The sequence below is a fragment of the Rhizobium sp. BK418 genome, from assembly GCF_004341105.1.
Classification (GTDB): domain Bacteria; phylum Pseudomonadota; class Alphaproteobacteria; order Rhizobiales; family Rhizobiaceae; genus Rhizobium.
The window spans coordinates 226,581-283,366 of the sequence record NZ_SLZK01000007.1 but is presented as its reverse complement, the minus strand read 5'-3'; the positions used below and the strand labels follow the sequence as shown (position 1 = coordinate 283,366).

General features: G+C 59.6%; 52 protein-coding genes (2 of these 52 cut by a window edge). 22 read left to right on the top strand and 30 right to left on the bottom strand.

The window, feature by feature from the left end; genetic code table 11:
- On the top strand, positions 1-241 hold the final stretch of the coding sequence (locus EV281_RS25735; RefSeq protein WP_132657099.1) for an EAL domain-containing protein. The gene continues 1,952 nt to the left of window position 1, outside the view; only the last 241 of its 2,193 coding nucleotides appear in the window; its start codon lies beyond the left edge, outside the window; the stop codon is at positions 239-241.
- Between the two features lie 6 nt (positions 242-247).
- Here the strand turns inward: EV281_RS25735 and EV281_RS25730 are convergent, their stop codons facing one another.
- The 4 genes from EV281_RS25730 to EV281_RS25715 form a co-directional block, all read right to left on the bottom strand.
- Positions 248-1,177, bottom strand: coding sequence for a rhodanese-related sulfurtransferase (locus EV281_RS25730; protein WP_132657098.1), 930 nt, complete (start codon positions 1,175-1,177; stop codon positions 248-250).
- A gap of 72 nt (positions 1,178-1,249) precedes the next feature.
- Positions 1,250-1,723 carry a VOC family protein gene (locus tag EV281_RS25725; protein ID WP_132657097.1) on the bottom strand — a complete coding sequence of 158 codons (474 nt, stop codon included), beginning with the start codon at positions 1,721-1,723 and terminating at the stop codon, positions 1,250-1,252.
- A gap of 74 nt (positions 1,724-1,797) precedes the next feature.
- Positions 1,798-2,706 carry a CHAD domain-containing protein gene (locus tag EV281_RS25720; RefSeq protein ID WP_132657096.1) on the bottom strand — a complete coding sequence of 303 codons (909 nt, stop codon included), beginning with the start codon at positions 2,704-2,706 and terminating at the stop codon, positions 1,798-1,800.
- Entirely contained in the window at positions 2,684-3,172 is a 489-nt protein-coding gene (locus EV281_RS25715; RefSeq protein WP_132657095.1) for a CYTH domain-containing protein, read from the bottom strand. The genes EV281_RS25720 and EV281_RS25715 overlap by 23 nt, the downstream gene beginning before the upstream one ends.
- Before the next feature lie 151 nt (positions 3,173-3,323).
- Between EV281_RS25715 and EV281_RS25710 the strand changes: the two genes are divergently transcribed.
- From EV281_RS25710 to EV281_RS25700, 3 genes are all read left to right on the top strand, one after another.
- Positions 3,324-3,962, top strand: coding sequence for a 2-dehydro-3-deoxy-phosphogluconate aldolase (locus EV281_RS25710; protein ID WP_132657094.1), 639 nt, complete (start codon positions 3,324-3,326; stop codon positions 3,960-3,962).
- Positions 3,963-4,093: 131 nt separating this feature from the next.
- Positions 4,094-4,813, top strand: coding sequence for a tellurite resistance TerB family protein (locus tag EV281_RS25705; RefSeq protein WP_132657093.1), 720 nt, complete (start codon positions 4,094-4,096; stop codon positions 4,811-4,813).
- Positions 4,814-4,899: 86 nt separating this feature from the next.
- On the top strand, positions 4,900-5,106 hold the full coding sequence (locus tag EV281_RS25700) for a hypothetical protein (RefSeq protein ID WP_132657092.1): 207 nt from the start codon (positions 4,900-4,902) through the stop codon (positions 5,104-5,106).
- Positions 5,107-5,108: 2 nt separating this feature from the next.
- Here the strand turns inward: EV281_RS25700 and EV281_RS25695 are convergent, their stop codons facing one another.
- The 3 genes from EV281_RS25695 to EV281_RS25685 all read right to left on the bottom strand — a co-directional run bounded on the left by EV281_RS25695 (position 5,109) and on the right by EV281_RS25685 (position 7,806).
- Entirely contained in the window at positions 5,109-6,179 is a 1,071-nt protein-coding gene (locus EV281_RS25695; RefSeq protein WP_132657091.1) for a nickel/cobalt transporter, read from the bottom strand.
- On the bottom strand, positions 6,173-6,814 hold the full coding sequence (locus tag EV281_RS25690; RefSeq protein WP_132657090.1) for a DUF1007 family protein: 642 nt from the start codon (positions 6,812-6,814) through the stop codon (positions 6,173-6,175). Before EV281_RS25690 ends, EV281_RS25695 begins: the two co-directional genes overlap by 7 nt.
- A 98-nt stretch (positions 6,815-6,912) precedes the next feature.
- Positions 6,913-7,806, bottom strand: a complete 894-nt coding sequence (locus EV281_RS25685) for a LysR family transcriptional regulator (RefSeq protein ID WP_132657089.1) — start codon at positions 7,804-7,806, stop codon at positions 6,913-6,915.
- A 528-nt stretch (positions 7,807-8,334) separates the two neighbouring features.
- Here EV281_RS25685 and odc2 point away from each other — a divergent pair.
- Together odc2 and EV281_RS25675 are read left to right on the top strand one after the other, a co-directional pair.
- Complete coding sequence (gene odc2 / locus EV281_RS25680) at positions 8,335-9,468, top strand: ornithine/lysine decarboxylase (RefSeq protein WP_132657088.1); 1,134 nt, start codon at positions 8,335-8,337, stop codon at positions 9,466-9,468.
- Positions 9,469-9,562: 94 nt separating this feature from the next.
- Positions 9,563-10,153 (top strand): N-acetyltransferase, encoded by a 591-nt coding sequence (locus EV281_RS25675; RefSeq protein ID WP_132657087.1) that lies wholly within the window; start codon positions 9,563-9,565, stop codon positions 10,151-10,153.
- Between the two features lie 56 nt (positions 10,154-10,209).
- On the opposite strand, the gene EV281_RS25670 is transcribed toward EV281_RS25675, so the two are convergent.
- The 6 genes from EV281_RS25670 to EV281_RS25645 all read right to left on the bottom strand — a co-directional run bounded on the left by EV281_RS25670 (position 10,210) and on the right by EV281_RS25645 (position 15,737).
- Complete coding sequence (locus tag EV281_RS25670; protein ID WP_132657086.1) at positions 10,210-11,175, bottom strand: NAD(P)-dependent oxidoreductase; 966 nt, start codon at positions 11,173-11,175, stop codon at positions 10,210-10,212.
- Positions 11,176-11,392: 217 nt separating this feature from the next.
- Complete coding sequence (gene cysE, locus EV281_RS25665; RefSeq protein WP_132657085.1) at positions 11,393-12,205, bottom strand: serine O-acetyltransferase; 813 nt, start codon at positions 12,203-12,205, stop codon at positions 11,393-11,395.
- A 40-nt stretch (positions 12,206-12,245) separates the two neighbouring features.
- The gene (locus tag EV281_RS25660; RefSeq protein WP_132657084.1) at positions 12,246-12,677 is read right to left on the bottom strand and encodes a GNAT family N-acetyltransferase; all 432 of its coding nucleotides are present in this window, start codon (positions 12,675-12,677) and stop codon (positions 12,246-12,248) included.
- Between the two features lie 55 nt (positions 12,678-12,732).
- Positions 12,733-13,725 (bottom strand): WD40 repeat domain-containing protein, encoded by a 993-nt coding sequence (locus EV281_RS25655; RefSeq protein WP_132657083.1) that lies wholly within the window; start codon positions 13,723-13,725, stop codon positions 12,733-12,735.
- Entirely contained in the window at positions 13,725-14,801 is a 1,077-nt protein-coding gene (locus EV281_RS25650) for a GTP-binding protein (RefSeq protein ID WP_132657082.1), read from the bottom strand. Before EV281_RS25650 ends, EV281_RS25655 begins: the two co-directional genes overlap by 1 nt.
- Before the next feature lie 144 nt (positions 14,802-14,945).
- On the bottom strand, positions 14,946-15,737 hold the full coding sequence (locus EV281_RS25645) for a creatininase family protein (RefSeq protein WP_132657081.1): 792 nt from the start codon (positions 15,735-15,737) through the stop codon (positions 14,946-14,948).
- A gap of 84 nt (positions 15,738-15,821) precedes the next feature.
- Here EV281_RS25645 and EV281_RS25640 point away from each other — a divergent pair, with 84 nt between their 5' ends.
- From EV281_RS25640 to EV281_RS25625, 4 genes are all read left to right on the top strand, one after another.
- Entirely contained in the window at positions 15,822-16,331 is a 510-nt protein-coding gene (locus tag EV281_RS25640) for a MarR family transcriptional regulator (protein ID WP_132657080.1), read from the top strand.
- 119 nt (positions 16,332-16,450) lie between these two features.
- Positions 16,451-17,473, top strand: coding sequence for a LacI family DNA-binding transcriptional regulator (locus EV281_RS25635; RefSeq protein ID WP_132657079.1), 1,023 nt, complete (start codon positions 16,451-16,453; stop codon positions 17,471-17,473).
- 24 nt (positions 17,474-17,497) lie between these two features.
- Positions 17,498-18,454 carry a 2-hydroxyacid dehydrogenase gene (locus EV281_RS25630; RefSeq protein ID WP_132657078.1) on the top strand — a complete coding sequence of 319 codons (957 nt, stop codon included), beginning with the start codon at positions 17,498-17,500 and terminating at the stop codon, positions 18,452-18,454.
- Positions 18,455-18,717: 263 nt separating this feature from the next.
- Positions 18,718-19,749: an aldo/keto reductase gene (locus EV281_RS25625; protein WP_132657077.1), complete on the top strand. Its 1,032-nt coding sequence runs from the start codon at positions 18,718-18,720 to the stop codon at positions 19,747-19,749.
- Positions 19,750-19,804: 55 nt separating this feature from the next.
- Here EV281_RS25625 and EV281_RS25620 read toward each other — a convergent pair whose 3' ends face one another.
- Entirely contained in the window at positions 19,805-20,584 is a 780-nt protein-coding gene (locus EV281_RS25620; protein ID WP_132657076.1) for a gamma-glutamyl-gamma-aminobutyrate hydrolase family protein, read from the bottom strand.
- Positions 20,585-20,873: 289 nt separating this feature from the next.
- On the opposite strand from EV281_RS25620, the gene EV281_RS25615 reads away from it, so the two are divergent.
- On the top strand, positions 20,874-21,980 hold the full coding sequence (locus EV281_RS25615) for a TRAP transporter substrate-binding protein (RefSeq protein ID WP_132657075.1): 1,107 nt from the start codon (positions 20,874-20,876) through the stop codon (positions 21,978-21,980).
- 63 nt (positions 21,981-22,043) lie between these two features.
- On the opposite strand, the gene EV281_RS25610 is transcribed toward EV281_RS25615, so the two are convergent.
- Positions 22,044-23,537 carry a TRAP transporter large permease subunit gene (locus EV281_RS25610; protein ID WP_132657074.1) on the bottom strand — a complete coding sequence of 498 codons (1,494 nt, stop codon included), beginning with the start codon at positions 23,535-23,537 and terminating at the stop codon, positions 22,044-22,046.
- Between the two features lie 22 nt (positions 23,538-23,559).
- Entirely contained in the window at positions 23,560-24,099 is a 540-nt protein-coding gene (locus EV281_RS25605; RefSeq protein WP_132657073.1) for a TRAP transporter small permease subunit, read from the bottom strand.
- Between the two features lie 318 nt (positions 24,100-24,417).
- On the opposite strand from EV281_RS25605, the gene EV281_RS25600 reads away from it, so the two are divergent.
- The 6 genes from EV281_RS25600 (at position 24,418) to EV281_RS25575 (ending at position 31,165) form a co-directional block, all read left to right on the top strand.
- A complete protein-coding gene (locus EV281_RS25600; RefSeq protein WP_132657072.1) occupies positions 24,418-26,721 on the top strand; it encodes an EAL domain-containing protein in 2,304 nt (767 codons plus the stop codon).
- A gap of 143 nt (positions 26,722-26,864) precedes the next feature.
- Positions 26,865-27,617 (top strand): hypothetical protein, encoded by a 753-nt coding sequence (locus EV281_RS25595; RefSeq protein ID WP_132657071.1) that lies wholly within the window; start codon positions 26,865-26,867, stop codon positions 27,615-27,617.
- Positions 27,618-27,885: 268 nt separating this feature from the next.
- Positions 27,886-28,110 (top strand): aa3-type cytochrome c oxidase subunit IV, encoded by a 225-nt coding sequence (locus EV281_RS25590; protein WP_132657070.1) that lies wholly within the window; start codon positions 27,886-27,888, stop codon positions 28,108-28,110.
- Positions 28,111-28,216: 106 nt separating this feature from the next.
- Positions 28,217-29,365: a Re/Si-specific NAD(P)(+) transhydrogenase subunit alpha gene (locus tag EV281_RS25585; protein WP_132657069.1), complete on the top strand. Its 1,149-nt coding sequence runs from the start codon at positions 28,217-28,219 to the stop codon at positions 29,363-29,365.
- A complete protein-coding gene (locus tag EV281_RS25580; RefSeq protein WP_132657068.1) occupies positions 29,365-29,763 on the top strand; it encodes a proton-translocating transhydrogenase family protein in 399 nt (132 codons plus the stop codon). Before EV281_RS25585 ends, EV281_RS25580 begins: the two co-directional genes overlap by 1 nt.
- A gap of 7 nt (positions 29,764-29,770) precedes the next feature.
- Complete coding sequence (locus EV281_RS25575; protein ID WP_132657067.1) at positions 29,771-31,165, top strand: NAD(P)(+) transhydrogenase (Re/Si-specific) subunit beta; 1,395 nt, start codon at positions 29,771-29,773, stop codon at positions 31,163-31,165.
- 146 nt (positions 31,166-31,311) lie between these two features.
- Here the strand turns inward: EV281_RS25575 and EV281_RS25570 are convergent, their stop codons facing one another.
- The 6 genes from EV281_RS25570 to EV281_RS25545 all read right to left on the bottom strand — a co-directional run bounded on the left by EV281_RS25570 (position 31,312) and on the right by EV281_RS25545 (position 37,838).
- A complete protein-coding gene (locus EV281_RS25570) occupies positions 31,312-31,794 on the bottom strand; it encodes a DUF992 domain-containing protein (RefSeq protein WP_132657066.1) in 483 nt (160 codons plus the stop codon).
- A 62-nt stretch (positions 31,795-31,856) separates the two neighbouring features.
- Positions 31,857-33,500: a sensor histidine kinase gene (locus EV281_RS25565; RefSeq protein WP_132657065.1), complete on the bottom strand. Its 1,644-nt coding sequence runs from the start codon at positions 33,498-33,500 to the stop codon at positions 31,857-31,859.
- A 195-nt stretch (positions 33,501-33,695) separates the two neighbouring features.
- A complete protein-coding gene (locus tag EV281_RS25560) occupies positions 33,696-34,787 on the bottom strand; it encodes an FAD-dependent oxidoreductase (RefSeq protein ID WP_132657064.1) in 1,092 nt (363 codons plus the stop codon).
- Between the two features lie 24 nt (positions 34,788-34,811).
- Positions 34,812-35,678 carry a tetratricopeptide repeat protein gene (locus EV281_RS25555; protein ID WP_132657063.1) on the bottom strand — a complete coding sequence of 289 codons (867 nt, stop codon included), beginning with the start codon at positions 35,676-35,678 and terminating at the stop codon, positions 34,812-34,814.
- 139 nt (positions 35,679-35,817) lie between these two features.
- Complete coding sequence (gene rpsU / locus EV281_RS25550) at positions 35,818-36,030, bottom strand: 30S ribosomal protein S21 (RefSeq protein ID WP_003585885.1); 213 nt, start codon at positions 36,028-36,030, stop codon at positions 35,818-35,820.
- A 179-nt stretch (positions 36,031-36,209) separates the two neighbouring features.
- Positions 36,210-37,838: an adenylate/guanylate cyclase domain-containing protein gene (locus EV281_RS25545; protein WP_132657062.1), complete on the bottom strand. Its 1,629-nt coding sequence runs from the start codon at positions 37,836-37,838 to the stop codon at positions 36,210-36,212.
- A gap of 310 nt (positions 37,839-38,148) precedes the next feature.
- Here EV281_RS25545 and EV281_RS25540 point away from each other — a divergent pair, with 310 nt between their 5' ends.
- A complete protein-coding gene (locus EV281_RS25540; RefSeq protein WP_132657061.1) occupies positions 38,149-40,320 on the top strand; it encodes an adenylate/guanylate cyclase domain-containing protein in 2,172 nt (723 codons plus the stop codon).
- A 4-nt stretch (positions 40,321-40,324) separates the two neighbouring features.
- On the opposite strand, the gene EV281_RS25535 is transcribed toward EV281_RS25540, so the two are convergent.
- Positions 40,325-41,488, bottom strand: a complete 1,164-nt coding sequence (locus tag EV281_RS25535; RefSeq protein ID WP_132657060.1) for a FecR domain-containing protein — start codon at positions 41,486-41,488, stop codon at positions 40,325-40,327.
- A 242-nt stretch (positions 41,489-41,730) separates the two neighbouring features.
- Between EV281_RS25535 and EV281_RS25530 the strand changes: the two genes are divergently transcribed.
- From EV281_RS25530 to EV281_RS25515, 4 genes are read left to right on the top strand one after another with little or no spacing between them, the layout of a single operon-like run.
- A complete protein-coding gene (locus EV281_RS25530; RefSeq protein WP_132657059.1) occupies positions 41,731-42,984 on the top strand; it encodes a sarcosine oxidase subunit beta family protein in 1,254 nt (417 codons plus the stop codon).
- Positions 42,985-42,996: 12 nt separating this feature from the next.
- The gene (locus tag EV281_RS25525) at positions 42,997-43,338 is read left to right on the top strand and encodes a sarcosine oxidase subunit delta (protein ID WP_132657058.1); all 342 of its coding nucleotides are present in this window, start codon (positions 42,997-42,999) and stop codon (positions 43,336-43,338) included.
- Entirely contained in the window at positions 43,335-46,328 is a 2,994-nt protein-coding gene (locus EV281_RS25520) for a sarcosine oxidase subunit alpha (RefSeq protein WP_132657057.1), read from the top strand. The genes EV281_RS25525 and EV281_RS25520 overlap by 4 nt, the downstream gene beginning before the upstream one ends.
- Positions 46,321-46,869, top strand: coding sequence for a sarcosine oxidase subunit gamma (locus tag EV281_RS25515; RefSeq protein ID WP_132657056.1), 549 nt, complete (start codon positions 46,321-46,323; stop codon positions 46,867-46,869). The genes EV281_RS25520 and EV281_RS25515 overlap by 8 nt, the downstream gene beginning before the upstream one ends.
- A 15-nt stretch (positions 46,870-46,884) precedes the next feature.
- Here the strand turns inward: EV281_RS25515 and EV281_RS25510 are convergent, their stop codons facing one another.
- The 7 genes from EV281_RS25510 to EV281_RS25480 all read right to left on the bottom strand — a co-directional run.
- The gene (locus tag EV281_RS25510; RefSeq protein ID WP_132657055.1) at positions 46,885-47,373 is read right to left on the bottom strand and encodes a MaoC family dehydratase; all 489 of its coding nucleotides are present in this window, start codon (positions 47,371-47,373) and stop codon (positions 46,885-46,887) included.
- Positions 47,374-47,462: 89 nt separating this feature from the next.
- Entirely contained in the window at positions 47,463-49,433 is a 1,971-nt protein-coding gene (gene glgX / locus EV281_RS25505; protein WP_132657054.1) for a glycogen debranching protein GlgX, read from the bottom strand.
- Positions 49,434-49,445: 12 nt separating this feature from the next.
- Positions 49,446-51,077: an alpha-D-glucose phosphate-specific phosphoglucomutase gene (locus EV281_RS25500; RefSeq protein ID WP_132657053.1), complete on the bottom strand. Its 1,632-nt coding sequence runs from the start codon at positions 51,075-51,077 to the stop codon at positions 49,446-49,448.
- Positions 51,078-51,083: 6 nt separating this feature from the next.
- Positions 51,084-52,526 carry a glycogen synthase GlgA gene (gene glgA, locus EV281_RS25495; protein WP_132657052.1) on the bottom strand — a complete coding sequence of 481 codons (1,443 nt, stop codon included), beginning with the start codon at positions 52,524-52,526 and terminating at the stop codon, positions 51,084-51,086.
- Between the two features lie 3 nt (positions 52,527-52,529).
- Positions 52,530-53,792: a glucose-1-phosphate adenylyltransferase gene (gene glgC, locus EV281_RS25490; protein ID WP_132657051.1), complete on the bottom strand. Its 1,263-nt coding sequence runs from the start codon at positions 53,790-53,792 to the stop codon at positions 52,530-52,532.
- A 19-nt stretch (positions 53,793-53,811) separates the two neighbouring features.
- Entirely contained in the window at positions 53,812-56,019 is a 2,208-nt protein-coding gene (glgB, locus tag EV281_RS25485) for a 1,4-alpha-glucan branching protein GlgB (protein ID WP_132657050.1), read from the bottom strand.
- A protein-coding gene (locus EV281_RS25480) for a glycogen/starch/alpha-glucan phosphorylase (RefSeq protein WP_132657049.1) crosses the window boundary here: on the bottom strand, positions 56,016-56,786 show its end. Its footprint extends 1,692 nt past the window's final position; only the last 771 of its 2,463 coding nucleotides appear in the window; its start codon lies off the right edge, out of view — the gene reads right to left on this strand; its stop codon occupies positions 56,016-56,018. The genes glgB and EV281_RS25480 overlap by 4 nt, the downstream gene beginning before the upstream one ends.

Here is a 56,786-nt window from a genome sequence, read left to right as displayed (position 1 = left end):
CATTACGACTGACAGCCGCCAGCGCGAAATGCTGCAAGCCACCGTGGCGCTTGCGCGCGCGCTCGACATTCCCGTCACGGCCGAAGGCATCGAGACGGAAGAGCAGGCCGTTGGCCTGCGTCTCTTCGGCTGTGATTGTCTGCAGGGTTATTTCTTCGGCAAACCGATGGCGGCCGACCAGATCAACGGCCTGTTGCAGGAACGCCGCAAGATCCAGCCGCAGCGCCGCTTCGCAGGCTAAAATCTCTTACGTGCCGATATGCTTCTGGCCGCGCTTCTTGGCGAGCGCGATCTGGTGCTGGCGCTGACGATAGCGCAGGCGGTCTTCCTCACTGCGCGTGTGATAGCAGTTGCTGCAGGAAACACCTTCCTCGTAATGCGGCGAAGTGACCTCCTCGGCCGTGATCGGATTACGGCAGGCATGGCAGAGTTTGTGCTCGCCCTCCCTCAGGCCGTGTTCGACTGAAACGCGCTCATCGAAGACGAAGCAGGCTCCGTCCCACAGGCTTTCTTCCTGCGGCACTTCTTCCAGATATTTCAGGATGCCGCCCTTGAGGTGATAGACCTCGTCGAAGCCCTGTTCCTTCATGAAGGCCGTCGCCTTCTCGCAGCGGATGCCACCGGTGCAATACATGGCGATCTTCGGCTTGTTGTGCAGACCCGGATTATTGCGCACCCAGTCGGGAAACTCACGGAACGTCTTAGTCTTCGGGTCGACCGCGCCGCGGAAGGTGCCGATCGCCGTTTCGTAGTCGTTGCGCGTGTCGATGACGATCGTATCGGGATCGGAGATCAGCGCGTTCCAATCGGCAGGATCGACATAGGTTCCAACCACCTTGTTGGGGTCGATATTCTCGACTCCCATGGTGACGATTTCCTTCTTCAGCTTCACCTTCATGCGCAGGAAAGGCATCTTGGAAGCGCGGCTCTCCTTATGCTCAAGTGCTGCAAATTCCGGCTGGGCGCGCAGGAAGGCGAGCACGGTGCGGATGCCGGCATCCGGACCTGCGATCGTGCCGTTGATGCCTTCATGGGCAAGTAGAAGCGTGCCCTTTACGCCATTCTCTTCGCAGAGCGTTTGCAGAGGCTGTTGAAGGCTCTCGTAACGCGGTAGCGAGACGAAATGGTAAAGTGCTGCCACGAGGAACGGGCTTGTCCGGATCACATTGTCGGTCATGCGCGTGGAAATACAGAATACGCCGGACTTGCGCAATGATATTACGCAAGTCTGGCCTCTTGTGATCACGACTTATCTGCGGGCCCTCCATTCCGTATAGGACCGCATGCCGAAAGCGGAGTCCGGCTCGTCGCCGAGCACGCTCAGGAATTCAATCGAATGCCCGTCGGGATCGTTGAAATAGAGCGAGAGCGCTGGCACCCAGCCTATGACGATTGGTTCGGTGATCAGCTCGCCATGAAAGCCATGCGGCTTCAGCCCCTTGTCGATCAGTAACGCCGGCGCCCGCATCATTTCCTCCTGCGACAGCCGAAAGGCCATGTGCAGGCGCATCTTTAAGGGGGCGGTGCCGGTTTCCCAGAGGCCGAGCATGGCGTTCCTCTTACCGTTCACCCAGAAGAAGGCGATGCGGCGTTCCGGAAATTCTGCGGCAAGTTCAAGGCCTAGAATATCGCGGTAGAAGGGAATGGAGGTCTTCAGATCGGTGACGGTGAGATGGGTTTCGTAGATGCCCTGGATGTGGGGCGTTGCATTGTCTGCGGGCATATGTTCCTCGATCGGTTTTTTGACCGGGTCGAGGCTAGGACCTCAGGGTAAGTTGAGGTCAATGGGTAAATGCGTCAATTGCGGACAGACACCCAGAGCAGCTCCAGGCGCTGCGCTTCTTCTTCCGGAGCGTCACCATAGAGCGTTTCGGCGCCGAGCAGCGCTTCGCGCCGATCTTCCTGCTGGCGGAAGATGATGGCATCCAGCAGATGGGCGAGATCGTCGTTGCGGGTGAAGAGCTGCGGTTCTGCCTCGACAAGACCTGAAAGCACGGAGAGATCGTGGATGTGCCCGAGCCGTTCGACAAGGTCCTTAGCGACGTCGCGTTTGACCTTCATCGCGCTCGGCCAGAGATCCCGCAGAAGCGCATGATAGAGGCGGTAATCGTAAGTGCGCTTGCGCAGTTCATGAAAATCTTCGGCGGCCGCATCTTCATGGCAGGCATCGAGTGCTTGCCTGGCACGCGACGCGGTCCTGCGCCAGCTTTTTGCCAGCATGCGGGCATTCTTGCGGTGGCTCTTGTCAAAGGCGACATCGTCGAGCGCTGCGATCGCTTCCCGCAGCGCCCCGATAGTATCATGCAGCCGCTGCTCGAGACCGCTTTCGGCTTCCGCCATCCAGTCGCGACGCGCTTCCAGAATGGAAACGATGCGGCCGAGCGCCTCTGCCTCTTCAGTGTTGCGAGCACTCTCCTGCAGGTATCGGCCGGTGCCGACGATTGCTGCGGCATCGCGGATGGCCGAGAGCGACCTTGCCGTGTCCCTCAGCCGTGCATTCTCACGCTTCTGGAAATCTGGCACCTCACGGGACACAAGGCGATAGAGCGAGCGCAGCCGCTTCATGTTCTTGCGGAAAGCGTGAATCGCCTCATGGGTACCATCCGGCCGCTCTTCCAGAGCGGTGATGGCCTGCGTGAGTTGCTCCTCGGCGGCGCTTCGGAACTCGTCCGTAAAGTCGGCCTCAGGCCGTATGCGATAGCCCATGCCTGTCGTGCTCGAATTCTGTCGCAAGCGCCTGATTGGAATAGCGGAAGTCGCCCGTCACCTCGCGGCCGAGCCATGTGGGCAGTGAGGGATTGTCGGTCTCTGCCTGCATCTCGACTTCGGCGATGACGAGGCCGCGATGGACGCCTGCGAAGACATCGACTTCCCAGACGAAGCCTTCATGGGGCACGAGGTAACGTGTTTTTTCAATCACGATGCCAGTGGCGTTTTCTAACAGTTCCTCGGCGTCGGAAACCGGAATCTCGTATTCGAATTCGTCGCGGGTGAGGGTGCTGCGGCCGATCTTCAGCGTCAGCCGCGCACTCTTTTCGTCTGATATGCGGATGCGTACGGAGCGGTCATCCATTGAGACGACATAGCCCTGTTTCAGGACCGATTTCGACTGCACTGCGGAGCGCCATGCATCGCTTCGCACGAGGAACTTCCGTTCGATCTCTTTCGCCATACGAATGAACCTTTTGTGACGATTATGTCAGCCTACCCGAGTTTCCAACGATTTAATACCCGTCTTGTCGCACGGGCCGGTTTTATCTCGACAAGCCCTTGTGAGGGCGCTATTCGAAAGCCGATTTCAATCGTTTAAGGGAACTGTGGCCATGGGCGAGAAGACAGCGAAACTCCTTACCATCCTGAAACTCCAGCCTGTCGTTCCGGTCCTGATCGTCGAGGATACGAAGTCGGCCGTTTCTCTCGCCCGCGCGCTCGTTGCCGGTGGTCTCAAGGCTATCGAGATCACCATGCGCACGCCGGCCGCTCTCGATGCCGTGCGCGCCGTTGCCGCTGAAGTGGAAGGCGCGGAAGTCGGCGCCGGCACAATCCTCAACGCCGCCCATTGGGAAGCCGCAGTGCAGGCAGGTTCCAAGTTCATCGTCAGCCCCGGCACGACGCAGGAACTTCTGGATGCCGCAGCCGATTCTCATGTTCCGCTGCTACCGGGGGCCGCAACCGCAAGCGAGGTCATGGCGCTGCGCGAAGAAGGCTATCAGGTGTTGAAGTTCTTTCCGGCCGAGCAGGCGGGTGGTGCTGCCTATCTCAAGGCGCTATCTTCGCCACTGGCGGGCACGCTCTTCTGCCCGACTGGCGGCATCTCGTTGAAGAACGCGAATGACTATCTGTCGTTGCCCAACGTCATCTGCGTCGGCGGTTCGTGGGTCGCGCCGAAGGAGCTGGTCGTAGCAGGTGACTGGGCAGGCATCACCAAGCTTGCCGCAGAAGCTTTCGCGCTGAAGGGCTGAGCTCCCAAGCCCGTCGGATTTTGAATGCCGATAAGTTTTGAACGAGGGTGGCCGTGCTGCCCTCGTTTGTATTTCGGCAGTCGCAAACCTATGTTCTCCTCCGGCCTTTAAAACAGGGAGAAGACGAAGACATGTTCGACGCGAAGAAACTACTCGACCAGTTTCTGGGGTCACAGGTGCCGGGCGTGGGCGGCAGCGTACGTGACCGGGCCGGCGATGCGATCCAGATGGCGAAGGACAATCCCCTGAAGACCGGCGCCCTTGCCGCGGTGCTTCTCGGTACCAAGACCGGCCGCAGCCTCGCAGGCAATGCCATCACTATTGGCGGTCTCGCAGCCATTGCAGGCCTCGGCTATCAGGCGTGGAAGAACTATCAGGCCGGGCAGGCGCCTGCCGCGCCTTCCGACGCGCCGACGGCAAACAATCCCGTTCTCCTGCCGCCGCCTGCCGAATCCGGATTTGGGTCGGCTTCGCCGGCGGCCAGCAACGAATTCGTGCTCGTCCTCATCCGCGCCATGATCGCCGCCGCCAAGGCCGACGGTCACATCGACGATGGGGAGCGCGCGCTTATCATGGACAGGGTCAAGGCCGCCGATGTCAGTGGTGAGGCCGCAAGCTTCATCGAGCGCGAGCTTTCCGAGCCAACCGATATCGATGCGCTCGTCGCAGCCGCCGTGACCGAGGAGCAGAAGGTCGAGCTCTATACGGCCTCACGGCTGACGATCGAGCCGGATTCGCGTGCCGAACGCGGTTATCTCGATCTGCTTGCCGGCAGGCTTGGCCTTGCCGATCAGCTCGTCGATCACATCGAAGCGACGGTCTCCTCCGCCAAGGTCACTTTGTCCCAGTAATCTCGGGGTGCCAGTGATATCGGGCCCAGTTGCCTTTGCGAGGCGGCTGGCCTATCCACTCCCGGATCAGAGGAGTGATTATAGCCATGAGCCCGGAAAGCCGTTCGCAGGCGATTGCCGCCGCTATCATTCTGGTTTGCGCCGGGCTGGTGATCTATTTCCTGCCGACGATCGTGCTGTGGATCGGCAGTTTCTCTCCGACATTGGCTGTCATCGTCGGTGTCTGCCTGCTGATGTGCTTCTTCGGCATATTCTGGCTGCGGGCACTCTATCAGCGCAGCCGGAAGCCCTGAGCCTACCCCTGCAGGGAGGCTCCAAGCAGCAATACACCCATCAGAATCACGAGAATTGCGCCTAATATCTCGATCGCATTGCCGATCCAGACCGAGGCCGATGAACCGCGACCGGAGAGACGCACTGCGGTGCTCTTGGCTGTGACCGCAAGCGTGGCGAGAATCGCAACCGTGATCGCAGTGCCGAGCGACATGGCGACGACAGAGAGCACGCCGCCGAGATAAAGCCCGTTCAGCAATGAGAAGGTCATGACCAGCAATGCGCCGGAACAGGGGCGCAGGCCGACGGCAATGACTGCCGACCACGCTTCTCGCACGCTGAACCTGTCGCCGCTGACCAGCGAGGGATCGGGTACGTGGGCGTTTCCACAGGTTTCGCAGACCATACCCGGTATGAAGGTATGGCTGGGTTCGACGGCCTGGGCCTTGCCGTTGAAGCTGAAATTGACGCTCCGGCGTTCGGCAGCATTGTCCTTCCAGTCCAACATCATGCTGACGGGGCCGGCTGGCGTCGCCATCAGCTGCCGGCGCGGCCGGCTGCCGGCTATGGAACGCAGCTTACGGAAAAGCAGCCATCCGCCAAAGAGGATCACCATAACGAAGCTACCGATTTCCATGGCATGCGTCGCCATAGTCAGCGTGATACCCGTGCCGCGCAGTACAAGCCAAGCACCGCCAACGAGCACCACCGCCATAACACCCTGCACGAAGGCTGAGATGAAGGAGATCACCACGCCGCGTCGAAGCTCGACCTCATTGGCGATCATATAGGAAGAAATGACGGCTTTGCCGTGGCCGGGACCGGCGGCATGGAAGATACCATAGGCAAAGGAAAGACCGATCAGCGAGGAAAGCTGCCAGGGATCCTGACGCATATCCTTCAGCGCGCCGGTCAGCGCACGATAGAAGGCTTGCTGCTCGTAGTTCACGTAGAGGAAGAGAGGTGCGAACGGCCCGCCGGTCGGCTGAAAGCTCGGCTCCGCCGTGCCGATGCCGAGCGGCGATTGCGCGTAGGCAGTGACGGCCATGACAGCGAGCGCGAGCAGGGCAAGAGGCAGACGTTTCGTCAGCATGTGATCTCCAGCCGCGTGGCAAAGAGTTTTGACATATTGGTGCCGGTCGGGTCGTTGAAGAAGGCGTCGGTCAGCGATTGCTTGTTTTCCGAGATCACCTCATCCGCATCCGGGCGCACGACAGCGTGCTTGCAAGCCCGGAAGCCATCGCCGACCATGGCAAGCTCGTTGTCGGTCGGGAAGTCGATCGAGGTATAGAGCGTCGGATCGTAGACGCCGAAAGTCAGCTTGCCCTTCAGCGGCATCTTTTCGACCGGCTTGACGGCAAAGAACATCAGAAGCTGTCCATCCTTATAGTCGACATGGATGATCTCCGGCTTTTGAACGGTGATGCTCTTCCCGTTGATCGTCAGGTTCATGTAGTAATCGTAATCCGCGAGCGAATCCCTGACTGTACTGCCAACTTCGGCGAGCTCGTTCGGCTCGAGTTTCAGATCGGTGTTCTTGTCGAAATCCATGACGACGGAAGAAGAGAAAACCTCGTCGAAGCGCCAGACATTGCGCAATTCCTGAATGCTGCCGTCGGGGGCGGCGATAACCTCCAGCCGGGCTTCCACGAAGATATGCGGATGGGCGAAGGCGGTGGCGGGGGCCAGCGAAAGAAGCCCGGCCGTCAGAAGTATCGATCGTTTCATGCTTACCCGCTGCCCTGTTCGGTTGGGTGATTTCTCACCGGAAAATGGGACGGAATTGGGACCGCCCCTGCGACGCTTGGGCACGCATTCCGCCCGCTTCAGGGATGTTTCTTGAACCAGTTGTGGAGGTAGTCCACGAAAATCCGGACCTTTGCCGGCAGATAGCGCCGGTGCGGATAAACGGCATAGATGCCGCGGTCGGTCGGAATATAATCGTTGAACAACGTCACCAGCCTGCCATCCTCGATCGGCTTGCGGGCGATGAAATCGGGAATCAGGGCAATACCGATTCCCGACAGCGCGGCGCGCAAGGTTGCATGCGGGCTGTTGACTTCCATCGGGCCGGAAACGGCGACCGCAAAGGAAGTGCTGTCGGGATTGTAGAAGCGGATACTTGCCTGGCTGCGCGAATTGGTGTCGACGATGAAGGGGACGTTGGAAATATCGCTCGGGTGCTCGATATCGGGATATCGCTCCAGGAATTCCGGTGTGGCGCAGATATGCACGCGGAAGTCTGAGATCTTGCGGGCGATCAGACCGGAATCCTCAAGCTTGGTCACGCGAATCGCAACGTCGAAGCCCTCCTCGATCAGATCGACGAAGCGATCGTCGGCGGCGATCTCCAGCGAGAGGTCGGGGTTCTCCTTGGCGAAATCGATCAGTGATTGGCCGACATCGGCATCGACGAAGGTGCGGGGCACGGAAACCCTCAGCCGACCTTTCAGTTGCGCATTGTTCTCACGCACGAGGTCGGCGAGGTTGTCGATCTCCTTTAGGATATCGGAAGCGGTGCGATAATAGGTGTGTCCGGCTTCGGTCATGGAGAACTGCCGGGTGGTGCGATTGAGCAGCAGCGCGCCGAGTTCGTCCTCCAATTCGCGCACATATTTCGACAGCAGCGCCTTGGAGCGTCCGGTGCGTCGAGCTGCAGCGGAAAAACCTTCTGCTTCAACGACATCGATGAAGGCGCGTATGCGGGTCAAGGTGTCCATGGCGATCCTCAAATCTGTTGAAAGAGATTGAACAAATTGCCCTCGGTCGTTCAATTATTTTTTTGAGTTGGGGCATAAAATTTCCCTTGATTGTGAAGGCGAATATACTTATTTCACGGGCTGCCCAAAGTCGCACGTGCCTGTGGGTGTCCGCCGACCCTCGATTAGGTGAGGTCATCGGTAAGGTACCTGGAACTAACCGCTCCAGTCGCTATTCCGGCCAACCGGGAAATGCGAGGACATCTTGAAGCAACGACGGTGCGGGCCTTTCTGGTGTCTGCCGGCTTTCCAACAGCCGGGGTTACTGAAGAGGCACACCTTCATTGCCGGAAGTGCGGCGGGACTTTCCCTCCAATCCAAGGCAGACAAAGCCGAACCCATGCCACTCTGTGGCGTTGGTTTACTATTCGCGCATCAGGCGCTTGCAAGGTACCGGGGTCTCCACCGGCTGGTTCCTCTGCGGGCGGTTGCTTGCCCTTTGTCCTCCGGGCGTCCCGGAGCTTTGGAACTGAGAAGAGGGTTATTGACATGACCACACAGCGTATCCGCGACTTTCTTGCCGCCCGCCGTCCCGACGGTCCCTGCCTCGTCGTGGATCTCGATGTCGTGCGCGATAACTTCCACGCTTTCCGTCACGCGATGCCGGATAGCGCGATCTACTATGCCGTCAAGGCCAACCCGGCCCCGGAAGTCCTGAAGCTGCTCGCCAGCCTTGGCTCCAATTTCGACTGCGCGTCCGTCGCTGAAATCGAAATGGCGCTCGAAGCCGGTGCGACTGCAGCCCGCATTTCCTACGGCAACACGATCAAGAAGGAACGGGATATCGCCCGCGCCCATGCGCTCGGCGTCAGCCTCTTCGCAGTCGACAGCCACGAGGAAGTCGAGAAGATTTCCCGTGCAGCTCCGGGCGCCCGTGTTTTCTGCCGCGTCCTGACCGATGGCGAAGGTGCTGAATGGCCGCTGTCGCGCAAGTTCGGCTGCGTTCCGCAGATGGCCGTCGACGTTCTCGTCTATGCTCATCAGCTCGGCCTGCAGTCCTATGGCGTTTCGTTCCACGTCGGCTCGCAGATGACCAAGGTCGATGCCTGGGATTCCGCCCTTGCCGATGCCAAGCGCGTTTTCGTCCAGCTTGCCAAGCAGGGCATCCACCTGCAGATGGTCAACATGGGCGGCGGCTTCCCCACCAAGTACCTGCGCGACGTTCCGTCCGCGGAAGCTTACGGCAAGTCGATCTACCAGGCGCTGCGTACGCATTTCGGCAACCAGATCCCACAGACGATCATCGAACCGGGTCGCGGCATGGTTGGCAATGCGGGCGTCATCAAGGCTGAAGTCGTACTGATTTCCAAGAAGTCGGACAATGACGACGCCCGCTGGGTCTTCCTCGACATCGGCAAGTTCGGCGGTCTCGCCGAAACCATGGACGAGGCTATCCGTTACCCGATCCGCACCGAGCGTGACGGCGACGAGATGGAGCCCTGTGTGATCGCCGGCCCGACCTGCGATTCGGCCGATGTGCTGTACGAAAAGAACCTTTATCCGCTGCCGGTTTCTCTCACGATCGGCGACGAAGTTCTGATCGAAGGCACAGGCGCCTACACGACGACCTACTCGGCGGTCGCTTTCAACGGCTTTGAGCCGCTGAAGGCCTACGTCATCTAAGGTCGCTCTCGCCAGCCCCGTAACCAGCCGGGGCGGCAATTTCACAATATCTCGAAGTCACCGTCTGAAACGGTTTTGAGTGCGGGAGGCCAAAATGGCCGCTGTTCTTGATTCTGTCCGCGCATTCTTTGCGCCTGTCACTTTCACCATCGACGTGGAAAATCCGTCCGACGTCGTCGCTCGCGAGACCTTGCTCGACCGCGTCATGGGGCCGGATCGCCGCAAGAAGTCGTCGGAGATGATCCGCCGCAATCGTGTGCCGGCGGATGGTCTGGCGCTGGTCGCGCGTGATCGTGACGGTCGTGTGATCGGCACGGTGCGCCTGTGGAATGTCGAAGCAGGCATCAACCAGGAAGGCACGGCCCTCGATGCGCTTCTGCTCGGCCCGCTCGCCGTTGACGGCAAGCATGGCGGTAAGGGCATCGGCTCAGCGCTCATGCGTGCGGCCCTGCTCGAAGCAAAGAACCGTGGCCACGGTGCTGTCCTGCTCGTTGGCGATGCAGAATATTACGAGCGTTTCGGCTTTACTGCCGAAAAGGCTCGTCACCTTGTCATGCCCGGCCCATTCGAACGCTCGCGCTTCCTTGCGCTGGAGCTCGTCGAGGGCTGGCTTGGCGGCGCCGCCGGCATGATCGTCCCTTCGGGACGCATGCTGGCTGGCGCGCCGGTCCGGAAGGCGGCCTGACCGGCAAAGCCCCTCCCAACCTTCGGGAGGGGCTTTTTTGTCTCTACCTCTGTGGCTTACGGAGCCTTTGCATCGATCCGCCCATTGTCGATCAGCCAGCGGACGGCTTCCTGTACGGCCTGTAACGAGCTGTGCCGTGGCGTGAAGCCAAGCAGCCGGCGGGCTTTTTCCATCGAGCAGTTGGGACTGCGGGCAATGTGCTCCCAAGTGGCTTTTGCCTCTTCCGGACTCTGTTTTTCCGCCCAGGCCTCGTATGGCAGGAACTCTAGCTTCGCCTCCTGACCGAACCAGACGGCCATCGCCTCAGCATAGCCTCGCAGCGTGACCGCTTTTTCCGAAACAGCGTGGAAAGCCTCGCCGACGGAAGCCTGCGGCTTTGCAATGGCGGCCATGAAGAGTTCGGCAATGTCATCAGCATGGACGTGGTGTACGGTCTCCATGCCGAAATTCGGCAGGGTCAGCGTTCCGCAGCGCGCCAGCGTCGTGAAGACATCGGGATTAAAATGGCCCGCCGGATTCAGCGGGTTCCAGCCCGGACCGACGATGTGGCCGGGATGGATAAGGGTCGCGGGAAAGTTTTTCTCCTGCGCCATCCGCAGCAAATAAGCCTCGATTGCCGCTTTCTTGATGCCGTAATCGCCGAAAGGCTTCTTTGGCGCCTCCTCGGGAGTGGGCACGACGGTGGAAAAACCATGCGTCCAGATCGTGCCGGTGTGAAGAAAATGATCGACGTGTCCTTCGAGTGCGGTCACGAGCTGTTCGTTGCTTTCCGGCGTGAAGCAGATCATGTCGATGACGATCTCGCCTTTCAGCGCGCGGATCTCATGGCCGAAGCGGCCTTCCAACTCGAGTGCAGCGCGATCCATGTGCCTGATATCGACGCGGTTCCACGCGTCGTCTGGCTTATATGGCGTGGCCGCGCCGCGACTGATCGCCACCACTTCATGACCTGCCTCGACCAAGCGCGGCACAAGGTAGGTGCCGACATGTCCTGTTGCTCCGATGACGATGACGCGGGCCATGCGGTTTCCTCCAGATGCGCCTATGTGCTGTCACGCGCAGTATGTCGTGCGGCTTTGCGAGCCTGCAAGTAGCCAAGGCGCGGATTGCAAGATTTCACATCCAGGCAGGATGGGCTCTTTGTCAAAGCAGTTTATCGTCGGAAGCACAAAGGCCCCAGCCGCGCCGAGGCGCCGGCGAAAAACCAGCAGGCTGATTGAGCCAAGCCGTTTGCTGTTGTCAGATATTCTGATCCATGGTTTCGGCCGGGATTTCATCATTGCGATGAATGCGAACGACCACAGCCGGAACGCCGGCAACCGTGCAATGGGCTGGCACCGGCTTCAGCACGACGCTACCGGCCGCGATCTTGCTGAAAGCGCCGATCTCGATGTTGCCAAGGATCTTTGCTCCAGCACCGATCATCACGCCGTGCCGGATCTTCGGGTGGCGGTCTCCGGTTTCCTTGCCCGTGCCGCCGAGCGTGACATTCTGCAGGATCGAGACTTCGTCCTCGATGATCGCTGTTTCTCCAATCACGATGCCGGAGCCATGATCCAGCATGATCGAGGAACCGATCCTTGCCGCCGGGTGGATATCCGGGCCGAAGACCAACGAGGCGAGGTTGGAAAGCCAGCTGGCGATCTCGAAGCGGCCGTCAGTCCAGAGGGCATGGGCAATGCGATGCGTCTGCAGAGCGTGAAAGCCCTTGAGGTTCAGCAGTGCATGCAGATAGGTGGTGCAGGCGGGGTCACGTTCGCGGACGGCCAGAAGATCGGCTTCGATAGCGGCGCGGATGTCGGCATGATCAAGCAATATGCCGCGAAACAGCCGGAAGAGGTCTTCGGCATCGACCTTCGCCATTGCGAGGCGTGCGGAAATCACATGCGCGACGATGTCAGCGTCGCTTTCTGGGCCGATGATCTGCGTTTCGAGCAAAGTCCGCAGCGTCGGCTCCCGCGTCGCAAGATCGGTCGCTTCGGCGCGGATTGCCGACCAGACGGACACGAAGGCGCCCAACTCTGTGGCAGCGGCCTTATTCGAAACGTGCATTCTCGGATCCTTGTTCTTGTGATCTGCGCGCAGGCAATGTTCAGCGACGGTGTGGATCGGCACTATACACTGGTTCCGGCGGGCGACGCCAATGGTAGAGTATGTCGGGCTCTCCTTCCTCATTGCCGCTGCCATCAGTTTCCTCAACGGGTGAGAAGCCACGCGCTTCGTAAAAAGCGCGGGCGCGGCAATTACGCTGGAAGGTCCAGAGACGGATGTCTTCCATGTCGTTTGTCGCCAGGGAGAGAAGCCTTGTGCCGATTCCCATACCCTGTACGTCAGGCAGAACATAAAGCTGCTCGATCCAGCCATTTCGGTAGGCAATAACGCCAGCGAGCGCGCCGTCGACGAAAGCGCCGAGAACCGTGTATTCCGCCAGCAGATGGGTTCGCCAGTGGACCTCATCTTCCTCGGGCGTATGCACATCGCGAAGATGGGGCAGAGCGTGCCATAGCGCGCTACGCCGCACCATGGCCGCCTGATACGCATATCCGCTGTCCAGAGGCGCGATTTCGACTGCGACGAAATCAGTCTGCCGCGATATCCACCACGCCGCAATCGCCGGCTTCGGAGGCGAAGGCGAGCAGCTTGCCGTTCTTGCTCCAGCTCATACCCGTGATGGCGCCCTTGCCGGGTCGGCGCAGCAATGCTTCCTTGCTGTCAGCAAGACGGACGGCGAGGATCATGCCGTCGATGAAGCCGATGGCGAGGATATCCTCGGCGGGGTGGAATTTCACAGCGGTCGCCATGATATTGGCACGGGTGCCGAGTTCCAGCGGCGCCTTGCCCATCGGACCATCCTTGCCCTGGAAGGGCCAGACGATGGCGGCCGGCGCACCCGAGGAGGCGAGCCATTTGCCCTTGGCGGACCAGGAGAGTGATTTCACCTTGGCCGGATAGCCAGTCATGCGCATGTGGCGGGATTCGGTGCCCGATTTGACGTCGAGCTTCCAGCCGTGCAGCGCGTTTTCCTGCATGGAGGTGACGAGGAAGTTGCCGTCGGGCGAGAAGGTCACACCGGTATGGGCTCCCTTCCATTCGAAATCGATCGGCTTGGCGCTCGTGCCGACCCAGTGCAGAGATACGCCGTTATAGCGGGCAGCCGCGATGCGCAGGCCCTTCGGTGCAAAGGCAATGCCTTCGACCGTCCGCTCTTCCGGGAATTCCTTGGTCGTGCCATCGGCGAGGCGCACCAGCGTGCTCTTGCCGTAGGAATAGGCGACGGCGCCCTGAGGGCCGGCCGCAACCTGCGAAATCCATTTGCGCGGCGCCGACGCGATTTCGCTGACCTTGCCGTCAGCACCGATGCGCAGGACCTTGCCATCCTCGCCGCCCGAGATCAGGCTTTCGCTGTAGGGATCGCGGATCGCCGTCAGCATGCCCTGATGGGCTTCGATGACCTTGTCGCTGCCTTCGAGCCGGTGAAAGGTACCGCTGGCATTCGCGAAGAAGGGGACATCACCTAAAAATTCGACGGCCAGAACGTGGCCGTCGAGATCAAGCGGTGCAACTGTTGGCATCAGGCGGCAGCCTCACACGCCTTGAAGGATTCTTCCAACTTTGCGCGGTCGAGATCGCGGCCGATGAAGACGAGACGGGTCTCGTGCTTTTCGCCATCCTTCCAGGGCCGCTGATGGTCGCCTTCGATGATCATGTGCACACCTTGGACGACATAACGCTCTGCATCGTCCTTAAAGGCGATGATGCCCTTGAGCCGCAGGATGTTCGGGCCCTGTGTCTGGGTGATGCGCTGGATCCAGGGGAAGAAGCGTTCCGGGTTCATCTCGCCGCCGCGCAGTGAGACAGACTGGACCGTCACGTCATGGATGGCAGACATCTCACCGTGGTGGTGGTGATGATGGTCGTGGTCATGATCGTGATGATGGTGGTCGTGATCGCAATCCGGACCGCAGACATGATCGTCATGGTCGTGGTCGAGGAAGTGCGGATCGTTTTCCAGCGCGCGCTCGAGATTGAAGGCGCCCTGATCCAGAACGCGGGCGAGATCGACACCCGAACGGCTGGTCTTGTAGACGCGGGCGGCCGGATTGATGGCGCGTACGATATCCTCGATCTGATCAAGTTCTTCCGGCGTGACGAGGTCGGTCTTGTTGATGATGACCACATCGGCAAAGGCGATCTGGTCTTCGGCTTCGCGGCTGTCCTTCAGGCGAAGCGGCAGGTGCTTGGCGTCGACAAGCGCGACCACGGCGTCGAGTTCGGTCTTGGCGCGGACGTCGTCATCCATGAAGAAGGTCTGGGCAACCGGAACCGGATCGGCAAGGCCGGTGGTTTCGACGATGATGCCGTCAAAGCGGCCGGGGCGGCGCATCAGGCCTTCGACGACACGGATCAGGTCGCCGCGGACCGTGCAGCATACACAGCCATTGTTCATTTCGTAGATTTCTTCGTCAGATTCGACGATCAGGTCGTTGTCGATGCCGATCTCGCCGAACTCGTTGACGATGACTGCATATTTCTTGCCGTGGTTTTCGGAAAGAATGCGGTTGAGAAGCGTCGTCTTGCCCGCACCAAGATAACCGGTGAGCACGGTAACGGGAATGGGCTTCTGCTGTGTCTGGATCGCGTCGGTCATGAGAACCTCTAGGAATAGGGCCTTGACCCCGAGGGCAAGTCCGGGGCCTGAATGGGTCGGTTTCATATAGGCGCTTGAAAGCTGTAGTTCAAAGGGTTTTATATGTTATAAGATCACATTGCCCGATGCGCAAAGTCGGGTTGGTCAACGCAGCGTTTCGGCGTTGAAGGCATCGATATCCTGCAGGAGCTCCACCAGTCCGCTCACGGCATGAGTTATCAGCGCCTCGCCCTTTTCGGCCGTCGCCTTTGCAGCATTGCCTGCGACGCCTTGCGGGTTCAGATCCGACATCTTCCAGCCGAAGGCATGCGGGCCATAGGCACGCAGGTGCTTGAAGCGTTGAGCGAACTCCGTCTGGCTGGAAGGAAAGGCGGCCGCCTTCGTCATATCCACTCTCTCCGGATAAAGAGCGAGCATGACGGAGGTTTCGATATCACCGCCGTGGATATCGATCGCCTTTTCTTCAGACGAGATCGCGCCCTCCGGCACGCCGAAGCGTGTCCAGCTGGTGGCGACGGCGAGCATGTTGAGGCGCACGCGCGCTTCTGTTGCGACAATAGTCATCAGCGGTGAGTTGCCGCCATGGGCGTTCAGCATCACGAACTTACGGATGCCGAGTGCCGAAAGCTCTTCTGCGATGCTTAGCCAGCGTTTTACAGCTGTATCAAAAGGGAGCGTCTTCGTTCCTTTAACATCCATGTGCTCTAAGGAGTAGCCGACCGATTCGACAGGGAGTACGGTAACAGGCAAACCGGCCGGCAGGGCGGTTTTCAGCCTGTTGACGATACCCTGCGCGATCAGAGCGTCGGTTTCGAAGGGCAGATGCGGGCCGTGCTGTTCATGTGCGCCGAGTGGCAGGACCGCAATCCAGCGCCGCCGTGCCTCTGGAGAGAGTGCGGGGTCATTGTCCTCGAAACGGAACGACGGAACCAACATCGGGCGTTGCCTCTTGTTTATGACGAGATCATGGGCAATGTCATAACGCAGCCTGGGCAGTGCTTAAAGATCAAAGGGATGGCGATGGGCAAGAAGCATAAGGACGGCAAGAAGCACAAGAAAAAGAAGGATCAGACCGAGTATACGCTTGCCGATCTTTCGCCGGCTTTGACGCAGGCTGCCCGTTCCATGCGCACGGTGCTGTCGCGCAATCTGCTCGAAAGCGGCCTGTATGCCGGTCAGGACGGGGTCATTCTTTCGCTTGCCGAAAGCGATGGCATGACGGCCGGCGGACTTGCCCAAAAGCTCGGTGTCAAGGCCCCTACCATGACCCGCACCATCGGCCGCATGGAGGCCCAAGGTTTCCTGGAACGCAAGCCCGATGCCGAGGATGCTCGTCTCACCAAGGTTTATCTCACTGAACTTGGCCGCGGCAGCGTGCAGGCGATCGAGCTTGCCGCCTCTTCCTGCGATAAGCTTGCGACGATTGATTTCTCCGAAAAGGAAATCCGCAATCTGGTGCGTCTGCTCAAGGCGATCGACGCCAATCTGCAAGCGGAGGCAATGCATGTCGATGAAGATGAGGAAGATTGAAAATTTCCTCAAAAGGCGAATTGCCTGCGCCGCTTAAATCTTTTAATTAAATTTTTTAAGGCTGTCGCGGCATTGCGGCAGTCCTTTACCGGCTTCACGCGTTGCCTGGAGGAGGAGACGTGGCGCAGAAGATCAAGCTTTCGACGATTGCCGAAACGCTCGGCATATCAACGGCGACCGTTTCCCTGGCCTTACGCGACAGTCCCCTTGTAGCCGGCAACACGCGGGAGAAGATCAAGGAACAGGCCCGTGCGCTGGGATACATCTACAATCGCCGCGCCGCCAGTCTTCGCACCTCGCGCTCGGGCATTATCGGTGTTGTCGTCCACGACATCATGAACCCGTTCTACGGGGAAATCCTGAAGGCGATCGAAAGCGAACTCGACCGCAGCCGCCATACCTTCATTCTCTCCAACCATTACGATTCCGTCGAAAAGCAGCGCACCTTCATCGAGACCCTGCTGCAGCTCGGCGGCGACGGAGTGATCATGTCACCGGCGATCGGCACGCCGCCGGAGGATATTCAGCTCGCGGAAGAAAACGGTATGCCGGCTATCCTCGTCGCCCGCTCGATGGATAGTCAGGATGTGCCGACCTATCGCGGCGACGATAGCTATGGCATCTCGCTCGCCACCAACCATCTGATCGGCCTTGGCCATCGCACGATCGCCATGATCGGCGGCACCGACCAGACCTCGACCGGGCGTGATCGCTATCAGGGCTATGTGAATGCGCTGCGCAAAGCTGGCATCGAGGTCGATCCGAACTTGCGAATCCCCGGCCCGCGCTCGAAGCAGGGCGGATTCGAGGCGGCGGTGCATTTCCTTTCCCTGCCGCAGAAGCCGACGGCCGCCGTCTGCTGGAACGATTTGGTCGCCATCGGTTTGATGAACGGCATTGCTCGCGCCGGTCTTGTGCCCGGCCGCGATATTTCGGTTACCGGTTATGACGATCTGGAAGAGGCCTCGATCGCCACACCGGCGCTGACCACCGTCTGGAACGGCCAGACAGAGGTTGGACGTCTTGCCGCCCGTGCCCTACTTGACCGACTTGCCGGCAGTCATGAGCCTGATGGCATCCATCTCATCAAGCCGGAAATGCGTATCCGCCAGTCCACCAGTCCCTATCGGCCGCGTATCTGACCGCCGAAGCCAAGAGGAAAAGCCATGTCCCGTATTGCCGTTCTCGTTCCCGGGAAGATGCATGATCGTGTTCTCGCCCAGCTGAAGGATCGCTTCGAGGTCATTAGCGTCGAACGCGAAGAGACGCTCAAACTCGATGCCGAGACGGCGAAACGCATTCGCGGCGTGGCGGTCAGTGGAGCCTTCCCGGCTGGCTGGTTCGCGCAATTGCCTTCCATCGAAATCGTCGCCAGTTTCGGCGTGGGTTACGATGGTATCGATGCGAAGCTCGCAGGCTCGAAAGGCATCATCGTCACCAATACACCCGACGTGCTGAACGATGAGGTCGCCGATACGGCGATTGCGCTTCTCCTTAACACCATTCGTGAATTTCCCAAGGCGGAAAACTGGCTGCGGAATGGCAATTGGAAGCCGGGCGCTTCCTATCCGCTGACGCGCTTTTCGCTGAAGGGCAGGCATGTCGGCCTCTATGGGCTCGGACGCATCGGCCTTGAGATTGCCAAACGGCTGGAACCTTTCAAGGTGAAGATCAGCTATCACACCCGCTCTCGCCATACCGATGCGCCTTATGATTACCAGCCGACGCTGAAGGGGCTTGCCGAGGCCGTCGATACGCTGATTGCGATCGTGCCGAAGACCCCGCAAACGCATAAGACTGTCAATGCGGAGATTCTTGCCGCGCTAGGCCCCAATGGTATCCTGGTGAATGTCGGCCGTGGATGGACGGTGGATGAAGATGATCTGGTTGCGGCGCTGAATGCGGGCACGATTGGCGCTGCTGGCCTGGATGTTTTTTACGACGAGCCGAACGTGCCGGCGGGATTGTTGGCCGCGCCGAATACGGTCCTGTTGCCGCATGTGGCCTCGGCTTCAGTTCCGACGCGTAATGCCATGGCGGATCTGGTGGCCGCTAACCTCATCACCTGGTTTGAACAGGGCAAGCCTGTGACGCCGGTGGCTGAAACGCCCGTCAAGATGTAGGGCTTCCTAGTATCCCTCCGCGAAGGCGGAGGCAGTATTCGCTTTTTCCTTTTTTGCCTTTGGACTTTTTCCTGTTTCCCTACTTGGTCGCTTGGGAAGGATTGGCTATGGTTAGCGCGGGTCGCACTATCTCTGGCGGCCGTAGTTGTCATCGGCGGCATTTCGCCGCCTCAAGCTTACACATAGCGATTTGATCGGGGAGCGTCCGCTCCGCCCGGCGCTTCTTCACGCCGGCAGCCGACACTTTCTGAAAGGAGGCAGAAATGGATTATCGCAAGCTCGGTCCCAGCGGGGCCGTCGTCACCGCATATTGCCTGGGTACCATGACGTTCGGGAAGGAATCCGATGAGGCGGCTTCCTTCAAGATGCTCGACGACTACTTCGCCTGGGGCGGCAATTTCATCGACACGGCCGATGTTTACAGCGCCGGTGCATCGGAGGAGATCATCGGCCGCTGGCTGAAGGCCCGCCCAACGCAGGCGCAGCAGGCGGTGATTGCTACCAAGGGCCGCTTCCCAATGGGCGACGGACCCAACGATATCGGCCTTTCCCGCCGCCACCTCAATCAAGCGCTCAATGATTCTCTGCGTCGTCTCGGCGTCGAGCATATCGATCTCTACCAGATGCACGCATGGGACGCCTTGACGCCGATCGAGGAAACGCTGCGTTTCCTCGATGATGCCGTTCGCGCCGGCAAGATCGGCTATTACGGCTTCTCCAACTATGTCGGATGGCACATTGCCAAGGCTTCCGAAATCGCCAAGGCACAGGGCTATACACGTCCGGTGACGCTGCAGCCGCAATATAACCTGCTGATGCGTGACATCGAGTTGGAGATCGTCGATGCATGTAAGGATGCTGGCATGGGCCTGCTGCCCTGGTCGCCGCTTGGTGGCGGCTGGCTGACCGGCAAATACAAGCGTGACGAAATGCCAACGGGTGCGACGCGCCTGGGCGAAAACCCTAATCGCGGCGGCGAAGCCTATGCAGCCCGAAACGCGCAGGAGCGCACCTGGGCAATCATCGCCACGGTCGAAGAGATCGCCAGGGCACGTGGTGTCAGCATGGCGCAGGTGGCGCTTGCCTGGGTCGCCGCGCGTCCGGCCGTGACGTCTGTCATCCTTGGCGCCCGCACCTCAGAACAGCTTGCCGACAATCTCGCGGCTGCAAAACTGGTGCTGTCAGAGGAGGAGACGGCAAAGCTCAATGAGATCAGTGCGCCGACCCCTGGGCAATATCCCTATGGTGTCAACGGCACCAATCAGCGTCATCGCAAGATCGAAGGCGGCCGCTGAAACAATCGGTCAGAAAGAAAAAAGGCCGTCGGAGCGATCCGGCGGCCTTCCTGTCTCAAGCGGTCGCCTGCGCTGGCAGCGGCCGCAATTTGCTTGCGGCGTAATCCCTGACAGCATCACCGAAAGCGGTAAAGAGTTTGTTCGAGGGCTTGTCGGTTTCCGCCCAATATTCAGGATGCCATTGCACGCCGACGGCAAAGGCCTTGGCATCGATGACGGAAACGGCTTCGATCGTTCCGTCCGCTGCCGTCGCTTCTACCTGCAGGCGCGGTGCGGTCCTGGCGATTGCCTGCCGATGCAGGGAGTTCACACGGATCTCGCCGGCACCGACGATACCTGCAATGCAGGAGCCTTCCTTGATGAAAACGCTCTGTCGGATCGCATACATGTCGTCGCGCTCGGTAACATCGGGCCTGCGGTGATCCCAGATGCCAGGCTGTTCCTGAATTTCGCTGGCAAGCGAGCCGCCGAGCGCAACGTTCAATTCCTGAATGCCGCGGCAGATGGCGAGAAGCGGGATGGCGCGGTCAATCGCGCCGCGGATCAGCGGAAGGCTGGTCGCATCACGGGCAGGATCGAAGGGGCCGTCTGCCGCCGTGGCTTCGATACCATAGAGCGAGGGATGCACATTGCTGGCAGAGCCGGAGACCAGCACGCCGTCGACCCGATCGAGGATGGCATCCGTCTCATAACCTTCCTCGAAGGCGGGAATGATGAAGGCCATCACGCCGGCGGCATTCAGTGCCGCGCGTACATATTGATGCTGTGCGGCATGCCAGGTTGCGCCGTCGAGGGTGCGGATATCGGCAGGAATGGCAACGATCGGTTTCATCATTTTCGCCCCGGAGAAAACACTGTCTGACGTTTCTGCGGCCAGAATTGCCGTTAAGTCAACGCTTGGCTGCTAGCGGTGGCCAAATTGCGGCGCCTCAGCGACCTAGCTGCCATCGTACCGGCTAAGTCGCTGATTCCGATGGATGTGTGGAGCCGCCACAGAAGCGTCGTGATCCCAAAGACTAATAGGCCAGAGCTTGAAACGCTTCTTCCGGCATGCTTAACTTTGCCATCACTGCGGGTAGGGGTGAGGATTGACCGCGCAGTGCCATCTATACGGGAGGTTTTTGATGGATCGTCGTTCATTTATGAAAAAAGCGGGAACAGCCGGCGCCGGCGCCGTTGCCGCAACTGCATTGGCAGCGCCTGCAATTGCGCAGGAAAACCCGAAGATTGCCTGGCGCATGACCTCGTCGTTTCCGAAGAGCCTGGATACGATCTATGGCGGCGCCGAAGATATTGCCAAGCATGTTGCGGCTGCCACGGATGGTAATTTCACCATCCAGCCTTTCGCAGCCGGCGAAATCGTCCCCGGCCTACAGGCTGTCGATGCGGTAGCGGCGGGCACCGTCGAGGCAGCCCATACGACCTCCTATTATTTCGTCGGCAAGGATCCGACCTACGCAATCGGAACTGCCATTCCGTTCGGACTGAACAGCCGCCTGACCAATGCCTGGTTTTACCAGGGCAACGGCAATACACTGATGAACGAATTCTATGCTACACAGGGAATGTATGCCCTGCCGGCCGGCAATACAGGTGCGCAGATGGGCGGGTGGTTCCGCAAGGAAATCAATACGCTCGACGACCTCAAGGGCGTCAAGATGCGCATTGCCGGTCTCGCCGGTCGCGTCATGGAGAAGGTCGGCGTCATCCCGCAGCAAATCGCCGGCGGCGACATCTATCCGGCGCTCGAAAAGGGGACGATCGACGCCGCAGAATTCGTTGGCCCCTACGACGACTTGAAGCTCGGTTTCCACAAGGTGGCAAAGTATTACTATTACCCGGGCTGGTGGGAAGGTGGCCCGACGGTGCATGCCTTCTTCAATCTCGATAAGTGGAGCAGCTTGCCGAAGCACTATCAGGCAGCGCTCAACGACGCCTGCGCTTTCGCCAACACCAACATGCTGGCAAAATACGATATGAAGAATCCCAGCGCGCTGAAGCAGCTTGTCGCGGAAGGGGCGACCCTACGGCCGTTCAGCCAGGAGATCATGGAAGCCTGCTTCCAGGCCGCGATGGGCATCTACGGCGATATCTCCTCGAAGAACCCGTATTTCAGGAAGATCTACGACGATCAAACGGCATTCAAGCGGGATGCTTATCTCTGGATGCAGCTCTCGGAATACACGTTCGACACGTTCATGATGATCCAGCAGCGTGCCGGCAAGCTCTAAGCCTTCTTGCGGCGTTCAGATACATCAAAGCCCCGGGTGAAAATCCGGGGCTTTTTCTTTGCCTCATTGTGCGGGTGGCGGCGGAGGCGCGCTCGGCAGGGCCAGTGGAGTCAAGCCCGGAATCTGCGGCGAGCTATTGCCGCCGCCGGGTGCTCCGAATGATGGTAGGCCCAGCTGACCGCCGAAACCGGGTACTTCGATCTTGATCGAATTCGGGTCCACCTTCGGGCCGTGATCCAGCCAGTAGGTGACCGATTCCGGCCAGAAAATCACGATCGCCACGAGAATGAGCTGCATGCCGACCCAGGGCAGAGCGCCAAGGTAGATATCCTTGGTGCGGACATCCCTGTTGGCGATCGAACGCAGATAGAAGAGCGCGAAGCCGAAGGGTGGGTGCATGAAGCTCGTCTGCATGTTCACGCAGATCAATACGCCGAACCAGATGAGATCGATGCCGAGACTGGAGGCGACCGGCGCCAGCATCGGGATGACGATGAAGGCGATCTCGAAGAAATCGAGGAAGAAGGCGAGGATGAAGATGAAGACGTTGACGAAGATTAGAAAGCCGACAGGCCCGCCGGGAATGCCCGACAGCATGTGCTCGATCCAGCGTGAGCCGTCCATGCCTTGGAAGACGAGGCTGAAGCAGGTGGAGCCGATCAGGATCATCACCACCATCGAGGTGATGTGAGTGGTCGAGCTTATCGCCTCGCGGATCAGCGGCCAGGTGAGGCGACCGTGCAGGGCAGCAAGCGCCATGGCGCCGACGACGCCAAGTGCGCCTGCTTCGGTCGGGGTGGCAAGGCCCATGAAGATGGTTCCGAGCACAAGGAAGATCAGCACGATTGAGGGGATCATGCTCCAGAGCACCTTCATCAGCAGTGCCAAATCGAAATCGCCGCGCACCTCCTTGGGCAGCGGCGGCATCGCTTTCGGGTTAATGATGGAGAGGATCAGAATATAGGCCACAAAGATCGCCACCTGCAGGATCGAAGGACCGATTGCGCCGAGATACATGTCGCCGACTGAGCGGCCGAGCTGGTCGGCAAGCACCACCAGCACCAGCGAAGGCGGAATGACCTGGGTGATCGTACCGGAGGCCGCAATGACGCCCGTTGCAAGCCGCGGGCTGTAGCCGTAGCGCAGCATGATCGGCAGGGAGATAACGCCCATGGTGATGACCGAGGCTGCGACGGTGCCGGTGATGGCGCCAAGCACGGCGCCAACCAGGATGACGGCGTAGGCAAGGCCGCCGGGGACGCCGCCGAAGAGCTTGCCGGTGCCTTCGAGCAGGTCTTCGGCCAGACCACATCGCTCCAATATGGCGCCCATGAAGGTGAAGAAGGGGATTGCCAGCAGGAGATCGTTGGAGACGATGCCGAAGAAGCGCAGCGGCAGCGCCTGCAGGAACACCTCTCCGAAATGGCCTGTTACAATGCCGATAATGCCAAAGAAGAGGCCGACGGCGGCCAGCGAAAAGGCGACGGGAAAGCCGTAGAGCATGAAGATGACCATGCCCAGGAACATCGCCGGCGGGATGATACCGTAGTCAAACAAGTTCGTTCCTCCGGGCGCCGAGTTACTGCAGCGGCTTTTCGTATTTCGTATCGATCTCGATCGAACCGGTCAGCGCGGCGATCCTTTTGATCAATTCCGAAATGCCCTGGAGGGTCAGGAGCGCGAAGCCGGCAAAGAGCATCAGCTTCACAGGCCAGCGAATGAGGCCGCCGGCATTGGCTGAAACCTCACCTTGCTGATATGCGAGCAGGAAGAAGGGCCAGCAGAGAATTGCGAGGAAAAGACAGGCCGGGATGAGGAAGACGATCAGGCCAACGATATCGATCCAGATTTTTGCCTTGTCGGAGACGGAACCGTATATCAGATCGACGCGCACATGCTCGTTCTTGCGCAAGGTATGGGAAGCGCCAAGCACGACGACGAAAGCGAAGAGATACCACTGGATTTCCAGCCAGCCGTTCGAGCTGTAGTTGAATGCGTAGCGCACCATCGCATTGCCGGCGCTTATCAGGCAGCAGAACAGCACCATAAATTCGGACAGTTTGCCAATGAACTCGCTGATCGAGTCGATCAGCCGACTGGCGGTCAGAAGTACCGACATTCGCCTCCCCTTGTTGTCTTGCCGTTTTCGGCAGTTCTCCCTCTAAAGCCGGTGTAACCCAGGGTTTTTGAAATTGAAAGGAGAAATGGCCCGCCTAGGAGGATAGTCTTATGCAGTTACGGGCTGTGATCCCTTTAAAAGTTTTCGCAACTTTGACGCGGATATTTTTTCTATAAACCTCGCGATAAAGCTGCATTGTCGCGTTCTTAGTGTACTGTTCACCTTACGGTTTTAGAAAAATTGACCAAATGTTTGAACCGTTTGAAATCAATTTTTAAAGGGTTCAGTTTACATTTCCCGCGCACAGGGAAAGTATGGATGAAGCCACATAACCCGAACAGGGTCCCTAAGGATGTGTATCTGTCGTTTGTGAGTTCTCTCTCCGGGAACCGCATGACGCTTCTTGTTGGCGTAATTGTGCATGTTGCGACGTGCCTTGCCGTGGCTGCCAAGACGCAATACTCCATCTACATCCTGCTGTCGGTCGCCTTCCTTCTGGTCTTCAGCGCTCGCATGGTCATCTTCCGGCAATTCGATCGCGTCGATAAGCAGAGCCTGTCGCACGCCGGAATCGAGCGTTGGGAGCGGATTCTCGTTGCTAGCGGAGCCTGCACCACCGCGCTCCTCGGCATCGCCAGTGGCTATGCTATCTTCGTCGTGCATGATTCCTTTGCGGAGCTTGCCTGCATTTCTGTCACCATGGCGACGATGGTTTCCGTCGTCGGCCGCAACTACGGCTCGCGCTTCGCGGTCGACCTCCAGACGCTCTTCTGCTGTCTGCCGATGATCGTCGGCAGCCTCCTGGCGATGGATTTCTATCGCGGCGTGCTTTCGATTTTCCTCATTCCTTTCTGGCTGACGACGCGGGCCATGGCGAACGGCGTGCGCGAGTTTCTCTATGAGAACGTCATTGCGCGCCGGGAAATCACCATCATCGCCGACCGTTTCGATACGGCGCTCAACAACATGCCGCACGGCCTCGTCATGGTCGATACGGAGAACCGGATCCAGGTCATCAACCGCAAGGCTTGCGAGCTCCTTAAGATCGGCGCACCGGATCGGCTGAAGGATCGCGATCTGGGCGCAGTGTTGCGTTATGGCGCGCGCTACAGCTTCATGGATGCGTCCCAGCCGGAGCTGATCCTGCGGCAGCTGACACAGGTCGCCGAAGGTAACCTATCGCGCACGCTCATCCATTTCCCCGAGGGTTTGTCGCTCGAATTTTCCGCGAGCCGGCGTGCGGATGGCGGCGCCGTGTTGATTTTCGAAGACGTTTCGAGCCGCGTGAAGGCCGAGCAGAAGATCCTGCACATGGTGCGCTTCGACGCACTGACGGGTCTGCCGAACCGCGAATATTTCGGCCAGCGCGTGCAGGAGTACCTCACCAGACACTCTAAAAAGCGTGGTCCTCTCGGCTTCATGATCCTCGATATCGACGAGTTCAAGCATGTCAACGACATGCGGGGTCATGTGACTGGCGACCACCTTCTGTGTGCAATCGCCATGCGGGTCAAGGAACTTGCCGGCAACGCGATCGTAGGCCGGCTGATGGGCGATCAGTTCATCCTGTTCTTCCCGCATGCGCGCGACAAGCAGGTGCTGGACGCCGAAATTCGCAAGCTGCATGCAGCGGTCCAGGGGCAGTATGAAGTCGACGAAGTAACCTTCCTCATCTCCCTCAGCGCCGGCTACGCCGTTCTTGAGAGCGACGCCTTTGCTATGGACGAATGGAGCGTCAAGGCCGATCTGGCACTGTTCGAAAGCAAGTCGCGCTTAAAGGGTGGTATCACCGGCTTCGAGCAGGAAATGGACGGCCGCTATATTGAGCAGCAGAAGCTCAAGGCGGATTTGCGTGAGGCCGTAGCTGCAGATGCGCTGCATCTCGTCTTCCAGCCGATGTTCCGAGCCGACGGCTCGCGGATCGAATGTGCCGAGGCCTTGGCGCGCTGGGTCCATCCGGAGAAGGGATCGATCCCACCCGACGTCTTCATCCGGCTCGCCGAAGATATGGGTATCATCTCCGACATCACTCGTTTCGTGCTGTTCAAGGCCTGCAGCGAATGCGTGACCTGGCCGGAACACATCGCCGTCTCGGTCAACCTTTCGGCGCGGGATCTGCGCGATGCTGACATCCTTTCAGTTGTCGCCGATGCGCTTGCCCATTCCGGCCTCGCCGCGGCGCGGCTGCATCTCGAAGTTACCGAGAGCTGCCTGATCGACGAACCGGCGGCGGTGCGCGCCATCCTGGCGGAACTCAGGTCTCGCGGCATCACCATCGCCATCGACGATTTCGGCACCGGCTTCTCCAGCCTCAGCTATCTCGACACGCTGCCGCTCGATATCGTCAAGATCGACCGCTCCTTCGTGCGCAACATCGTCGAGGATAGCCGCCGCCTGAAGCTCCTGCGCGGCACCGTCAATCTCGCCCGCGAACTCGGCCTCAAGATCGTCATCGAGGGTGTGGAGACCGAGGAGCAGCTGGCGCTGCTCAACAAGCACCGCAGCACCGATCTCGTGCAGGGCTACGTTTTCTCGCCGCCGGTGCCTTCCCAGAACATCACACTGCTGCAACAGGGCATCGGCCGCCGCACCGTCCAGCGCCGCCGCCACAAGGTCGCTTGAGCTGCCTGCTACTGGCTGGTTATCCTCTGCAAATCTTGCGCTTCGTTAACCTTAACAATTTAAATTTAACGCAAATTCTCAGTTTTTCTTGCTCCCATGTGCTGGCGTATGATTAATGATCCGTTAACAAGCGGATCGAGAAAATGTCAGATACACTTTTTACGCGTGGTGATTTCAGCAGGAAAGTCCTGGAAATTCTGGATCGCGTCGAATATCGACGTGTCGAAAGCAGCGAAGATATGGAGGAGGTGGAGCGGCTGCGCTACAAGGCCTACAAGGCGCATGGCGCGCTGTCGCTTGCCCCGGAAGGCCTGTTGGACGATGTCGATTTCGACAGCCATGCCTATATTTTCGGTCTTTACTATTATGGCGAACTGGTCAGTACGATCCGAATTCACTATGTGACGCCGGATCATCGTATCAGTCGGTCTGGTGAGGCCTTTCCCGAGGCGATGGATGACCTTCTGGACGCCGGGCTGACCTTGATCGATCCGGCGCGTTTCGCGGCTGATCCGGAACTCACAGCTAACATGCCATGGGTTCCCTATCTGACGTTGAGACCCGCCATCGTTGCGGCAGCGTATTTCCGGGCTGACCGCGTTATTCAGTCCGTCCGGCCCCCACACGCAGCCTTCTACAAGCGGGTCTTCTATGCCGATACCATTGTGCCCGGCCGACTGGCGGAGAGTTACGGGGTTGATGTGACGCTGATGGCAACGAATGTGGTCGAGGTCGGGCGCAAGCTGTTGACGCGCTATCCCTTCTTCATCTCCAGCGCTAGCGAGCAGCGCATGATGTTTTCGCGCAACCCGAACGACACGCTGCCGCCGCTCACCATCATTCCGACGGCGCGTTTCGTGCCCCCAGGCGAACTTGGTACCGATCTGCCGCTGTGATTTCTCCTTCTTCGCGATAAAGAGACGATGCCCGTCAGGGTAGATGAGGTGCGGGCGACAGTCGAAAACTTCATCTGTCGTCGGACCTCGTTTCATCCGGCCGTTGAGGTCGCTGTTTCGTCCGGATCAGGTCACTGCGAGGCGTTCCTGCGGCATTCTCATGCATTGCGCTTTTGCCCGTCATTGTGTAATCCCTGCGGGCAGGGGATTTGCCTCACCGAGGTGAGGGAATCAGGCAGCGCTAAGGCATTTGAGGGAGACGATATTCATGGCCGAACATCATACCGGACCGGTCGAGACCGGCGCGCCGATGGACTACAACGAACATGAGAAAACCTACAACATGTTCATTGCCGGCACGAAATACGGCACGATGGTTCTTGTTGCCCTGATGCTTGCCATGACTGCCGGCTTCTTCGGCGGTGCCGGTTTCCTCGGCGGCATCCTCGTCTTCCTCATCATCCTGGTCGCCGGCATCTTCCTGCTCCGCTAAGCGCGGTCCTGCGGGAAGACACGGTCTTCCGAACTTGTGATGTAGATGCTTGGCCCGTGCAGGCAAGCGGCCTGTCACGGCCCAGCTGACCCGGAGGAGGGGGCAGTTGGCCAATATTGTTTTCGTAGCAAAGGAAATCACGGGTGATGAGACGCGCGTTGCTGCGTCCGTTGAAACTGTCAAGAAAGTGAAGTCGCTCGGCTTCGATGTCATCGTCGAAGCGGGCGCCGGAACGCTCTCTCGCATCCCAGACCGTGAGTTCGAGGCCGCGGGTGCTGCAATCGGCACGTTCGCGGATGCAGCGTCCGCCGATGTCGTCCTCAAGGTCCGCCGGCCAAGCGAAAGCGAAATCACCGGCTACAAGGCCGGTGCCGTCGTGATCGCCATCATGGACCCCTATGGCAATGACGAGGCGGTTGCCGCGATGGCGCGCGCTGGCCTTTCCACCTTCGCTATGGAGCTGATGCCGCGCATTACCCGCGCACAGTCGATGGACGTTCTGTCATCCCAGGCCAATCTTGCCGGCTATCAGGCCGTCATCGAGGCCGCCGTCGTTTACGATCGCGCCATGCCGATGATGATGACGGCAGCAGGCACGATTCCCGCCGCCAAGGTTTTCGTCATGGGGGCAGGCGTTGCCGGCCTCCAGGCCATCGCAACGGCCCGCCGCCTCGGCGCTGCCGTTTCGGCAACAGATGTGCGTCCGGCCGCCAAGGAGCAAGTCGCCTCGCTCGGCGCCAAATTCATCGCTGTCGAGGATGACGAATTCAAGGCAGCGGAAACGGCCGGCGGCTATGCCAAGGAAATGTCGGCCGACTATCAGGCGAAGCAGGCGGCACTGGTTGCCGACCACATCGCCAAGCAGGATATCGTCATTACGACCGCGCTCATTCCCGGCCGTCCCGCACCTCGGCTCGTCTCGCGCGCCATGCTGGCCTCGATGAAGCCGGGCGCGGTCGCTGTCGATCTCGCGGTCGAGCGCGGCGGCAATATCGAAGGCGTTGTTGCGGGCAAGGTCACCGATGTTGAAGGTGTGAAAGTCATCGGTTTTGCGAACATGGCGGGTCGCGTGGCCGCCAGTGCCTCGGCGCTCTATGCCAAGAACCTCGTCACCTTCCTGGAGACGATGGTGAACAAGGAAACGAAAACGGTGGTGCTCAACCTCGAAGACGAGCTCATTAGGGCGACCATGCTGACCTATGCCGGTGACGTGGTGCATCCGGCATTCGGCGGCGCCAAGAACGGGGATAACTGATGGCCAGTGAAGCAATGGACAAGGCGCTGGAACAGCTCGACCAGGCTGTCACCGCGGTCGTCACCGCTGCCGCCCAGGCACCTGAAGCGGCGAGTGCTGCAACTGGCGGAGCAATCGATCCCTTCGTCTTCCAGTTCGCGATCTTCGTGCTGTCGATCTTCGTCGGTTATTACGTCGTCTGGTCTGTAACGCCTGCGCTGCATACGCCGCTGATGGCTGTCACCAACGCGATCTCCTCCGTCATCGTCGTCGGTGCGCTGCTTGCGGTCGGTATCTCGACCAGCGGGCTTGCGACCGGCTTCGGTTTCGTGGCGCTGGTGCTCGTCTCGGTCAATATCTTCGGCGGCTTTCTCGTCACGCAGCGCATGCTGGCGATGTACCGCAAGAAGGATAAGTGAGGGGCCGATGACCAATCTCGCAGCCTTCCTTTATCTCGTCTCCGGCGTCCTTTTTGTTCTGGCGCTTCGCGGGCTCTCGCATCCGGCCACCAGCCGCAAGGGCAATCTCTATGGCATGATCGGCATGGGGATTGCGATCCTCACGACGCTGGCTCTGGCAATGCCGAACTTCGGCGGCTTCGTGCTCATCATTCTCGGCCTTGCTATCGGCGGCAGCGCCGGCGCCTATATCGCCCGTACCATCGCTATGACCTCGATGCCGCAGCTCGTGGCCGGCTTCCATTCGCTGGTCGGCCTTGCTGCAGTTCTGGTCGCCGCATCGGCGCTCTATACGCCTGATGCCTTCGGGATTGGCGAAATCGGCCAGATCCACACTGAGGCGCGCATCGAAATGGCGATTGGCGTGGCGATCGGTGCGCTGACCTTCACCGGCTCGATCATCGCCTTCCTGAAGCTCGACGGGCGCATGTCCGGCAAGCCGATCCTGTTGCCCTTCCGGCATCTGATCAACATTGCCCTGCTTGTGCTGATCGTGCTCTTCGTCATCGGGCTTGCCGTGACCGAAAGCCATTTCGACTTCTGGGCGGTGGTAGCACTGTCGTTGGCCCTCGGCGTGCTGCTGATCGTGCCGATCGGTGGCGCAGACATGCCTGTTGTCGTTTCGATGCTGAATTCCTATTCGGGTTGGGCGGCGGCCGGCATCGGCTTCACGCTTGGCAATCTAGCGCTCATCATCACAGGTGCGCTGGTCGGCTCATCGGGTGCGATCCTGTCTTATATCATGTGCAAGGGCATGAACCGCTCCTTCATCTCCGTCATTCTTGGCGGTTTTGGCGGCGAGACGGCAGCTGGCGCCGCGGATAATTCAGAGAAGATCGTCAAGCTCGGCTCGGCCGAGGATGCGGGCTACCTGATGGCGAATGCCTCGAAAGTCATCATCGTACCTGGTTACGGCATGGCGGTGGCGCAGGCGCAGCATGCGCTGCGGGAACTCGCCGACAATCTCAAGAAGAACGGTGTCGAGGTTAAGTACGCGATTCATCCGGTTGCCGGCCGTATGCCGGGCCATATGAACGTGCTGCTCGCCGAGGCCAATGTGCCCTATGATGAAGTCTTCGAACTCGAAGATATCAATTCGGAATTCGCGCAAGCCGATGTCGCCTATGTCATCGGCGCCAACGACGTCACCAATCCGGCGGCGCGAGACGACAAGTCCTCGCCAATCTACGGTATGCCGATCCTAGACGTCGACAAGGCCAAGACCTGCCTCTTCGTCAAGCGCTCGCTCGGCTCGGGTTACGCCGGCATCGACAACACGCTGTTCTACAAGGACGGTACGATGATGCTGCTCGGGGATGCCAAGAAGGTGACCGAAGAGATCAATAAGGCGATCGCCCACTAGAGCATTTCCAGGTTTTCTTCGAATGTCAGAAATGCTCGATCTCGTTGCTTTCATGCAATTCCCAGGCGCAAAATTGCAGCATATTTTTGCTGAAATACTCTCATCAAAAAGCCCGCTTCGGCGGGCTTCCTATTCGAGGCGAGCGATCAGATTTCGCCCGGCACCAGCGTCATCTTCTCGACACCGACGGCGAGATTGAGACCTTCTTGAGCCTGCAGGTTCAGTGGCTGCAGCATGAACGCCTTGTTAGTGCCGCCGACAATGACCTTGGCACCTCCGCCGGCACCGAGGCTGGCATCCGCGCCGACGCCGTAATATTCGCCGGCGAGCGCAAATTCAGGCATATCGGTGCCGGTCTTAGCGAGCACCTGCCAAATCATCACGCTCTTGCCAGTCTGACCGACATCAATGCCGAATTTCCCGATCTTGCCGGCATAGACCGCCTTCGGGCCGCCGGACGCAGGCGTATAGGTGCAGATCAGGTTCTTTTCAGACGTGACGATCAGCCCCTGCCCGCCATCCGATCCGCAGACGAGCCGTCCCAGCGACGTATAGTCGGCTGCCGTGGCCGAGCCGGCCCAGCCTGCAACCGCAACGACTGCCGCGGCAATCAGGGTTTGCTTGAACATGGTCCTTCTCCTTCTGAATGACCTGTTCAAAACGGGCGGTTGCAATGGTTGTTCCGGTTGCGCTACTCGCGCTCCATCATCCCGCGCTGGGCTGTGAGGATCCAGACGAGACCTTCCGGGCGAAAGTCGACATCGACTTTACCCCGAAAAGCGGCGGCGGCATGCGCCTTGATGACGGTGGTGCCGAAGCCGGTACGCACCGGCGGTTTGACGATCGGACCGCCGCTTTCAGTCCAGGTGAAACACAGCATGTCGTCCTCAGCCGGCTGCCATTCGAAACGCACACGGCCTTGGGGCAGGGATAGCGCTCCGTATTTTACCGAATTAGTAGCAAGTTCATGCAGTGCCAGGCCGAGATTCTGAACGGCATCGGGCTTGAGAATGAAATCCATACCCACGATTTCCACCTGCTCGCGGGCCTGTGGAAAGGCCTGAAGATGAATGTCGATCACCCGGCGCAGCGAAACGCCGGACCATTGTTCGCCTGTCAGAAGCTCGATCGAGCGCACCAGCCCTTCAAGGCGGTGGGCGACGGCCAGCCGGAATGTCTCGACGTTGTCGGATTGCTTTGAAAGCTGACGCATCATGGCGAGCACAAGCGTCAGCAAGTTCTTGGTGCGATGAATCAGCTCGTGCATGACGAAGCGTAGCCGATCCTCACTCTGGCTGCGGTCAAAAGAGGCGTTGGAAAGCGCAATCGCCACCTGGTTGGCCTCGATAACGCTGGTTTCGACCGGCGAGACAATATGGCCGTCGCCAAGCCGGTTCGCCATATCGGCAATTTCACGAATCGTGGATCGGACCTGCCGGGCAACGGCATAGGTCGCAAGTAAGGCGACGAGCAGCAGTACGAGACCGCCAATCAGCAGGAAACGCCAAGTGCTAAGGATCGGCGCCTGCGCTGTGGCGATCGGTCCCCATACCACCGTCTTCCAGGACCAGCCGGGAATCTGTGCATAGCCCAACATGGCATGTGGGAGGATATCGCTATCTTCGAAAACGCCGCTGGAAGCGACGAGCGAAGGCAGAATGCGCGGGTCGAAGGGTTCGCCGGGCTGGAGATTGGCGGGGCCGCGGCTCGCGACGACGTGACCACCCTGATCGATCACCGCTGCCGACCAGCCCGAGGAAAGGCCTTCGGTCGTAACGAGTTTTGCAAGGTCGCTGGCATTCTGGGTGATGATCAATGCGGCGACGGGATCCTGGTCACGCGGCAGGGTGACGTTGTAGACCCATGTGCCACTCGTTGCACCCATGAAGACGTCGGAGGCTTCGATCCGGCCAGACTTCATGGCAGCGTTGAGAGCTGCAAGATTCGTCGTCTTGCCAAGCGGGGTGCCGAAGTCGCGACGGGTGTTGAGAAATTGCTGCCCGGCCTTGTCCACAGCGATCACGTAGAGCATATCGCCGCGAAGCGCTGTTTCCGTACGATTGTAGAAAGATTTATAGTCGCCGCGTTCCAGCTCGGGAGAGGAGGATAGCAGCCGCAATGTCGTCGCCATATCCTGTAGCTGGCGATCGATGGTCCGTGACAGGGCTAACGCATCCTGCGCGGTTTCGCGCTTCAGCGTGGAGCGCTGATTGTCTTCCAGCTGCATGAGAAGAAGAGCAACGAAGGCGAAGATCGGCAGCGCAATCGCTACGGCCATAGCGACGAGATATGTTCCGATCGACGCTTTCGGGAAAAGACGCGCGGCAAATTTCATCGATGCCGCCCCCGGTCTGTCAGGGCTGGGTGCTGCGGGAGATCGGTTTTGCCTGATATCACGAAAGCAAGAATCCGCATCGCTCGCAAACGCCTCTCAGATTCGTACCGCCCAATAGCCCGCTATTAAAGCAAGCTCATGTTAGGAGGCAGGGCATTTGGTTGCAACCTACTAAAATAGTCAGGTGTAAAATCGTCAATTTTTTCCTATTGACTGCCTTGCGCCGGCGAAGCGTTGCAATCGGAAGGGTGCGAGGCTTTCGTCACTCTTGCCTGACAGAAGCTCATCGGCAGCAAGCAAGCCGGCTAGCGGAGCAAGTGTGACACCAGAGTGCATTACAGCGGCGTAGAGACCTGGCAGTCCGGCATTACCAACGATGGGAAAACCATCGGATGGTGTCGGGCGATAGCCGACGGTGAAGAAATCGAGCCTCAAATCGTCATTATCTATGATCAGCGCCTTCATTCGCGCGAAGAGTTCTGCAGCGCTTGCCTGATGGTCTTCGCCGGGATCGCCGCCGCCGAAATCCGTTCCGGCGATGATGCGGCCTTCCGCTGTTTGGCGCATATGCAGACGCGGTGTTATGACGAGCCCGTTCAAGCGTTTCGAGACAGGGTGGGAGTGCACAATCAGGCCGGCCGGCGTGGAGAGTTGCAATGTTATTCCGGCCGAGGCAGCGATGGGAACTGTGCCTGCACCAGCGGCCAGCGCGACATGATCGGCTGCGAAGACACCTTCCGACGTGACAGCGCCGACGATTTGTCCGCCGCTTTGCAGCAGACCGCTGACTGTGGCAGTTATGAATTTCGCGCCATGCGCTTCGGCATCAGCGAGCAGCAAGCGTGCCGCAGCGACGGGCTCGACCGCGCCTTCTTCGGCGACATGGAGTGCGAAATCCGGATATTCGGTGAGACGCGGTTCGAGCAGCGCGCTTTCTTCCCGGTTCAGCCGGCGGATACCGTAGCCCCAGCGGCCATGTTCATCGGCATAGGCTTCCAGGTCGGCCGGCGGCATATCCCAGCAGAGGCCGCCGCACCAGACAAGCGGCAGGTCAGGCAGCTCGCGCACCAGCCGCTTCCACTCGGCCATCGCCCGGCGGCGGAAATGGAAATAAAATTCGGGATTGCCCCAGCTTGCATTGATCCAGGCAAAGGAGCAGGGGGTTGCCACGCCGCCAAGCTTCTCGCCGATGATGGTGACTGCTGCGCCCTTGCGTGTGAGATGCCAAGCGATGGAGGCGCCGATAATGCCAGCGCCGACGACGATCACATGCGGTTTCGCTGGCATCGTCGTCACCTTTTGCCTCTCCCGTTAGCCGGTCGTGCCGCCGACGCGGGCAAGTCCGTCTCTCGCCGGCTGGTATTTCGGATCGAGGCCGACAGCATGGCGGTAGGAGCGGATCGCCTTGTCCTTCTCGCCGCGGCGCTCGTAGACGAGAGCCTGGTTTGCCCAGGATTCGGCCAGGTTGCCATTCAGCTCGATCGCGTGGTTGAAATCGGCGAACGCATTGTCGTCGTCGTTCAGGGCGATATAGGAAATGCCGCGGCCATTATAGGGCTCCGGCGAATTCGGCGAGAGCGAAATCGCCTTGGAGAAATCGTCGATCGCCTTATCCTGCTGATTGCGCTTCTGATAGATCAGGCCGCGATTGTGGTAGGCGCGGCCATCTGTCGTGCCGAGCTGGATCGCTTTTGAGAAATCGTTGAATGCTTGATCGTCCTGGCCAGCCATGCGGTAGACATTGCCGCGACCGATATAGGCGACATCATAGCTCGGATTGATCTGCAAGGCAGCATTGTAATCGGCGACCGCCTGCGGCTGCTGGCCCATGTTGCGGTAGACCAGCGCGCGGTTGGCATATGCCTGGAAGAAGCGCGGGTTGATCTGCAGTGCGGTGTTGAAGTCATCGAGCGCCTTGCGGAATTCGCCGGCGCGGCCATAGGCGGAACCGCGGACATTGTAGCCTTCGGGATCGCGCGGATTGGCGTTGATGACGGCCGTCAGCGATGCGATATTTTCCTGTGAGCCCTGTGCCTTGTCGATGCGGATCACAGCATCCGACGTATTGCTCGTCTCACAGCCAGCGAGGCCCAACGCAGCGACAAGCGCCAGCGAGGCAAACACGGCGGATTTCTGTGAACGCAACGAGCGGGACGGATTGAACGTTATGACAGCCATTCGGGCTCGCTTCCCCCATGCACCATATCCGATAGGGCGGATATGCAATCTTCAGCAGCAAATTAAAAAAGGCGGCGGCGAAACCTATCGCCCCCGCCACACATGCATCTGAAAACGTCGAAAAAACGACGGCACCGCCTTAGCGTGCAACCAGACCTTCGCGCTGAGCGCGCTTGCGGGCCAGCTTGCGAACACGACGAACAGCTTCGGCCTTTTCGCGAGCGCGCTTCTGCGACGGCTTTTCGTAATAGTCGCGCATCTTCATTTCGCGGAAAATGCCTTCGCGCTGCATCTTCTTCTTGAGAGCGCGGAGAGCCTGGTCGACATTGTTATCGCGGACAAGTACCTGCACGAGAATCACGTTCCTTTGGTTTGGTTGATGCCGGGAGGCGGCGCAGCGCCTGGGGCAAAAAAATAACGTTCGCGCGGCCGCAGCCTTGCGATTGGTGATGCGGGATAGCAGATCGAGGAAGTGAAGTCCAGACGGGATATGCGAATGAGCGGAAAAATGACGGCGAACATTATACGACGTTAGGAGCGCAGCGTCTCGGGCTTGGTTTCATCCAGTGCGGCGATCGCTTCCTTCAGAGCCGCTATCACGCGGGAACGGTCGGCAGGCTCAAGCCGAGCCACATCCAGATGCAGGTCCAGGCCGGCCAGATGCTCGCTCAGAATGCGGCTCTTATGATCGGTGCCGAGCATCAGCCCATCCACTGCGTACGGCACGATCTCCCGCTGGATTCCCTTCATCGTGATCGGCAGCAGGGGGTGAGCATCGACGATATCCTTCACGAGTGCGTAGGTTTCGTAGCTGATGACGATCTCGCCGCCCTGTGCGATCGCTTGCAGGCGCGCGGCGAGGTTCGCTTCAGCGCCGATGATCGTATAGTCCATGCGGTCGTTGCTGCCGAAATTGCCGACGTTGCAGTAACCGCTGTTGATTCCCATCCGCACGACGAAGGGCTCCTCGGTGCCGTTCCTGCGCCATCGGTCCTTTAGTTCGCCGAGCCTGCGCTGCATGTTCACCGCCATGCGCAGACATGCCTTGGCATCCTCTTCCGGTCCCTTGGTCTCAGGATCGCCGAAGAACACCAGCATGGCGTCGCCGATGAACTTGTCCACCGTGCCGCCGTGGTTGAGTGCGATCGCGGACATTTCGGTCAGATATTCATTCAGCATCTCCGTCAGCGCTTCCGGCTGCAGGCGCTCCGTCGTCGCGGTGAAATCCTTGATGTCGGAGAAGAAGATCGTCAGGCGCTTGCGCTCTGTGTGGACGACCACATCCTTCTGGCCGCTGAAGATGCTCTTGTAGATCTGCGGCGACAGGTAGCGAGAAATCTTGAGGGAAACGCTGGCGAGGAATTCGTTTGCAGCTTCCAGGTCACGGTTGGCGCTGTGGATGGCGCGGGTCTGCTGGCGCTGCAGGATGATGAAGCTGATACCGATGATGGCGACGAAGAGAAAGTAGCAGAGGAGATATTTGAAGGCGAGAATGTTGCTCGCATAGGGCTGACGGATGATGACTTCCTGGATGCCGCGCACATCGCCCACCTTCCAGTCCTTCTTCGGGCTTTCTGGGTGGGTATTGTGACAGGCTACGCACGCCTGGCCCATGATGACAGGCGTGACGAGGCGCAGCGTATCAGTGAATCCGACGCGTGTGAGATCGGTCAACGTCTGGGCGGAATTGGCGCGCAGAGAGGTCAGCGACGCCTTTTCGAAACTGTCGAGATCATGGGGCGCACGATTCTTGAAGGGCAGGTCGGAGAGGAAGCGATAGGTAATATTGGCCTGCTGTTCCTTGATGACGTCTCCGAGTTCGAGTGAAAGCGTTGCCGGCAGCGGAATGGCGCCTGGAATATTGGCATAGTTGTGGGAGACGACCGTGCCGCTGACGTCACCTGCCTGATGGGCAGCAAGCACCCGGCCGACCACATTCGCCGAATAATAGGAGCGGATGCTTGTGACGAGCGAACTCATGTCCCGCGCCTGCCGGCGCAGGGCGCTTTCGGAGAGGTCGCTGATATCAAGCCAGACGGCAAGCGGCAGTCCGGCTAGCATCGCCAGCACGACGACCACCAGCCAATAGCCGCTTCTGCGCGCGATGAAAGCCGAATTTTCCGCAGTTCTTGCCGTGGTCCCTCCTTGCGGATCTGCCATGGCGCATCCCTCGACAATGATCGAATTGTTAAAGCCCCTAAAACACAGAACCATTTCGTCGCGTGCGGGGCAAGGCCGACACTTCAAGGTCGGGCCGAAAGCCAGGACCAAATCTGGAAGTAATTTCACACGGTGTTGCGGTTACATCTCAATGAAAGTGCTTTGCCGGTATCGATGTCGGTTTCTGCATTGCTGTCGACTTTGTTTTTTAGCTTGTGAGCGTGAGCGAATGGTCTTTGGCGTCAAACAGGCGTAGCGTGCTTGCGGCGGGACCGCTCTCGGAGCCGCCCCGAGGGGAGGTCGGCAAATCATGACGCGATTGCAGCAGATCGGTGTGATGATCGGCCTGATCATCGTAGCTGCGCTTACGATGTTCCGAGCAAGCGATCCGCCGGTGCTGAGGCAGATCCGCGATGTCACCTTCGATGAGTATCAGCGCATCGTGCCGCGTAGCTTTGAAGCGATGCCAGTCCGGGTGATCGATATCGATGAAGCCTCCCTGCGGGAGTTCGGTCAATGGCCCTGGCCGCGCAACAGGCTGGCGACTTTGATCGACCGCCTCGCCGATATGGGGGCGGCGGCCATTGCATTCGACGTCATCTTCGCCGAGCCTGACCGGATGTCGCCGCGCAACGTCATCCAGGAGGTGGAGGGCGTCGATCCATCGCTCGCGGCGCACTTGCCTGACAATGACGAGATATTCGCTCGCTCGATCGAAGAAAAGCCTGTCGTGCTCGGCTTCGGGCTTTCCAACGAGGGCAATTACAAGCCGCCGGTAAAAGCGGGCTTTGCCTTTACCGGCGAAAGCCCGCTGGCCGCACCTCCGCATCTTGCCGCCTCGACACCGCTCCGGCCGGGTTTGGAGGCCAATGCCGCGGGACTTGGCCATGTCAGTCTCAACCCGGGCAGCCCCACATCGGTCGTGCGTGCAGTGCCGCTGTTCCTTAGCGATGGCGAACAGTTTTATCCCAATCTTGCCATTGAAGCGTTGCGGGTGGCGCAGGGGGCCTCGACCTATGTGGTGGCCGGCGCGCCTGATCACGCCGGGATCATCACCTCGGCAAAGATCGGCGATTTCATCGTACCGCTGACTGCCGCGGGAGAAATCTGGCTTTATGTGACGCCAAACCGGGCGGAGCGCTATATCTCGGCTCGAAAGCTCCTTGCTGCCGACGGAGTGGCTCCAGATGTCGCTGCTCAGATCCAAGGCAGCATCGTCTTCGTTGGCACCTCCGCGGTCGGGCTGCAGGATATCCGCACCACTGCGCTCGGAGAAAATGTGCCGGGTGTTTCTCTGCAGGCACAGACCGTCGAGCAGATCCTTTCGGGTCGTTACCTATCACGACCCGACTGGGCCGATGGGCTGGAGATCCTCTCGATCGCCGTGCTCGGTTTTCTTCTGGTCATCATCACGACGTTCGTCAGTCCGGCCGTAGCGCTGGTCTGTGGCCTGGCAATCACCGTGATGGCGCTCGCCGCTTCGTGGTTCAGCTTTCTTTATGCCGGTCTGCTCTTCGATCCGCTGGCGCCGATCGTCAGCGGGTCCATCACGCATTTTGCGGCGACATCATTCCGCATCCTCGTCATCGACAGGGAACGGCGGGAAGTTCGGCGCGCCTTCGGCCACTATCTCTCGCCTTCGCTGCTCCACCGGATCGAACATACGCCCGACGCGCTGAAGCTCGGCGGGGACGAGCGCGAGCTCACCATGATGTTCGTCGACGTCCGCAATTTCACGGAAATCAGCGAGCAACTGACGCCGATCGCCGTTGTTCAGTTTCTGAATACATTGCTCGATGCCCTGAGCCGGCATGTCGTAGGCAACGAAGGGACACTCGATAAGTTCATCGGCGACTCCATCATGGCGTTCTGGAACGCACCGGTCGATGTTTCGGATCATGCCGCAAAGGCACTGCGAGCGGCACTCGCCATGCGAGAGACGCTTGCCGAACTGAACGCCCGTGATGCTTTCGGTTTCGGGAGCGACCGGCAGGTGAGGATCGGAATCGGCATCCATACCGGGCTTGCCTGTGTCGGCAATATGGGGGCGAAGACCCGCTTCAACTATTCGGCGGTTGGCGATGCCGTGAATGTCGCGGCCCGCATCGAATCCTGCTGCAAGGACCTCGGTTTCGATATCCTGATCTCCGATAGCACGGCGCGGATGCAGAGTGGAGCGGCGCTTTTGGAGGCAGGAGCCATTCCGCTCAAGGGCAAGAGCAGCCGAACGCAGATTTTTGCCGTGATCGGCGACGAGGAGGTCGCGGCGTCGCCGGAATTTGGTGCCTTGCATCTCATTCATGAGGAGGTAATGAGCGCTCTGCGCCTGCGTTCGAGGAACAGCCGCAAGCTGATCGGCGCCGCAAAGCTCTCGGGGGTACGGGTCTTGCCCGGTCTCGTCGATTTTTACGAGCGGATATCCGGCAGGAGCGATCATTTCCGCGAGGATATAGGCCTACCGGAACAGCAGGCCGTTGAATAGTCAGTCAGCGATTACGGTTCCAGCCGCCGCTCCAGTTCCGGCTTCCGTTTCCGCCCCAGCCATGATCCCGGTCATGGCCACGATCCCGATCACGATCCCGGTCGCTTCCCGCGCTCTGCTGGTTGTCGGTCGTCTGGCTTTCACCACTGCTGCTGTCCTGCCTGCCAGGCCTATCCTGATTGTGATCTGCCCTTTCCGTGTGGTTTGGCCTGTCGTCGTGTCTGTCCGCATGATCGGACCATTCGTGCCGGTCCGGTCTTCCATGATCGTAATCGTGGTCGTCTCTATCGTCCCTATCCTTCCAGCCGTGCCAACCGTGCCAGCCATCCCTAGGTTTGTCATGGTGGGGCTTGTCATGATGCGGCTTATCGTGGTCCGGTTTTTCCGGCTGTTGCTTCGGCGGATCATCCTGCTTCAATGGTTGCGGAGGCGGCGCGGGCTCCGGATTTCGCGGACGGGGTTCTTCGCGAAGCCGGTCTTTGCGCTCGGGCACGACTGAAGCCATCCGGCAACCGCCGAGCAGGCCAAGGCCGCCTGTCAGACTTTGATTGCCAGAGAGGAAAGGGAGGGCGCGCTGGTTGCCCAATCTCTGCAGCACGCTACTGTTGACGGGTTGCGCATCCGTCATGTTGCCGTTCGGCCGTGCAATGACGCAATCGCAACGCTGCTGCAATTGCCGACAGCCGCCTGGACCGCAGAAGCTGGCCGCGCCATTCAGCAACACCACGGCGGTCGTACCGTCGGGGCCGACATAGAAATCAAAGGCGGTACCGCGTACGCCAATCGTGCCGGCCGGTGTCTGGATCTGATAGGCAGAGGATTTCGAGTTGCCGCTGACCCAGCGGAACGTGCCTTTGGCCGCCTTGATCGAGAGACGTTTGACGGAGTCGTCGTCGTCGAACACATATTTATCAATGACGACGGAAGAACCCCAGCCGACGGCCAGTTTGGTGCCGTCGCGGAATATGAATTGGCCTAGCCCCGATTGGGAAGTGCGGATGCGCTCGTCGCGATGGACCTCGTCATTGACGATAATCGGACCGCTCTGTCCCGTCACTTCGGTTCTGATGAGGGTTGCCTGACCGACGGGTTCGGCTGCGTGTGTAGGCCATGCGCCTGACAGCGCAAGGCAGAAGCCCGCGATCCATATGCAGCGCCAACCCAACATCTAACACCCCACATACAAGGAATATTAGCATCTTCGACTGGGCGCTTCTGCCTGCCCTGTTGGGTGAGAAAAGGATTATGCCGCACCTGCGAAGGAAGATAGCAGCCAATGGTCGCGGTGCACCTGGCGTCGTGTCAAAACAAAAGCTCTTTCACGTCGCAAAAGAACCGTTGTGCCGCATTTCGATTTGCGATTTGTATGGCCACGACGAAAATGCCTTTGCCTGAAGGAGATGATGGCGGATGCGGAAATATTCGGTTTTTGCCGTAGCGCGGGAGGCTCTGCGCGGGCACAGGGGCTGGGAAAAACAGTGGACCTCGCCGGAGCCGCGACGCGAATATGAGGTGATCATCATCGGCGGCGGCGGGCACGGGTTGGGCGCGGCCTACTATCTCGCCAAAGAACATGGCATCACCAACGTGGCGGTCCTGGAAAAAGGCTGGCTCGGCGGGGGCAATACCGGCCGCAACACCACCATTATTCGCTCCAACTATCTCTACGAAGAGAGCATGCACATTTATGAGCACTCGATGAAGCTCTGGGAGGGGCTGTCGCAGGAGCTCAATTACAACGTCATGTATTCGCCCCGCGGTGTGATGATGCTGTCGCACAATGTGCACGACATGCAGAGCTTCAAGCGGCATATCCACGCCAACCGGCTCTACGGCATCGACAATGAGTGGCTGACGCCGGAGCAGGCCAAGGCCTATTGCCCGCCGCTCGATATTTCGGCGACGGCGCGCTACCCGATCAATGGGGCCGCATTGCAGCGCCGCGGCGGCACGGCGCGCCACGATGCAGTTGCCTGGGGTTATGCGCGCGCGGCCTCCGACCGCGGCGTCCACATCATTCAGAATTGTGAAGTCACCGGCATCCGCCGTGGTCCCGACGGACGCGTAACCGGCGTCGAGACCAACAGAGGCTTCATCGGCGCGAAGAAGATCGGCGTGTCGGCCGCCGGCCACACGACGACAGTCATGAAGATGGCGGATGTGCGCGTGCCGCTGCAATCGAGCCCGCTGCAGGCACTGGTCTCCGAGCCGCTGAAGCCGATCTTCCCCTGTGTCGTCATGTCGAACACCGTGCATGCCTATATCTCGCAGTCCGACAAGGGCGAGCTCGTCATCGGTGCAGGCACGGACCAATATAATTCCTATTCCCAGACTGGCGGTCTGCAGATCATCACGCATACGCTCGATGCGATCTGCGAGCTCTTTCCGATGTTCCGCCGCGTGAAGATGATGCGCCAGTGGGGCGGTATCGTCGACAATACGCCTGATCGTTCGGCTATCCAGTCGAAGACTCCGGTTCCCGGACTTTACGTCAATTGCGGCTGGGGTACCGGCGGTTTCAAGGCGACTCCCGGTTCGGCCAATCTCTTTGCCCATCTGATCGCCCGCGACGAACCGCACAAGTTCAACGCCGGGCTGACGCTGGAGCGGTTCCGCACCGGCCGGCTGATCGACGAGGCGGCTGCTGCCGCCGTTGCGCACTGACGCGAGGACAACATGCTGCTGATCTACTGCCCTTACTGTCAGGAAGAGCGCTCGGAGCTCGAATTCCGCGGCGCCGGCGATGCCCACATTGCCCGGCCGGCCGATATTGCCTCGATCTCGGATGAGGAATTCGAGAAATATTTCTTCCTGCGCGACAATCCGAAAGGTCTGATCTTCGAGCGCTGGCGGCACATACATGGCTGCGGGCGCTTCTTCAACGCGGCTCGCGATACCGTGAGCGACAAATTCATCATGACCTACAAGGCCGGCGAGCCGAAGCCTGATATCGGAACTGCGGCCGAACCGCATGCGCCGGTGGAAACCTATGAAGCTGTGGAAGGAGAGGCGCAATGAGCGGTGCAAACCGTATCGCCGGCAAGGGCCGGCTGACGCCCGCCAAAACCGCGCGCTTCACCTTCGACGGCAAGAGCTATACGGCGCTCGAAGGCGATACCGTTGCCTCGGCCCTGATTGCCCATGGCGTACATCTCATCGGCCGATCGTTCAAATATCATCGCCCGCGTGGCATTCTTTCGGCCGGTGCCGAAGAGCCGAATGCGCTGATTGATGTTGCGCGCGACAGCGCCCGGAAGCAGCCGAACGTCCGAGCGACCGTGCAGGAAGTCTTCGACGGCATGATCGTGGCCTCGCAGAACCGCTGGCCCTCGCTTTCCTTCGATGTCGGTGCCGTCAACAATCTTTTCTCGCCGTTCTTCGCGGCCGGCTTCTACTACAAGACCTTCATGTGGCCGCGGGCGGCCTGGAAGCATGTCTATGAGCCAATGATCCGCCGCGCTGCCGGCCTGGGAGTTGCTCCCACCGAAGCCGATCCGGATCATTATGCCAGCCGTTATGCCCATTGCGATATTCTTGTCGTCGGTGCGGGCATCGCCGGGCTTTCGGCAGCATTGGCCGCTGCCGAGGCCGGTGCGAAAATCATCCTCTGCGATGAGCAGGCGGAGGCCGGCGGCGCTCTGCGCTTTGATACCGGTGTGAAAGTAGACGGGCTCGACGGCTATGCCTGGGTGCAGAAGACACTTGCACGGCTGAAGGCAATGGACAATGTGCAGGTCCTGACCCGCACGACGGCCTTCGGCTATTACAACCACAATTTCGTCGGCCTTGTCGAACGGGTCACGGATCATATCGCTCGTCCGGCCCGTGACCTGCCCCGCGAACGATTGTGGCAGGTCCGCGCCAAGCGCGTCGTGCTTGCGACCGGTGCGATCGAGCGGCATATGGTGTTTCCGAACAACGATCGGCCGGGCATCATGCTCGCCTCAGCCGGCCGCATGTATCTCAATCACTATGGCGTTGCCGTCGGCCAGAAGGTGGGCGTCTACACCGCCCACGATTCCGCTTACGAGGCCGCTTTCGACCTGAAGCGGGCAGGTGTATCGATCGCCGCCATCGTCGATAGCAGGCAGACGCCTGGGGCGGCAGTGCTTGCCGAGGCCCGTGCGCTCGGCATTGACGTGCTGACCGGCCAGTCAGTCGTCAACACATCAGGTGCTCTTCGCATTTCCTCGATGACGGTAGCGCGTAATGGCGGTGGTTCGCCGCGCAAGATCAGCGTCGATGCACTGCTCGTCTGTGCCGGCTGGACGCCTTCCGTTCATCTCTTCTCGCAGTCGCGGGGCAAGGTCGCTTTCGATGCTGGGACGCAGCGTTTCCTGCCCGGCACCTATGCGCAGGATTGCCTGTCCGTCGGTGCGTGCAACGGCACGGACGGACTGCAACAGACCGTCGAAGAGTCGCTTGCTGCGGGTGAACTGATGGCGCAGGCCGTCGGCAGAGAGCCGGGCGGCAAGATCGGGATTTCCGTCGAGCAGGCCTTCGATTGGACGGGCGGCATGATCGGTGCTGCCGAAGGCGCCGGGCCGGACACGAATGCGAAGGCCTTCATCGATTTCCAGCACGATGTCTGCGCCAAGGATATCCGCCTCGCTGTGCGCGAGGGGATGCATTCGATCGAGCATATCAAGCGCTTCACGACGAACGGCATGGCCTCCGACCAGGGCAAGCTTTCCAACATGCATGGTCTGGCGATCGCCGCCGAAACGCTTGGCAAGGATATTCCGCAGGTCGGTCTCACCACATTCCGCGCGCCCTATACGCCAGTGACTTATGGTGCGCTGATCTCGCATTCCCGGGGGCCGCTGTTCGACCCGACGCGCAAGACGCCGCTGCATGCCTGGGAAGAAGCGAAAGGCGCAGTCTTCGAGGATGTCGGGAACTGGAAGCGCGCCTGGTTCTATCCGCGCGCCGGCGAAACGATGCATCAGGCCGTTGCCCGCGAATGCCGCACGGCACGCGAGGTCGCCGGTATCTTCGACGCCTCGACCCTCGGCAAGATCGAGGTCGTCGGGCCGGATGCCGCGGAATTTATGAACCTCATGTACACCAACGCTTGGGATACGCTGAAGCCGGGCAAATGCCGCTACGGCATCATGCTGCGCGAAGACGGCTTCATCTATGACGATGGCGTCGTTGGTCGTCTGACGGAAGACCGTTTCCACGTGACGACCACAACCGGTGGGGCGCCGCGCGTTCTCAACCACATGGAAGACTATCTGCAGACGGAATTCCCGCATCTGAAGGTGTGGCTGACCTCTGTGACGGAGCAATGGGCCGTTATTGCGGTACAGGGGCCGAAGGCGCGCGAGATCGTGGCGCCGTTGGTCGAAGGTCTGGATATTTCCAACGAAGCATTCCCGCATATGAGTGTTGCCGAGTGCAAGGTGGCTGGCGTTCCGGCGCGCCTCTTCCGTGTTTCCTTTACTGGCGAGACCGGCTTCGAAATCAACGTCCCGGCCGATTACGGTCAGTCGGTGCTGGAGGCCGTCTGGTCGAATGCCGAGCCGCTCGGTGCCTGTGTCTATGGCACGGAAACCATGCATGTATTGCGCGCCGAAAAAGGCTACATCATTGTCGGCCAGGATACGGATGGCACGGTGACGCCCGACGATGCGGGGCTCTCCTGGGCGGTCTCAAAGAAAAAGCCGGATTTCGTCGGCATTCGCGGGTTGAAGCGCCCCGATCTCGTCAAGGAAGGCCGCAAGCAACTCGTCGGTCTTGTGACGAAGGATGCGAAGCTGGTGCTGGAAGAGGGTGCGCAGATCGTCGCCAATCCGAACCAGCCCAAGCCAATGACGATGCTCGGTCACGTGACCTCGGCCTACTGGTCGGAAAATTGCGGCCGCTCGATTGCTTTTGCACTGGTTGAAGGTGGCCGCAATCTGATGGGCGAAACGCTCTATGTGCCGATGCCGGATCGGACCATTCCGGTCGAGGTGACGGATCTGGTGTTCTTTGACAAGGAAGGAGGCCGTATCCATGGCTGAAGTCGCAATTCGCAAGCCGGCTCTCTTCGGTCTCCTTGCCGGTTCGGCCACGGCGCGCCTGACGGTCACACCGACGGCAAGCCGCATTTCGCTGCGCGCGCCGGCTGATTCCGTACCGGCACTTTCTTCCGCGCTGGGGCTGGATTTGCCCACGATGCCCAAGACTTCCGGCCGTGCTGAAGGACGTTCGGCGCTCTGGCTCGGGCCGGACGAGTGGCTCGTTATCGATGAGGCTGGTTCGGATCTCCCTGCGCTTCTTTCCGGTGCCGGAGTTCTGCATTCGGCCGTCGATGTCTCCCACCGCAATGTAGGCATCATTGTTTCCGGACCGGGTGCAGAGGCTACGCTGTCTGCCGGCTGCCCGCAGAATCTCTCTCTGGAGATTTTCCCGGTGGGCGCCTGCACGCGGACGATCTTCGGTAAGGCCGAGATCGTCCTTTTCCGTACTGAAGACGATACGTTCCGGGTGGAATGCTGGCGGTCGTTTTCGGACTATGTCTTCGGGCTGCTGGCCGAAGGTGCTGAGGATGCCGGCCATTAAGGCTCGCGAAGAATCTTATGCGTCTTCCGGACGATCCTTCGGATCGAACTGGATGATGGTGATCCAGCGGGCGGTCAGCGCCGGCTTCTTCTCGTTCTCGATTTCGATCGAGACGTCATAGGTCGTCATCAGCATGCCGGCGCCGCGGAAACGGGCGTCCGAGAGCACGAAGTGGCCGCGGATGCGCGTGCCGCTCTTGACCGGCGACATGAAGCGGACCTTGTCGAAGCCGTAATTGATGCCCATCGTCTGCTCGCGCACCTTGGGCAGGCAATTGTAGTTCATCGTCGATAGCAGCGAGAGCGTTAGGAAGCCATGAGCGATGGTGCCGCCGAAAGGGCTTTCGGTTGCTGCACGGACGGGATCGACGTGAATGAACTGATGGTCGCCAGTCGCCTCAGCAAAAGCATCGATCATCTTCTGGTCGACGAGAATCCAGTCAGATAATCCTGTTTCCGTACCAACCAGCCCTCGGACCTCCGAGAGCGAAATTTCCATGACCATGCATTCCTCGTAAAACAACCGCAGCCTCAAAGCCTTATCGCGCATTTATGACGATTGCGACAACGATTCGCGGGGGCAGCTGGCGTGGATCAATTTTCCACGAAAAAGGCCACCGAACGCGGCTCAACTGTGGCACGGGCGCCGACTTTCCGCTCACCATCCAGTAAAATCTGACTCCAGTTTGTTTCGCCGGCTGAGGGAAGCGTGAAGAGTTGGTGCTGTTCGGAACGGTTGAACAAGACAGCGAGGCGAATCTGCCCGCGGGAGGAGCGATCGTGAGTCGCAAGCACCATGCCGAGGGTGGACAGCGAGGGTGTCTCCCATTCGCCTACGATCATCGGCTCACCGGAGAGCGAAATCCATTCCACATCACCGTTTCCGGAAAAGAACGTAAGGTCGGAGAAGACCGAGAAACGGCGGCGAAGTGCGGCGATGAAGGCTGTATAGGCGATTAGGTCTTCGTCCAGCAGTTTCCAGTCGACCCAGGTAATTTCATTGTCCTGGCAATAGGCATTGTTGTTGCCGTGCTGACTTCGCCCGCCCTCGTCGCCGGCCGTCAGCATGATGCTGCCGCGGCTGGCAAACAGGGTGGAGAGGAGTGCCTTGACATCAGCCTTGCGGCGTTCCCGGATGACGGGATAGGCGGTTTCGCCTTCGACGCCATTGTTCCAGGAATGGTTCTCGTTGTGGCCGTCGCGATTGCTCTCGCCATTCGCCTCATTGTGCTTGCCGCTGTAGGAGACGAGGTCCATGAGCGTGAAGCCATCATGGGCAGCAAGGAAATTGACGCTGCGGGTTCCTTTTCCGTCGTTGGCTGAGAATATGTTCGACGAGCCGGCCAGCACGGTCGCGAGCGAACCTGTCTTCCAATCGTCACCGCGCCAGTAGCACCTGATGTCATCGCGGGCGCGGTCATTCCATTCCAGGAAGGGCGCCGGGAAATTGCCGAGCTGATAGCCGCCGGAGCCGATATCCCAGGGTTCGGCGATCATGATGCGATCGCCGAGCAGGTCGTCGGCCAGCATCGCGGCCAATGTACCGTTCCGGTCGAAGCCATTTGCAGTGCGTCCGAGAATGGGTGCGAGATCAAAACGGAAGCCGTCGACTCCGGCATTGCCGACGAAATGGCGCAAACTGTCGATAATGAGCCGTTGAACATAGGGATGATCACACGCGACCGTATTCCCGGTTCCGGTATCATTGACGAGCACGGATGGCCGGTCCGGCATGTGACGATAGTAGCTGAGATTGTCGATGCCGCGCAGCGACAGCGTCGCGCCGTAGCGGTCGCTTTCGCCGGTATGATTGAAGACGAGGTCGAGGATAACGGCAATGCCTTCGTCATGCAGCTTCGCGACCGTATCCCGCAATTCAGCGATGCCGCCAGGCACGATGCGCGGATCGAGCGCCATAAAGGCAACGGGATTGTAACCCCAGCCATTCGCCAGGCCGAGCGGCGGCAGGTGGCGCTCATCGATCCAGGCGACAATCGGCATTAGCTCGACGGCATCGACGCCGATGCGTGTCAAGTGAGCGACAACAGAGGGGTGGGCCAGAGCAGCGACCGTGCCGCGCAGAGCTTCCGGCACATCCGAATGCAGGATGGTGAAGGGTTTGACTGCCACTTCATAAATAAAGCCGCCCGGTTTGAAGAGCGGCTCTCGGATTTTGACGGGTAAGTCTTTGGTGACGACTGACTTCGGCACCAGGTCTTGCGTATCTTCGCCAAAGATGCCGAGGCGGGGATCGTAACGGAAGGGTTGGTCGACCGCCTTGGCATAGGGATCGATCAGGAGCTTCGAAGGATCGAACCAGAGGCCGTTGTCTGGAGCGTACATGCCGTCGGCGCGATAGCCATATCGAGCGCCTTCCTTCAATCCGTCGACGAAGAGCCGGAAGACATGGCCGCTGTCGCGGGCCATGGGAAGCCTTGCGTATTCCTTGCCATCATCGTCGAAGAGACAGAGATCAATCTGCGCCGCATGATGCGACCAGACAGCAAATTCAACGCCCGTCTCGAAGACGATGGCGCCGCCCTGTGCGGAACTATTGCCCCTCATACGCCCCCCGGATCAGGTGATCACGGTCGGCTCGTTGCGTCCCGTGCGCTCACGAATATTGGCGATGCTTTCCGCGGCCGCGATCAGATCGGCCAGCGCTTCCTGCGTCTCGATGTTGTGGCGAGTCGAATCCGGCTCGTAACGCTCGATATAGACGCGCAGGGTTGCGCCAGACGTGCCGGTGCCCGACAGGCGGAAGACGACGCGGGAGCCGCCCTTGAACAGGACGCGGATACCCTGATGCTCGCTGACCGACTTGTCGACCGGATCGTTATAGGCGAAATCGTCCGCCTTCTCGACGATGAGATCGCCGAAAGTCTTGCCGGGCAGGGTCGTAAGCTGGCTGCGCAGATTGTCGATCAGGCCGTTGGCGGCATCGCTATCGACGCCTTCGTAGTCGTGGCGGGAATAATAGTTGCGGCCGTAGGTCTGCCAGTGCTGGGTGACGATTTCCTGCACGCTTTCACCGCGTACGGCCAGGATGTTCAGCCACAGCAGCACGGCCCAGAGGCCGTCCTTCTCGCGGACATGGTTGGAGCCGGTACCGGCGCTTTCTTCGCCGCAGATCGTTGCCATCCCGGCGTCGAGCAGGTTGCCGAAAAATTTCCAGCCGGTCGGCGTTTCGTAGATGCCGATACCGCGCTTTTCAGCCACGCGATCTGCCGCACCTGACGTCGGCATGGAGCGGGCAATGCCGGCGAGGCCGCCGGAGTAACCAGGCGCCAGGTTGGCGTTGGCGGCGAGGATCGCCAAGCTGTCGGACGGGGTGACGAAAATGCCGCGGCCAATGATAAGGTTGCGGTCGCCGTCGCCGTCAGATGCGGCACCGAAATCTGGCGCATCCTCACCCATCATCTCGTCATAGAGCTCCTTGGCATGAACAAGGTTCGGGTCTGGGTGATGGCCGCCGAAATCCGGAAGCGGCATGAAGTTGCGCACCGAGCTCGAGGGAGCGCCGAGGCGGTTCTCGAAGATTTCCTTGGCATAGGGGCCGGTGACGGCGCTCATGGCGTCGAAGGCGACGCGGAAGCCGAGGCTGATCAGGTTGCGGATCGCGCCGAAGTCAAAGAGCTCTTCCATCAGCGCGGCATAGTCCTCGACCGGATCGATAACCGAAAGGATCATGCCGCCTGGCAGCTCTTCCTTGCCGATGCGGTCGATATTGACGTCGGCGAAGTCGGCGATCTTGTAGCTTTCAATCACCTTGGAGCGGGCGAAGATCGTGTCGGTGATCTTTTCCGGCGCAGGGCCTCCGTTGCTGGCATTGTACTTGATGCCGAAGTCTTCAGTCGGGCCGCCCGGATTGTGGCTGGCCGAGAGGATGATGCCGCCGAAGGCCTTGTACTTGCGGATGATGTTGGACGCTGCCGGCGTCGACAGAATACCGCCCTTGCCGACCATGACTTTGCCGAAGCCGTTGGCGGCGGCCATCTTGATCGCCTTCTGAATGACTTCGCGGTTGTAGTAGCGTCCGTCGCCGCCGATGACCAGGCACTTGCCCTGATAGCCTTCCAGGGAATCGAAGATCGACTGGATGAAGTTTTCCGCATAGTTCGGCTGCTGGAAGACCGGAACCTTCTTACGCAGGCCCGATGTACCGGGTTTCTGGTCCTGGTAGGGCGTGGTGGGAACGGACTTGATCATTTTAGGTCACATGCCTTTCGAGACGAGGCTGGTATACAGGGCAACATAACGTTCGGCGCTCTTCTCCCAAGAGACATCCGACTTCATGCCCTGCTTTTGCAATTGGGTCCAGACTTTTTGATCCGCATAGAGGTGCATGGCGCGGCGCAGTGCCTGTAGCATGCTTTCTTCATTTACCGGCGCGAATTGTATGCCTGTCGCCACCTTTGCCGCAAGTGCAGCATGATTGGCATCGATCACGGTATCGTTGAGACCGCCGGTGCGCGCCACGATCGGCACGCAGCCATAACGCAGGCCATAAAGCTGGGTGAGGCCGCAGGGCTCGAAGCGCGATGGAATGATGATCGCGTCGCAGCCAGCCTGCATGAGATGCGACATCGGCTCGTTATAACCGATAGAAACGCCGATGCGGCCAGGGTTGCGGGTGGCAGCGGCGAGCAACGCGCCTTCGAGGGCCGCTTCGCCGGAGCCGAGCACGACGAGCTTCCCGCCCATCGTCGCGATCTCGTCGGCGGCGCTGGCGACAAGATCCATGCCCTTCTGCCAGGTCAGGCGGCTGATGACGCAGAAGATTGGCGCGTCATCGTGGTCGAGATGGAAGAATTCTTCGATGGACCGGCGGTTCTCGATGCGGTTCTTCAGCGTCGTCGGGCCGTAATGCGTGTGGACGACCGGATCAGTCGCCGGATTCCAAATATCGGCGTCGATGCCGTTAACAATGCCATGCAGCACGTTTCGGCGGCTGGCGATGACGCCTTCCAGGCCCATGCCGAATTGCGGGGTCAGGATTTCCTCGGCATAGGAGGGGCTGACGGTGGTGATGGCTGTGGCAGTCTGCAAACCGCCCTTGAGGAAACCGACAGTGCCGTAATATTCGATGCTTTCGGTGGCAAAAGCATGAGGCGGTAAGCGCAGGCCGGGGAAAATATCGGCGCCGAACTGACCCTGGAAAGCGATGTTGTGGATTGTCAGAATGCTCGGCTGTTCGGGCGTCGGATAATAACGCATGTAGACCGGTACCATTGCGGATTGCCAGTCATGGGCATGCACCAGATCGGGTCGCCAGCCACGCAGCAGGCCGGCGGCGATCTCGGAGCCTGCCAGCGAAAGAGCGGCGAAACGGCGCCAGTTGTCAGGGTAGTCCTTGCCGGTCGTATCGAGATAGGGACCGCCGGGGCGGTCGTAATAAGCAGGCGCATCGAGCACGAGAATATCGAGGCCCTGATGCTCCACCTCGAGCAACCTTGCCGGCTGGCCGAGCAGATCCGAAAATTCCAGCCGAAGGACCGGATTCTGCAGGAGTTTCATGACGGCGGGATAGCCGGGCATGAGGGTTTTGGTTTCGATGCCGAAGGATTTGAGGGCTATGGGCAGGGCGCCTGCCACATCGGCAAGGCCCCCTGTCTTGATCAAAGGGAAGACTTCGGACGAAACCGAAAGAACTTTCATAAGTCAAATATCCAGCTTGTCGATCATCGGTTGCGTGATCAGGCAAATACCGCTTTCCGTCCGTCTGAAGCGCCGTGCGTCGAGTTCTGGATCCTCGCCGACGACAAGACCTTCCGGGATGATGACACCGTGGTCGATCACAACGTCTTTGAGTTGTGCGCGCCGACCGATCTTCACGTTGGGCAGGATAACCGCTCCTTCCAGCTTGGAGTAGGAATTGGCCCGTACACCTGTGAAGAGAAGGCTGCGGTTGAGGCTCGCACCTGAGATGATGCAGTCGCCGGCAACGACGGAGGAGGTTGCCGAACCGCGGCGGTCTTCGTCATCATGGACGAATTTCGCCGGCGGCGTGATCTCGGCATAGGTCCAGATCGGCCAGGCCTTGTCATAGATATCGAGAGCCGGGACGATCGCCGTCAGGTCGATATTGGCCTGCCAATAGGCATCGATCGTGCCGACATCGCGCCAGTAGGGCTCGTGTTCGAAATCGGAGCGGACGCAGGACTCGGCGAAGCGGTGAGCGACCGCCTTACCGTGCTCGACGATATATGGGATGATATCCTTGCCGAAATCTCGGCTGGATGTCGGGTCGGCGGCGTCGCGGCGCAGCGCTTCCAGCAGGAACTTCGTATGGAAGACATAGATGCCCATGGAGGCCAGCGCAAAATCCGGCTTGTCCGGAATGCCCGGCGGATCGGCCGGTTTTTCAATGAACGCGAAGATCTCGTCCTTCTCGTTGACGTGCATGACGCCGAAGCCGGTTGCCTCCATGCGCGGCACTTCCAGGCAGCCGATCGTCACGTCCGCGCCGGAATCGACATGCTGCTGGAGCATGTATTCATAGTCCATCTTATAGACATGGTCGCCGGCGAGAATGACCATGTATTCGACGCCGTAATCCTCGATGATGTCAATGTTCTGATAGACGGCGTCGGCGGTGCCTTCATACCATTGCGTTTCGGAAACGCGCTGGGAGGCGGGCAGGATGTCGAAGCTCTCGTTTCGCTCGGGGCGGAAGAAGTTCCAACCGCGCTGCATGTGGCGAATCAGTGAATGCGCCTTGTACTGCGTGGCGACGCCAATGCGGCGGATGCCGGAATTCAAAGCATTGGACAACGCAAAATCAATGATACGGGCTTTGCCGCCGAAATAGACGGCTGGCTTGGCACGCCGATCGGTCAGTTCCTTGAGGCGGCTTCCCCTGCCGCCGGCGAGAACATAGGCCATTGCATCGCGGGCAAGTGGCTGAATGCGTCTTTCTACCATTTTCTCCTCCCACCAGTCACTAATTCTCGGGTTCAAGCATGATTGTCGCCAGCGGCGGCAGGGTTATCGAGCAGCTTGTCTCACCGCCGGCATCGACGGCCTGCACGCGCCCGCCATTGCCCTTTCCGCTGCCGCCATAGATGTCGGCATCGGTATTGAGGATTTCCCGCCAGCGTCCTGCGGACGGCAGACGAACCGAGTAGTTCTCGCGATAGACGGGCGTGAAGTTGCTGATGACGACGATAGGCTTCTGGCCCGGCGCCTTACGCAACCAAGCAAAGACCGAGTTTTCGTAGTCATCGGCGATGAGCCATTCGAAGCCGTCGCCTTCGCAATCGCGGGCATGGAGCGCTGGCTTGCTGCGGTAGGTGAAGTTCAGGTCGCGCACCAGGCGGCGCATGCCCTCGTGCATACGATATTGCAACAGGTTCCAGTCCAGCGCCTTGCTCTCGCTCCACTCGGCCCATTGGGCAAATTCCTGCCCCATGAAGAGCAGTTTCTTGCCGGGATAGCCCCACATGAAGGCGTAATAGGCGCGCAGGTTTGCGAATTTCTGCCAGTCGTCGCCCGGCATCTTGGCGATCAGCGAACCCTTGCCATGCACCACTTCATCGTGGGACAGCGGCAGGACGAAATTTTCGGAATAAGCATAGAGTAGGCCAAAGGTCAGCTCATTGTGATGATGCCTGCGATGAACAGGATCGCGGCTCATGTAGCTCAGCGTGTCGTGCATGAAGCCCATGTTCCACTTGAAGCCGAAGCCAAGGCCGCCTTCGTGAACCGGCTGCGAAACTTTCGGCCAGGAGGTCGATTCCTCGGCAATGGTCATGACGCCGGGATGCTCGCCGTAGATGCGGGTATTGAGGTTCTGCAGGAAGCGAACGGCTTCCAGGTTTTCATTGCCGCCATACTCGTTGGGGATCCATTCGCCATGCTTGCGCGAATAGTCGAGATAGAGCATCGAGGCGACGGCATCGACGCGGAGGCCGTCGAGATGGAACTTCTCGGCCCAGTAGAGGGCGTTGTTGACGAGGTAAGATACGACTTCGGTGCGGCCAAAATTGTAGATCGCCGTGTTCCAGTCCGGGTGGAAGCCCTTTCGCGGGTCGGCGTGCTCATAAAGTGCAGTGCCGTCGAACCAGCCGAGACCATGCTCGTCCGTCGGGAAATGTGCCGGCACCCAGTCGAGTATCACGCCGATGCCGACCTTATGGCAGCCGTTGACGAAACGGGCGAAACCTTCCGGTTCGCCGAAACGGGCCGTCGGAGCGTAGAGGCCGGTCGTCTGATAGCCCCAGGAGGGGTCGTAGGGGTGTTCGGTGATCGGCAGGAACTCGATATGGGTAAAACCCATATCGACGCAGTAGGGGATGAGGCTTGAGGCAAGCTCGTCCCAGGACAGCATGGAGCCATCCTGTCGACGCTGCCAGGAGCCGGCATGAACTTCATAGATGCTGATCGGTTGCCGGCGCTTGTCGGTTTCGCGCCAGTGCTTCAGATGCTCCTCGTCCTGCCATTCCTGTGAAAGCTCGGCGGCCGTCACGGAGGCGGTTTTCGGGCGAAGTTCGCTGCGGCGAGCGAAGGGATCCGCTTTCAGCGGCAGCAGCACACCGTCGTGACCTCGGATTTCGAATTTGTAGGGGACTCCGAGAGGTACATCGGGGGCAAAGATCTCCCAGATGCCTGAATCGGATCGGAAGCGCATGACATGACGGCGACCGTCCCAATTGTTGAAATCGCCGACGACGGAGACGCGCTGCGCATTCGGCGCCCATACAGCGAAGTGAATGCCGGTCGTCCCTTCGTGCTTGATACGATGAGCCCCCATCTTATCAAACAGCCGCAGATGCGAACCTTGCCGAGCGTAATAATCGTCCATCGGCCCGAGTACCGGGCCGAAGCTGTACGCATCGGTCACCGCCCATTCGGCGTCAGCGCGGCGGGCACGATAGCGCACCGGCTGAAATTTGGTAATGGAGACCTGGCCGGCAAAAATACCATCCGGATGAAGCTGATGGAGATCGCCGATCGGTGTTCCATCCAGCGTCATCGCCGTGACGGCTTCGGCGCCTGGAAGGAAACATCTGGTAACGAAGGTCTCGCCGACCTGGTGCACGCCCAGGACGGCAAAAGGATTGGCCTGCGAGCCGCTGAGGATTGCCGCGATTTCGTCTGCCGAAATTTCCCAGGGAAGCTTCACTTCAGGGGCGGCTTTCGGTGGCTTCATCCGGCTCTCCAGATCTCATCGGCATATTGTCTGATCGTACGGTCGGACGAGAACCAGCCCATCCGTGCCGTATTGTTGATCGTCTTCTCGTACCAGGAGGACTGATTGGTCCAAATCTGGTCGACCTCGCGCTGGGCGGCGGCATACGCATCGAAGTCGCCGGCGACCATGAACCAGTCGTGCGAATAGATGCCATCGATGAGACCGGTGTAACGGTTGCGGTCATCGGGAGAGAAGACGCCGGAGCTGATGGCAGCCAGCGCCTGCGCCAGCTCACGCGAGCCTTCAATGATCGCGCGAGGATTATGGCCCTCGCTGCGGATCTTGGCGACTTCGTCGGCTTGCAGGCCGAAGATCACGATATTGTCTTCGCCGACATTGTCGCGCATCTCGACGTTGGCGCCGTCGAGCGTGCCGATCGTCAGCGCGCCGTTGAGGCCGAATTTCATGTTGCCGGTGCCTGACGCTTCCATGCCGGCAGTCGAGATCTGCTCGGAGAGATCCGCGGCTGGAACCATGACTTCTGCAAGCGAGACATTGTAATTCGGCACGAAGACGACCTTCAGCAGGCCGCGGACGGACGGGTCGTTATTGATCGTGCGGGCAACATCGTTGATGAGCTTGATGATGAGCTTGGCATTGTAGTAGCTCGGCGCCGCCTTGCCGGCGAAGAGTTTTACGCGCGGCACCCAGTCCAGCTCGGGGTGCGAACGGATCTGGTCGTAGAGTGCGACAGCTTCGACGATGTTCAGGAGCTGGCGCTTGTA

What these genes read in the sequence shown, in the direction of transcription:
- EV281_RS25510 (WP_132657055.1), bottom strand. Translation starts at nt 47,373, where the DNA reads ATGGTCATGGAAATTTCGCTCTCGGAGGTCCGAGGGCTGGTTGGTACG.
- EV281_RS25625 (WP_132657077.1), top strand. Translation starts at nt 18,718, where the DNA reads ATGGATTATCGCAAGCTCGGTCCCAGCGGGGCCGTCGTCACCGCATAT.
- EV281_RS25675 (WP_132657087.1), top strand. Translation starts at nt 9,563, where the DNA reads ATGGCCGCTGTTCTTGATTCTGTCCGCGCATTCTTTGCGCCTGTCACT.
- EV281_RS25630 (WP_132657078.1), top strand. Translation starts at nt 17,498, where the DNA reads ATGTCCCGTATTGCCGTTCTCGTTCCCGGGAAGATGCATGATCGTGTT.
- EV281_RS25700 (WP_132657092.1), top strand. Translation starts at nt 4,900, where the DNA reads ATGAGCCCGGAAAGCCGTTCGCAGGCGATTGCCGCCGCTATCATTCTG.
- EV281_RS25685 (WP_132657089.1), bottom strand. Translation starts at nt 7,806, where the DNA reads ATGGACACCTTGACCCGCATACGCGCCTTCATCGATGTCGTTGAAGCA.
- EV281_RS25695 (WP_132657091.1), bottom strand. Translation starts at nt 6,179, where the DNA reads ATGCTGACGAAACGTCTGCCTCTTGCCCTGCTCGCGCTCGCTGTCATG.
- EV281_RS25650 (WP_132657082.1), bottom strand. Translation starts at nt 14,801, where the DNA reads ATGACCGACGCGATCCAGACACAGCAGAAGCCCATTCCCGTTACCGTG.
- EV281_RS25615 (WP_132657075.1), top strand. Translation starts at nt 20,874, where the DNA reads ATGGATCGTCGTTCATTTATGAAAAAAGCGGGAACAGCCGGCGCCGGC.
- EV281_RS25530 (WP_132657059.1), top strand. Translation starts at nt 41,731, where the DNA reads ATGCGGAAATATTCGGTTTTTGCCGTAGCGCGGGAGGCTCTGCGCGGG.
- EV281_RS25565 (WP_132657065.1), bottom strand. Translation starts at nt 33,500, where the DNA reads ATGAAATTTGCCGCGCGTCTTTTCCCGAAAGCGTCGATCGGAACATAT.
- EV281_RS25715 (WP_132657095.1), bottom strand. Translation starts at nt 3,172, where the DNA reads ATGGCGAAAGAGATCGAACGGAAGTTCCTCGTGCGAAGCGATGCATGG.
- EV281_RS25640 (WP_132657080.1), top strand. Translation starts at nt 15,822, where the DNA reads ATGGGCAAGAAGCATAAGGACGGCAAGAAGCACAAGAAAAAGAAGGAT.
- glgB (WP_132657050.1), bottom strand. Translation starts at nt 56,019, where the DNA reads ATGAAGCCACCGAAAGCCGCCCCTGAAGTGAAGCTTCCCTGGGAAATT.
- EV281_RS25725 (WP_132657097.1), bottom strand. Translation starts at nt 1,723, where the DNA reads ATGCCCGCAGACAATGCAACGCCCCACATCCAGGGCATCTACGAAACC.
- EV281_RS25515 (WP_132657056.1), top strand. Translation starts at nt 46,321, where the DNA reads ATGGCTGAAGTCGCAATTCGCAAGCCGGCTCTCTTCGGTCTCCTTGCC.
- odc2 (WP_132657088.1), top strand. Translation starts at nt 8,335, where the DNA reads ATGACCACACAGCGTATCCGCGACTTTCTTGCCGCCCGCCGTCCCGAC.
- EV281_RS25670 (WP_132657086.1), bottom strand. Translation starts at nt 11,175, where the DNA reads ATGGCCCGCGTCATCGTCATCGGAGCAACAGGACATGTCGGCACCTAC.
- EV281_RS25690 (WP_132657090.1), bottom strand. Translation starts at nt 6,814, where the DNA reads ATGAAACGATCGATACTTCTGACGGCCGGGCTTCTTTCGCTGGCCCCC.
- EV281_RS25580 (WP_132657068.1), top strand. Translation starts at nt 29,365, where the DNA reads ATGGCCAGTGAAGCAATGGACAAGGCGCTGGAACAGCTCGACCAGGCT.
- EV281_RS25560 (WP_132657064.1), bottom strand. Translation starts at nt 34,787, where the DNA reads ATGCCAGCGAAACCGCATGTGATCGTCGTCGGCGCTGGCATTATCGGC.
- EV281_RS25500 (WP_132657053.1), bottom strand. Translation starts at nt 51,077, where the DNA reads ATGATCAAGTCCGTTCCCACCACGCCCTACCAGGACCAGAAACCCGGT.
- EV281_RS25595 (WP_132657071.1), top strand. Translation starts at nt 26,865, where the DNA reads ATGTCAGATACACTTTTTACGCGTGGTGATTTCAGCAGGAAAGTCCTG.
- EV281_RS25710 (WP_132657094.1), top strand. Translation starts at nt 3,324, where the DNA reads ATGGGCGAGAAGACAGCGAAACTCCTTACCATCCTGAAACTCCAGCCT.
- EV281_RS25570 (WP_132657066.1), bottom strand. Translation starts at nt 31,794, where the DNA reads ATGTTCAAGCAAACCCTGATTGCCGCGGCAGTCGTTGCGGTTGCAGGC.
- EV281_RS25575 (WP_132657067.1), top strand. Translation starts at nt 29,771, where the DNA reads ATGACCAATCTCGCAGCCTTCCTTTATCTCGTCTCCGGCGTCCTTTTT.
- cysE (WP_132657085.1), bottom strand. Translation starts at nt 12,205, where the DNA reads ATGCACGTTTCGAATAAGGCCGCTGCCACAGAGTTGGGCGCCTTCGTG.
- EV281_RS25600 (WP_132657072.1), top strand. Translation starts at nt 24,418, where the DNA reads ATGAAGCCACATAACCCGAACAGGGTCCCTAAGGATGTGTATCTGTCG.
- EV281_RS25540 (WP_132657061.1), top strand. Translation starts at nt 38,149, where the DNA reads ATGACGCGATTGCAGCAGATCGGTGTGATGATCGGCCTGATCATCGTA.
- EV281_RS25555 (WP_132657063.1), bottom strand. Translation starts at nt 35,678, where the DNA reads ATGGCTGTCATAACGTTCAATCCGTCCCGCTCGTTGCGTTCACAGAAA.
- EV281_RS25590 (WP_132657070.1), top strand. Translation starts at nt 27,886, where the DNA reads ATGGCCGAACATCATACCGGACCGGTCGAGACCGGCGCGCCGATGGAC.
- EV281_RS25720 (WP_132657096.1), bottom strand. Translation starts at nt 2,706, where the DNA reads ATGGGCTATCGCATACGGCCTGAGGCCGACTTTACGGACGAGTTCCGA.
- EV281_RS25525 (WP_132657058.1), top strand. Translation starts at nt 42,997, where the DNA reads ATGCTGCTGATCTACTGCCCTTACTGTCAGGAAGAGCGCTCGGAGCTC.
- EV281_RS25705 (WP_132657093.1), top strand. Translation starts at nt 4,094, where the DNA reads ATGTTCGACGCGAAGAAACTACTCGACCAGTTTCTGGGGTCACAGGTG.
- glgX (WP_132657054.1), bottom strand. Translation starts at nt 49,433, where the DNA reads ATGAGGGGCAATAGTTCCGCACAGGGCGGCGCCATCGTCTTCGAGACG.
- EV281_RS25520 (WP_132657057.1), top strand. Translation starts at nt 43,335, where the DNA reads ATGAGCGGTGCAAACCGTATCGCCGGCAAGGGCCGGCTGACGCCCGCC.
- glgC (WP_132657051.1), bottom strand. Translation starts at nt 53,792, where the DNA reads ATGGTAGAAAGACGCATTCAGCCACTTGCCCGCGATGCAATGGCCTAT.
- EV281_RS25645 (WP_132657081.1), bottom strand. Translation starts at nt 15,737, where the DNA reads ATGTTGGTTCCGTCGTTCCGTTTCGAGGACAATGACCCCGCACTCTCT.
- EV281_RS25655 (WP_132657083.1), bottom strand. Translation starts at nt 13,725, where the DNA reads ATGCCAACAGTTGCACCGCTTGATCTCGACGGCCACGTTCTGGCCGTC.
- EV281_RS25660 (WP_132657084.1), bottom strand. Translation starts at nt 12,677, where the DNA reads ATGGTGCGGCGTAGCGCGCTATGGCACGCTCTGCCCCATCTTCGCGAT.
- EV281_RS25605 (WP_132657073.1), bottom strand. Translation starts at nt 24,099, where the DNA reads ATGTCGGTACTTCTGACCGCCAGTCGGCTGATCGACTCGATCAGCGAG.
- EV281_RS25730 (WP_132657098.1), bottom strand. Translation starts at nt 1,177, where the DNA reads ATGACCGACAATGTGATCCGGACAAGCCCGTTCCTCGTGGCAGCACTT.
- EV281_RS25535 (WP_132657060.1), bottom strand. Translation starts at nt 41,488, where the DNA reads ATGTTGGGTTGGCGCTGCATATGGATCGCGGGCTTCTGCCTTGCGCTG.
- EV281_RS25545 (WP_132657062.1), bottom strand. Translation starts at nt 37,838, where the DNA reads ATGGCAGATCCGCAAGGAGGGACCACGGCAAGAACTGCGGAAAATTCG.
- EV281_RS25620 (WP_132657076.1), bottom strand. Translation starts at nt 20,584, where the DNA reads ATGATGAAACCGATCGTTGCCATTCCTGCCGATATCCGCACCCTCGAC.
- glgA (WP_132657052.1), bottom strand. Translation starts at nt 52,526, where the DNA reads ATGAAAGTTCTTTCGGTTTCGTCCGAAGTCTTCCCTTTGATCAAGACA.